Origin of the sequence: uncultured Porphyromonas sp. (assembly GCF_938046015.1) — a bacterium.
Classification (GTDB): domain Bacteria; phylum Bacteroidota; class Bacteroidia; order Bacteroidales; family Porphyromonadaceae; genus Porphyromonas.
This window is the reverse complement of sequence record NZ_CALIXW010000020.1, coordinates 1-57,671: the sequence shown is the minus strand read 5'-3', so window position 1 is coordinate 57,671 and position 57,671 is coordinate 1. Positions and strand designations below refer to the sequence as shown.

The window sequence follows — 57,671 nt, the reverse complement described above, 5'->3', positions numbered from 1 at the left end:
AGTAATATAAGATTTAGGGAAAAGTTATATAAGAATGCGTAGAAAGTTATATAATAATCCGCCCAAAGTAATATAACTTTCCCCGCCCCGCCTTAGCTCGGACGCTCGGCTCAGCCTAGGCGGCCTCCGCTCGGGGATATCCTTCAGCCCAGCGCGCGCCCTAGAAGCGCGCGCTAAACGGCGAGGGGCAGGCGCCCCAGCCGCTAGTACTCGCTACGCGCAGACCAAAGAACAAAGCATATCCCCAAGGCAGATATGCAGGGCTACCCGTAGCTCCCACCCGTCCTCAATAGGCTGCGAATAGACAGGCAAGCCCCTCGGGGGCGACCCATCCAAAGCCCAGGGTGAGGGAAGGCTGTAAGCCTGACGGAACCCTGGGTAGAGGTCAGATATTATCAAGAAGCCCTACAGGGGCGACCCACAATACGATCGAGGACTACGGCTAGCTTAGTACTACGATGCTCCGAGCCTATTGAGGGTCGCCCCTGTAGGGCTCTGCCCTTTTGGCTGCAGCTTACCCAGGGTTTGGTCGCCCTTGCAGGGCTGCGCACCCTGGGCTTTGAGCGGGTCGCCCCTATTGGGGCTTAGCGCCGTCGGAGAGCCGTAGGCAAGCAGCCGAACAAGCACCTCCCTACACTCTTGCCTCCCAAGGCTAGCATAGAGGAGCCCCCACAGACACCGAGCCTAGGCTGTTCCCCCTAAGCTCCTGCCTCTAAGGCTAGCACAGAGGAGCCCCCCACAGACACCGAGCCAAGGCTGTTCCCCCTAAGCTCCCGCCTCTAAGGCTAGCACAGAGGAGCCCCCCACAGACACCGGGTCAAGGGAATATTCCAGCCTGAGTACCACTAGGTGCACAGCAGAGGCGGGGCGGGACACTCGGCGGCGCTTTGCGAGATCCTCACTACCTTTGCGTTATGGCGAAGAAAAAGACCATTTACCACTGCGCAGAGTGCGGAGCCCAGTACCCCAAGTGGCAGGGCTACTGCTCGCAGTGCGGCACGTGGAACAGCATAGAGGAGGAAGAGATCGTCGTCAGCAAGAAGGACGCCGCCCCTGGCTACAGCCCCAAGGCAGTTCCCAGCGCGCGCCCCGTACGTCTAGCGGACATCCAGCACCGCGAGGAGCTGCGTATCGACATGGGCGACCCCGAGCTGAACCGCGTCCTCGGCGGCGGGCTCGTCGAGGGCGCCTTCGTCCTCATCGGGGGCGAGCCCGGCATCGGGAAGTCCACGCTGGTGCTGCAGACCGTCCTCAGGCTACCGCTACGCACCCTCTACGTCTCGGGCGAAGAGAGCCTCAACCAGCTCAAGATGCGCGCCGACCGCATCGGCGGCGGTAGCGGTGACGACATGATGATCTATGCCGAGACGAGCCTAGAGAAGATCCTCCACACTGCCGAGGAGCTGCAGCCCGACCTCCTCGTCATAGACTCCATACAGACCATACAGACCGAGCTCAGCGAGAGCTCCCCAGGCAGCGTCTCGCAGATCCGCGAGTGCGCCACCGCCCTGCTCAAGTACTGCAAGACCGAGGGCGTACCCGTCATCGTCATCGGCCATATCACCAAGGAGGGCAGCATCGCAGGGCCCAAGGTACTCGAGCACACGGTGGACGTGGTGCTGCAGTTCGACGGCGACAAGCACTACATGTACCGCATCCTGCGCGGGCAGAAGAACCGCTTCGGCAGCACCGCCGAGCTGGGTATCTACGAGATGCGCCAGACGGGTCTGCGCCCCGTGGAGAATCCCTCCGAGCACCTGATGACCAGCTCCGACATGCGCCTCAGTGGCGTGGCCGTCGCGGCCGCTATGGAGGGCGTGCGCCCCTTCCTCATCGAGACGCAGGCACTGGTCAGCTCGGCCGTCTACGCTACCCCTCAGCGCTCCTCGACCGGCTTCGACACCAAGCGCATGAACATGCTGCTGGCCGTGCTGGAGAAGCGTGCGGGCTTCAAGCTCATACAGAAGGACGTCTTCCTCAACATCGCTGGCGGCATACGCCTCAGCGACCCCGCCAGCGACCTAGCCGTCATCACGGCCGTCCTCTCCTCTAGCCTCGACCTAGCGCTCCCCGAGGGTGTCTGCCTCACGGGCGAAGTCGGGCTGTCGGGCGAGGTGCGTCCCGTGGCGCGCATCGAGCAGCGTATCCTCGAGGCCGAGCGCATCGGCTTCCGCGCCATCCTACTGCCCGAGGGCAACCTCAGCCACATCGCCGACGCCCCAGGGCGCAAGATCCGCCTCATCGGGGTCAAGACCGTAGAGGAGGCCTTCCGCCTGCTCTTCCGCCGTCAGCCCGCCGAGACCGACGCCCCCTAGACCCTATAGACACATCACTCATTATATATACGAAGATGAAGATACAGACCTCTAGCCTCAGACGGGTAGCAGGCATCGCCCTCGCTTCCCTTGGCCTCCTCCTCGGCGCAGCGCCCCTCGCGGCGGCGCCTGCCGACAGCCTCCGTCTGATCCCACGTCCCGCCTCCATCACCTGGGGTGCAGGGCACGCTCAGCTCCCCGAGACGCTCACCGTCTCGCCCCTACTGCCTCAGGTCATCCAGACCCAACTCCGCCAGCAGGCGGGGCTCAAGGTCAAGGCCACGACCAAGGCACCCCTGCTCTCCGTGCGCCTCGATAGGCGTCTCTCGGGACGCGAGGCCTACCGCCTCAGCGTCGGCCCGCGCGGCATGCAGCTGCTGGCCAGAGACAGCAGCGGCCTCCTGCAGGGCGGACAGACGCTGCTGCAGCTGGTCGGGCAGTACGGACGCCGCCTGCCGCAGCTCTCCATCACGGACTCGGCACGCTTCGCCTGGCGCGGTATCATGCTCGACGTATCGCGCCACTTCATGTCCGTCAACTTCATCATCCAGCTGCTGGATGAGATGGCGCGCTACAAGATGAACCGCTTCCACTGGCACCTGGTCGATGGCGGCGGCTGGCGCTTCCCCTCGGACAAGTACCCCCTGCTGACGAAGAAGGCCGCCTGGCGCACCCTGGCTGACTGGGACAGCTGGTGGCAGCATGACCGCCGCTTCTTCGATGAAGGCACTCCTGGAGCCTACGGCGGCGCCTACACCAAGGACGACATCCGCCGCGTCGTAGCCCATGCCGCCCGCCTCGGCATCACCGTCGTCCCCGAGATCGAGCTGCCGGGACACAGCAACGAGCTGCCAGCCGCCTACCCCGAGCTGACCTGTAAGGGCAAGTGGGCCTTCGACGCTACCGACGTCTGCATCGGGCGGGAGAGTACCTTCCGCTTCTTCGAGGATATCCTCGACGAGGTGCTGGAGCTCTTCCCCTCCTACTACATCCACATCGGTGGCGACGAGGCCGCGATGAACCACTGGGGTAGCTGCCCCGACTGCCGCGCCCGTATGAAGCAGGAGGGCCTCAAGGACGAGCACGAGCTGCAGAGCTACATGATACGCCGCATCGAGCGCTACCTCAACGGCAAGGGACGTCAGCTCATCGGCTGGGACGAGATCCTGATGGGCGGCCTCGCCCCCAACGCTGCCGTCATGAGCTGGCGCGGTGAGGAGGGCGGTATCACCGCGGCCAAGGCGGGACACAAGGTCGTCATGACCCCAGGCAACTACGTCTACCTCGACTTCTACCAGCGGGAGAGCAAGGGTGAGCCCCGTGCCATCGGTGGCTTCACTCCGCTGGAGAAGACCTATTCCTACAACCCCATGCCCACCGTCCTCAGCCCCGCCCAGCAGCAGTACATCCTCGGCGTGCAGGGCAACCTCTGGACGGAGTACGTCCAGGACGAGCAGCACGCTGCCTACATGCTCTTCCCTCGTCTGCTGGCTATCGCCGAGATCGGCTGGACGCCGCAGGCTGAGCGCAGCTACCCCGACTTCCTACGCCGCGTGGCCGCCCAGCTGCCTGCACTGAAGGCCAGAGGCATCAACAGCTACCCGCTGAAGCGTATCGCCGTCTACAGCGAGATCGACACCGCACGCCGTGAGGTAGCGCTGCGCCTCTCCAGCGAGCAGCCCACGGCTGAGATCCGCTACTCCACCGACGGCAGTATGCCCACGGCCTCCTCGCGCCTCTATACTGGGGAGCGCATCACTTCGCGCGACTCCATCCTACTGGTGGCACGCCTCTTCAAGGACGGTAAGCCGCTGGACTTCCCCGAGGTCAGCTACCGCACGGACTATCACCTCGGCATCGGCAAGCCCATCTACTACAATGAGGGCTGCCAGTGGAACCCCAAGTACCCCGCAGGCGGCGCCCGCGCTCTCGTCGACGGCCTGCGCGGCACGCCGACCTACCTCGATGGCCTCTGGCAGGGCTTCACCATGCCGCTGGATGTGACCGTCGACCTTGGGGATACGAAGGCGCTACGGCATGTCTTCGCCAAGTTCATGCAGGAGAAGATGCAGTGGGTCTATATGCCGCACCACGTCGAGCTCCTGCTCAGTGACGACGGGACGAACTGGCGTAGCCTCGGCCAGCGCGTGACGACGACCGACGACGGGGACTTCCTCCCGAGCTTCGAGACCTTCTCCTTCCCCATCGCCGAGCGGGCTCGCTACGTACGCGTCAAGGCCGCTAACCAGCGCTCCGCAGGGCACTTCATCTTCCTCGACGAGCTGGTCATCCAGTAGCCCCAGGGCTATGTGGGCTTTTTAGCCTAATTTTGCCCTATACATAGGTATTAGTGTGGAGGCAGGTCGAGGTCAACGCCTCAGCCTGCCTCCTTCTTCATCCGAGACCAATGACACAAAGGACAGAGCTCTCCGAGGCCCTCTTCGAGCGCGCCTCACAGTATATCCCCGGCGGGGTCAATAGCCCCGTGCGCGCCTTCCGCTCGGTAGGCCTGACACCGCGCTACATAGATCACGGCAAGGGGGCACACATCTACGACGTCGATGGTAACGAGTACATCGACTACATCTCCTCCTGGGGGCCCCTGCTGCTAGGGCACGCCTATCCGCCCATCCTCGAGGCCATCGAGCGCGAGCTGCACCGCGGCACCAGCTACGGCGCCTGCAATGCCCGCGAGGTCGAGATGGCCGAGCTGATCTGCACGCAGTTCTTCCCCTCCGTGGAGCGCGTACGCATGGTGAACTCGGGTACAGAGGCTACGATGAGCGCAGTGCGTCTAGCGCGTGGCTTCACGGGCAGGGACAAGATCCTGAAGTTCGAAGGCTGCTATCACGGGCACGCCGACAGCTTCCTCATCTCTGCAGGCTCGGGGCTGGCGACCTTCGGCCAGACCTCTAGCGCGGGCGTCACCGCCCACACGGCAGAGGACACACTGGTCGCTCAGTACAATGATCTGGAGAGCGTCGTCGCGGTGCTCGAGGCGCACCGCGACGAGGTCGCTGCCGTCATCCTCGAGCCCATCATGGGTAATATGGGGCTCATCCCCCCCCAGCCGGGCTTCCTCCAGGGGCTACGTCAGCTCACCGAAGAGGAGGGCATCCTGCTGATCTTCGACGAGGTGATCAGCGGCTTCCGCGCAGCACGCGGCGGGGCGCAGGAGCTCTACGGCATACGCCCCGACCTGACGTGCCTCGGGAAGATCATCGGCGGTGGGCTCCCTGTGGGCGCCTTCGGTGGTCGCGCAGACATTATGGATAGGCTTGCCCCGCTGGGGGATGTCTATCAGGCAGGGACGCTCTCGGGCAACCCACTGGCTCTGGCGGCTGGCATCACGATGCTGCGTGAGCTCGCTGCCCCCAACTTCTACGAGCGTCTGGAGGCTCAGGGCGTCGCCTTCGAAGCCCGCATCCGCCCCATCCTCGAGCGCTACAGCGATCGGCTGAGCTACAATCGCGTGGGCTCGCTCTCGACCATCTTCTTCCGTCCTGGCGGCGTCCGAAGCAACGCCGAGGCTCGGGAGAGCAACACCGAGACCTATGCGCGCTACTTCCGCGGCATGATCGCCCGCGGCATCTACCTACCGCCCTCCCAGTACGAATGTATCTTCCTCTCGATGGCGCACAGTGCTGAGGACTTCGACCGCACGGCCTCGGCCATGGACGAGGTACTGCGTGAGGTGCTGGGCTAGCCAAGAGACATCACCCCGACACTTAGACCCTAAGGATGCAATATACCTGCTATACCCTCAGCGTCGTCCATCGTCCGGAGACGCTCGAGACGGAGGTCCTCTTCGATCTCCTAGCCTCGGAGCTCGCCTCCGTAGGCTTCGACAGCTTCGACAGCCAGGACGGCGAGCACCTGCTGGCCTATATCCCCACCGCACTCATCGAGGGCAACGAGGCCCTCACCGAGCTACTCTCGACGCCCATCCTCGAGGGTGTGGAGCTCAGCTACAGCAGCGAGCAGATGCCCGACATCAACTGGAATGAGGAGTGGGAGAAGCACTACTTCCAGCCCATCGTACTGGGCGAGGAGGCCTGCCTCATACGTGCCCCCTTCCACGCACCCCGTCCTGAGATCCCGCTGGAGGTCATCATCGAGCCCAAGATGGCCTTCGGCACAGGCAACCACGAGACCACTGCGCTGGTCGGCAGCTGGCTGCTGGAGCACGATCTCACGGGGCTGCGGGTGCTGGACATGGGCTGCGGCACCGGCATCCTCGGCATCATCGCCCTGAAGCGCGGCGCCCGTCACCTCACCGCCATCGACATCGATCCCTGGGCCTACGACAACGTCCAGGAGAACGCCCAGCTCAGTGGCGTCACCATCCAGGAGATGATCTGTGGCGACGCCTCCAGCCTCGAGGGCAAGGCGCCCTACGACCTGATCCTGGCGAACATCACCCGCAACATCCTCCTGGAGGATATGCCCCGCTACCGTGCCGTCATGGCCCCAGGGGCACGCCTCGTCCTCAGCGGCTTCTACGAGGAGGACGCTCCGCAGCTCATCGCCCGCGGCGCGGAGCTCGGCCTCAGCCTCGTCTCCCAGCACAGCCGCCAGCGCTGGACCTCTCTGGAGCTACAACTCGCCTAAGCCCTAGCCCTAGGGTGACTCCTCTCGGAGCTTGCTCTAGGGTCTCTCTCACCCCTATAGCCACACGACAGCTATGACACATCAGTACTACCGACTCTGCACCCTCGCCCTCGGGCTCCTAGCCCTAGGCAGCACCGCCCAGGCACAGCGCAAGGCCAGCACGAAGCAGGCCACACATCAGGTCACCCCACAGCACGGCCGCCCGCGCCTGGTGGTGACGATGATGGTCGACCAGATGACCTGGGACTATCTCTACCGCTATCAAGCGCGCTTCGTCGAGGGCGGCTTCAAGCGCCTACTTACCCAGGGCTTCAACTGCGAGAATACCCGCATCAACTACCTGCCCAGCGTCACCGCCATCGGGCATAGCTCCGTGCACACGGGCAGCGTACCCGCCATCCACGGCATCGCGGGCAATGACTTCGTCAAGGACAACGCCCCCATCTACTGCACACAGGACCGCAGCGTCACCACCGTCGGCGCGCCCAACGGCAAGAGCGGGCAGATGTCGCCCCGCAACCTCCTCTCCACCACCATCGCCGACGAGCTGCGCATCGCCTCCAACTTCCGCAGCAAGACCATAGGCGTAGCCATCAAGGACCGTGCCTCCATCTTGCCCGCAGGCCACACGGCCAACGGGGTCTACTGGCTGGACGATGCTACGGGCAACTTCATCACCAGCAGCTACTACATGCAGGAGCTGCCCGAGTGGGTCAAGCGCTTCAACGAGCGTGACCGCATCACCGCCCTCTTGAAGGACGACTGGCACCCGCTCTTCCCCATCGACAGCTATAAGCAGAGCTCGCCCGACCTGAACAACTACGAGAATCCCTGGGGTAAGCAGGGCGAGGTGCCCCCTACCCTACCGCTGCCCACGGCAAGGCTGCTGCAGGAGCAGGGCAAGGGCGTCATCCGCACCACGCCCTTTGGCAATACGCTGACCTTCGAGATGGCCAAGGCTGCCATCGAGGGCGAGCAGCTGGGCAGCCGTCCTGAGGAGACGGACTTCCTGGCCATGAGCCACTCCGCCACCGACTACGTAGGGCACCACTACGGCACCTTCGCCATCGAGACGGAGGACACCTACCTGCGTCTGGACCGCGACCTGGCGGACTTCCTCAGCTATCTGGACCAGCGCGTGGGTAAGGACGGCTACGTCTTCGTCCTGACGGCAGACCACGCCGCGGGGCACAACCTCACCTTCGAGCAGGAGCATAAGCTCCCCGGCAGCGGCCTGCGCACCGACCGCGCCCTCAAGATCGCCGACTCTACGGCGCGTGCCTTCACAGGGCAGAATCTAGCACTGGTCACCCGCGTGGCCAACTATCAGGTCTTCTTCAACAATCCTCGCATCGACTCCCTCGGCATCGATCGCATGGCCCTGATCCGTGCCGTCAGCTCCGCGCTGCGCGAGCGTCTGCCGGGGGCAGCCTTCGTCATCCCCGCCGAGGAGGCGCAGCTGGCGACCGCCCCACAGGCTATCCGCGAGCGTGTCATCAACGGCTACCGCAAGGGCCGCAGCGGGGAGATCTTCATCGTCGCTGATCCAGGCTGGTACGCCCGCAGCAGTGGCAAGCGCGCCCTCGGCACCAGCCACGGCGTCTGGTCACCCTACGACACGCACATCCCGCTGATCTTCATGGGCCGCGGCATCCGCCCTGGGCACCTCTACCGCGAGACCTACATCACCGACATCGCCGCTACGCTGGCGGCGCTGCTCAAGACGCAGTACCCCTCGGGCTGCATCGGTCATCCCATCACGGAGGCCTTCGCGGGACACTAGCCCGAGGCTAGCCCCACCCAAGTACAAATAAAGCGCTGCGGCTGACTGCCCCCTCTCGAGAGGGGAGCGGTCAGCCGCAGCGCTTTTGGTCTATCTAGGGGAAGAGCTCCGCCGCTAGACCCTCACCGCGGGGCTAAGGTCTAGCGGCAGTAGCCCGACTAGAGCTGGTAGCGAAGCGTCACGAGCGCGTTGGTAGGCTCGGCAGGCATCAGCTGCGTGCCCAGCGTGGAGGCCCAGGACTTCGTCCCGAGGACGTTGCGTACCTGCAGCTCGAGGCTGATGCCGTAGGGCAGACGGTAGCTAGCCCCGAGGTCGAGCTGCGTCGTGGGGTCGAGCGTGCGGCCCGCGCCTACGTTGTAGTACATCTCACTGCGGTAGGTCAGGCTGTAGTTGAGCCCGAGGCCACGCAGGGCACCGCGCTGCAGCTCATAGCCCCCGTAGGTGTAGAGGGTATGCTTAGGCACCCAGGCCAGCGGCGTGCCCTTCTTGATGTTGAAGAGCTTGCTGACGGGCGTCTCATTGACGTCGGCGATGGCAGCATCCGTGTAGCCGTAGCCTGCGCTGAGGCTCAGGCCAGCGGCGGGACGCAACGTAGCCTCGGCCTCGAAGCCCTTGCTCTCGGTCGCACCGATCTGTGCCGAGACGTTGTAGCGCCTAGCCGCGCCAGCCACCTGCTCGGTCTGCGTCGTGCGCACGACTTCGTTCTCCTGACGGATGAAGTAGCCCGCGAGGTTTAGGTCAAGGACTTCGCCGAGGGTGTACTTGGCGCCCAGCTCGGCCTGATAGCCGCGGCGAGGCTCGAAGTAGTAGCCATTGCGGCGCTCGGTGACGGCCTGTCCCGCCTTGTCATAGAAGCGCTGCGTCGCGGGGTTGAAGGTCAGCGTCTGGTCGGGAGCGAAGAAGCTACCGATCGAGCCGTAGAAGCTCAGCGACTCCGTGGGCAACCATACCAGCCCACCACGATAGCTCAGCTCCTGAGGGCTCACCGAGAGCCACTGGTCGTCCTTGACGGCCTCGTGACGGCGCTCGCCATTGATGGTCGCCATGCGGCCCTTGGTGCTCTTGTAGCTATAGAGGTCGTAGCGCAGGGCGAGCATGGCCTTGAGCTGAGGCGTCAGCTCGACGACGTCGCTCAGCGAGAAGCCGTGCACCCAGGTGCGGTTGGGGCTGGCCTGGCTGAACTTGCTCATTAGCCCACCGTTGAAGTCAGGGTTGAGGACGCGCCCCTGGGGGTAGACGACTTTGCCCGCAGCGTCGATGCTACGCGAGGGACCCCAGATGTCATCATCGTTGTAGCCCGAGTAGCTCGTGCGGTGCATGTAGGTCGTGCTGTAGCCCAGACGCAGGTTGTTGACGATGGAGCCGAGGGTGAAGCTGCCCGTCAGGTCTAGCGTGTTCTGCATGATCTGCGTGATGTGGGAGAAGCGCAGGTTGCTGTCGTAGATCAGGTGATCTAGGTCGTAGTAGGTCTTCGTCCCGTCGGCGGCCTTGCTGTAGTAGCCGTACTTAGCGCCTGCCGTGCGGCTCGTAGGCCAGCTCATCGTCTCGGTGCTGAAGTAGTCAATGTCGTCGTAGCTGCCGGAGAGGTAGTCGGAGAGACGCCAGCCCGAGCCGAAGTTGTAGGTCCACTTGAGCGAGGCATTAGCGCCGCTGTGGTACATGAAGTCCGACTGGTCATTGTAGCGCCAGCTGCGGTCGAGCCCAGGGCGCAGCTCGTCCTTACGGGCGAAGAGCTGGTCATCACTCACGCGGTACATATCGGCTGGCATCAGTGCGGGCAGCCCCGTCTCCGTACCGAAGTAGTCGTAGAAGCCCTCCAGGCGGAGGACGAAGCTATGTGCGCCCGTCGTGTAGCTCAGCGCCGTGAAGAGGCTATTCTGCGTATCCTGGGTGTGGCGCCACTGGTCGCCGCCCGCGTGGAAGCCCCCAGCATAGATATTGAGCCCACGCGCCAGCTGGCCGCCTGCATGCACGCCGAGGTCGTAGTAGCCGAGGCTGCCGTAGCGGAGGTGTGCCCCCAGGGTGAGGCTATCGCTCGGGGCGCGACGCACGACGTTGATAATCCCCCCAGCATTGGCATAGCCATAGAGGACAGAGGCGGGACCCTTGAGGACCTCGATGCGCTCTACATTGTAGAGGTTGACGAAGGGATTGGAGTTGACCATGGAGCGCTCGTCACGCACGCCGTCGACCATATAGACAGCGCGGTTGAAGCCACGGACGGCGATCTCGTTGAAGGCCCCATAGCTCTTGCGGTTCTGCACCGCGGGGGTGAAGCGCAGGGCGTCCCCGAGCTGCGTGATGGCACGCTGCTGGAGCATCAGGCCTGAGACCTTATTGATCGTCATCGGCACCTTGCGCTCGGGCACGCCCAGCGGGTTGATGCTGACCTCCTGACGCGCACGCGCCGTGATCAGCACGCTATCAATGTGGCGGATGGAGTCAGCGAAGGTGGGATGCCCTGCAGCAGAGGCCACACCCGTTGCCCCCACAAAGAGCAGGAGCGAAGTCGTAAGACTTTTCATAGAGGAAATTAAATGAGTTAATGCCTATTTAAGGCTTTGGTTATCACCAAGGCAGTGTCTGTCCTGCCCTAGCGGCCACAAAGATACGAAACAAAGCCGAGCCCACGAGCTTAGGGCTCAGAGCACCTTTGCCTAAGGGTACTGCAGCAGCCCTTGCCTGAGCCTCGAGCTGCCCCGCCCGAGGCCCCAGCGAGCTGGGAGCTAGCCCCCAGCTCCGTGAGGGATATCCGTCAGCACGCTGAGAGCCGTCAGTCAGGAAGCTGAGGGGCGTCAGTCAGCGCTCTGAGGGATAGCAGTCAGGGGCGGGGAGGGGCTGCGGCGAAGGGCTTTGCCAGCGGGCGGATGCTTCCTTAAGTTTCTAAGGAAAAGAGCCTTGTAGAGCTGCGGCAAAGACTCTACATTTGCTCCATCTAAGTCCTACACTAACTACTAACGGCTAGAACAAACGATGAAGAACCAATTACTCCCCTTCGCTAGAGCGAGCCTGCGCAAGAGCCTCGTCCTAGCCCTACTCCTCCCGGGACTCCTTCCTCTGGGGCTACACGCCTCCCCGAGCAGCGGCAGCTCCGCGCAGCCCGAGCAGCAGAGCACCAACAGTGCCAAGCTACGCGGCCAGGTCGTAGACGCCCAGAGTGGTGAAGCCATCATCGGCGCCAGCATCTCCGTCAAGGGCAATAGGAACCTCGGCACCGTGACCGACGTGCAGGGGCGCTACAGCCTCGCCGCAGCACCGGGCAGCGTGCTCGTCATCTCCTGCATCGGCTATCAGACGATCGAGGTGAGCGCCACCAGCAGCCCGCAGACGATCAAGCTCAAGGAGAATGCCCGCACCCTCGGCGAGCTGGTCGTGGTCGGCTACACCACCCAGCGCAAGGAGAGCCTCACCGGGGCGATGATCAGCCTCAAGGACTCCAAGCTCAAGGACCTCACCACCCCCTCTGTGGCCAACCTCCTCAACGGTAAGGCTCCAGGCGTCTACGTCGCCCCAGGATCGGCGCAGCCAGGCTCCAGCGCCGCCGTCGTCATCCGTGGGCAGGCCACGCTCAACGGGAATACGCGCCCCCTCTGGGTCATCGATGGCGTCATCGTCGGGGACGACCCCGGCCAGCTCAGCCCACAGGACATCGAGGCCGTGACCGTCCTCAAGGATGCCGCCTCCACCGCCATCTACGGATCGGCTGGGGCCAATGGGGTCGTCGTCGTCACGACCAAGAGCAGCCGCTCGGGCAAGGTCAAGGTATCGGCCGCCCTACGCGCGGGCGTCAGCATGCTGCACAATGGCAATCAGCGCATGATGACGGGCGCGGAGCTCTACGACTACTTCGCCTCGGTGCAGAACCCCGAGGCACTGAAGTTCGACCGCTGGAAGCCCGAGCTGCGCAACGATAACTTCGACTGGTGGAAGCTCGCCACACGCACTGGCGTGACCCAGGACTACAGCCTCTCCATGCAGGGCGGTAGCGAGAGTCTCAACTCCTTCTTCTCCATCGGCTACTACAAGGAGCAGGGCGCTGTCAAGGGCTTCGACTACCAGCGCTTCAACTTCCGCTCCAAGACCAACTACCGACCCTTCGAGGCCCTGACGATACGCCCCTCCATCAGCGGGGCACTGCAGACGACCGACGACCGCCAGTACTCCGTCACCGCCATGTACTCCATGCTCCCCTGGGATAGCCCCTATGACAAGGACGGCAAGCCCGTACCGCACCGCTACAGCGGCTGGGTGAACCGCACGGGCACCAACTACATCCGTGACCTGCAGTGGAACCATGGCGACGCGCGCAACTACGAGTTCATGGGTAGCCTGGACTTCGACCTGCGCCTCACCCCCTGGCTCACCTTCTCCTCGGTCAACAACCTCAAGTACGTGCACCACGCTAGTCGCAGCTACTCCGACCCCCGCTCCAGCTCGGGCGAGAGCGTCAACGGACGCATCACCGAGTACCGCGCTGAGGTGATGCGCAAGTACACCAACCAGAAGCTGCTGACGAGCAACAGCTGGGGCAAGCACAGCCTCAACGGGCTGCTGGCCTATGAGTACAACGACTACTGGGGTAAGACGCTCGACGCCTACGGCATAGGCTTCATCCCTGGCTTCGAGGTGCTGGACATCACGGCCAAGCCCGAGCGTGCCCGCGGCGGCATCGCGGAGTGGGCCGTGCAGTCCGTCTTCGCCAACGCCCGCTACAGCTACGACGGGCGCTACCTCCTCGAGGGCTCGATCCGTCGTGATGGCGCCTCCAACCTCGGCTCCAATGCCAAGTACGGGACGCTCTTCTCCATCAGTGGCGGGTGGAACGTCCACCGCGAGTCGTGGTTCCACCTCCAGGGTGTCGACCAGCTCAAGCTCCGTCTCTCCTACGGCTCGGCAGGGAATCGCCCCGAGGCCCTCTATCCCCAGTACGACCTCTACTCCGTCTCGGCCAACTACGACGGCCGCCCCGGGATGCTCATCTCCCAGCTCGGCAACCCCGACCTCACCTGGGAGCGCACCTATACGACGGGCTTCGGGATCGATGCTTCGCTCTGGGATAACCGCCTGCACTTCAACCTCGACCTCTACTCCAAGAAGACCGACAACATTCTCTACAACGTCCCCGTCACAGGGCTCATCGGCGTCACCAACATCTACCGCAACATCGGGAAGATGGACAATCGTGGGGTCGAATTCGCCATCGGCGGCGACATCATCCGCAGCAAGGACTTTACCTGGAGCCTCGACGCCAACCTCGGGCACAACGCCAACAAGCTGACCGACATCTTCCGCCAGTACGACGCCACGACGGGTCAGTTCGTAGCCAAGCCCGTGATCATCGGCGACGGTACGGGCATCTCAGGTACGGCCTCTCGCATCCTGGAGATCGGCTCGCCCATTGACACCTACTATATGAAGGAGTGGGCCGGCGTCAACAAGGAGGACGGACGCCCCCAGTGGTACAAGGACGATGGCAAGGGCGGCAAGGTCGTGACCAAGAACTACGCCGAGGCCGACTACTACAAGCTCGGCAACGCTGCCCCCAAGCTCTTCGGGGGCTTCTCGACCAACCTGCGCTGGCGTCAGCTCGACTTCGCGCTGGCCTTCGGCTACTCCCTCGGCGGACAGATCTATAACTACTCGCGCCAGGAGTACGACTCCGATCTTGCCTACGCGGACCGCAATCAGATGGTCCTGCGCCCAGGCTGGTCGCGCTGGCAGAAGGCAGGCGATGAGGCCACCCACCCCCGCGCCCTCTACAACAATAAGGATGGCGGCAACAAGGCCTCCTCACGCTACCTCGAGGACGCTTCCTTCCTCAAGCTCCGCAGCCTATCCCTCGGCTACAACTTCTCCCTGCCGCAGCTCAAGATCCAGACGCTCCGCCTGTACGTCAACGCCGAGAACCTCCTGACCTTCACCAAGTACTCCGGCGTCGACCCCGAGCTACCCTCCTCCTCGGGTACCGTCATGGGCACGACTTCGCCTGGGGTCTACCCTCCTGTACGCAAGGTCATCTTCGGGCTCAACCTTTCCCTCTAACCTAGTCTGCATCCTACGATATGAATAAGATACTCACGCTCCTGCTAGCCTCAGGGCTGCTCGTAGCCTGCTCCATAGACCGCGAGCCCAAGGGACACATGTCCTCCTCGCGCATCACCGAGTCCCCCGAAGAGGCCATCGACGGTATGGTACGCGGGGTCTACGCCCAGCTCAAGGCCTGGAGCGACCCCATGCACCGCTGCGGCGAGTACGCGGGCGACAACATCATGATACGTGGGGCCTCGACCGACGCCTTCTTCGAGTTCATCACCTTCAACCGTACGCCCAATAACTACCGCCTGCAGTCCTTCTGGGACAATAGCTACAAGGCCATAGCCCAGGCCTCCAATACGATCAAGCTCTACGAGGCCTCCACCGATGCCGCCGTCAAGGCACGTGTCGGCGAGTGCTACTTCGTACGCGGCCTGCTCTACTACTACCTGGTGCGCGCCTACGGACGTCCCTACTATCAGGATCCCGAGAAGAACCTCGGCGTACCGCTGGTCAATGGCACGCCCGATAATGTCTTCGGCAAGTTCACCCTCCCCGACCGCGCTACCGTGGCCGAGAGCTACAAGCAGATCATCGCCGACCTCACCAAGGCCGAGGAGCTGCTCCCCGTCAGCGAGGGCGACCCCAGCTATGCCTCCAAGGGCGCTGCCCAGGCGATCCTCTCCCGCGTCTACCTCTATATGAGCGGCACCTGGGAGCAGCCGAACGCGCAGTACGCCCAGCTGGCCGTCGACTACGCCACCAAGGTCATCTCCAGCGGCCAGTACCAGCTGCTCTCACGGGAGGACTTCATGCGCTATCCGAGGATCCTCCCACAGTCCAATAAGGAGTCCATCTTCGTCATCCGTCGCCTCGCATCCGAGTACTCGGGCTACGATCACTACTACGGCGTCGGGGGGATGTATGCCAATATCGGCGGCATGGGCTGGGGTGAGATGTACGCCAGTGCCAAGTACCTCCAGATGCTCGATGAGACGGGCCGCAACGACTACCGCACCGACCAGCACCGTCGCATCGTAGACGCCCGCGCTGCCTTCATCGAGCCCGTCTATGAGGAGGGCAATGTCGAGGTACTACGCTTCATCAAGACCGAGCAGAACGGCGACCAGAACTACCTTCAGCTCCCGATCCAGCGCACAGGTAGCAAGATCACCGCGACCGAGGAGGTCACCATCGGCGGCGCCAAGCAGACCAAGAGCTACGAGCTCACGCCCGTCAATGCCTCCGAAGGGCGCTACCGCATCACCTACAGCGATGGCAAGGTGTACACAGGCCTGCTGGACTACAAGATCGCGCTCAATAGAGCCTACCCGATGTTCTACATCACCAAGTGCTCCCGCGAGGGTGAGGAGAGCCACCTGCACTCTCCCCTCATCTCGCGCCTTGGCGAAGTCTACCTCAACCGTGCGGAGGCCCTGGCAAAGCTCGGGCGCTACGGCGAGGCTCAGACCGACCTCAACCTCATCCGCACCCGCTCCATCCCTGGGGCTAAGTACAGCGACCTGAGCGCAGCCAACGCCCCCGACCGCATCGACAAGGAGCGCCAGCTGGAGCTCGCCTTCCAGGCCGAGCGTAGCTACGACGTCTTCCGCAACGGCCGTGCCCTGACCCGCCACTATCCTGGAGCCCACCACCAGCTCGAGGATATCCCCGCCACGGACTACCGCGTCGTCTACTTCATCCCGCAGGGTGCTATCAACTCTTACCCCGGCAAGCTGACACAGAACGCTACGCACAACTAGCCGCACCCCCGCCCTCGCTAGGGCAGCCACCCCGCTGCCCCCGAGGCTGACCCAATAAATAGGCCCCCAGCGACAGAGCTCTGTCGCTGGGGGCCTCTCTTTTACTCCCCCCCCCCTCGCCCTAGAGCGAGCCTTATAAGAAGGCCCCAAGCAGAAGCTAGACTTCTACTCGGGGCCTTCTCTTGAATATGCCCTAGGCTATGCAGGCTATCGAGGTACTGCGCTGTAGAGGAGCCTCTTCGTCTGCTCTGGACCCTTGAGGTAGGCAGAGGAGGAGGCGCTGTGCCTACAGCGCTCCAGCAAGGTCCTGTAGCCGCTGCTCAGGCACTTCGCCTAGAGCTCCTTCATGTCGAGGACAAAGCGGTAGTGGATGTCGCCGCGCTCTAGGCGCGCCAGCGCCTCATTCACCTGGCTCACGGGCAGCACCTCGCCCTCGCCGACGATACCGTGCTGGTAGCAGAAGTCCAGCATCTCCTGCGTCTCGGCGATACCGCCGATATTGGAGCCCGAGAGGCTGCGGCGGCCGTGTACGAGGAGGCCTGCCGAGACCTTGAGGGGCTCGGCGGGTAGGCCTACGACCACCACGCTACCATCGACGCTGAGCGCCGTGAGGTAGGCGTTGACCTCGTGTCCCGCCGATACGGTGTCGATGATGAGATCGAGCTGCCCCCGTAGGGCCTTCATTGCATCTTCGTCCGAGGAGAGTACGGCACGGTCGGCACCGAGGCGCTCGGCATCGGCAACCTTGGCAGGCGAGGTGGTGAAGACGGTGACCTCAGCGCCCATAGCCTTGGCGATGCGCACGGCGAGATGCCCCAGCCCCCCGATCCCGAGGATGCCGACATGCTTACTGGGGCCCGCCTGCCAGTGCCTCAGCGGCGAGTAGACGGTGATCCCTGCGCAGAGCAGCGGCGCGGCCATAGCGAGCTGCTCGAAGGGCGGCATGTGCAGCACATACTTATCCTCACAGACGTAGCTCTTGGAGAAGCCACCGTAGGTGTAGCCCCCCGAGACGCGGTCGATCCCATTGAAGGAGAAGGAGACACCCTCGGTGCAGAACTGCTCCAGCCCCTCCTGGCAGCAGCTACAGTGCCCGCAGCTGTCGACGATGCAGCCGACACCGACCAGTTCGCCTAGCTGGAAGTCCTTGACCGCCGAGCCCAGCGCCGTCACTCGCCCCAGGATCTCATGCCCTGGGACAAGGGGGTAATGGGATTGGCCGAACTCTCCCTTGAGGCGATGCAGGTCGGAGTGACAGATCCCGCAGTAGAGGATCTCGAACTCCACATCCTGCGGACGGAGCTCGCGGCGCTGTATCGTCATGAGCTCCAGGGGTGCGTCTATAGCCCGCGCACCGTAGGCCTTAACATCTTTCATAGCGAGTCGAAGCAATGTAGGGTGACTTATGGAGGCAAAGGTAGTCCTTTCGCCACAGACCCAGCCTACCCGCCTACAGAGTAGCTCAGCACTGGAGCTAAGGACAGTATAAAAGGCTGAAAAACAAGCTACCAAGCACGAGGAAAGACGCTGTCCCTCAGGGAGCTAAGCCGCCCAAGCTAAGCCGCAGAGGCGACCCCAGCCAGCTCAGCCGCTGCGCCCAGCCCAGTCCCCCCGCACTGACTGATATCCCTCACGCCTCTGACTGCTATCCATCAGCGCCGTGACTGACGACCCTCAGGGAGCTGACTGATATCCTTCACGGAGCGGAGGGGCTAGGGGGCACGCAGCCAAGGGGCGCCCCGCAGGAGGGCTGCGGCAGCGGGGCGCGGGAGGCGAAGGACGGACGGGGGCTCTCGGCCTTTTTGACTACATTTGCTCTATAGACTACCTAAGGATAAATACATGCGATTCAAGACCATCACCATATCAGGGCTGGGCGGTGTCGGCGGCTACTACGGCGCCATGCTGCTGCTCGCTGCCGCCCAGGAGGGACAGGGCCGACAGATCCACTTCGTCGCCCGCGGAGCACACCGCGCCGCCATCGCCGAGCGCGGCCTACACGTACATACGCCCGAGCGCGACTTCACCGTACACCCCGACGCCCTCGCGGAGGATCCCCGCGAGCTCCCCGTCACGGACCTACTGATCCTAGCGACCAAGAGCTATGACCTTGTGGCCAACGTCGAGCAGCTCCGCCCCATCATCGGCCCCGAGACCATCGTGCTGCCGCTGCTCAACGGCGCCAACATCAGCGATCAGCTCCGCGAGCTGCTCCCCGGCATCGAGGTCTGGGACGGCTGCGTCTACATCTCGGCGCGCAAGCCCGCCGCGGGGGAGATCCTCCTCGAGGCCGAGCGGGAGCGCTTCGTCTTCGGCAACGCACAGCCCGAGCGCAGCGCCGAGGAGGCCGAGCTGCTGGAGCTGCTGGAGTCGGCAGGCGTGCAGGCGACCAACCCCGAGGACATCAGCGAGCTCATACGCAAGAAGTTCCTCATGATCTCCGCCACCGCCACGGGCACCAGCTACTATGATATGACCGTCGGCGAGGCCCTCAGCCAGCACCCCGAGGAGATGCGCGGGCTCATCGAGGAGCTCTGCCAGCTCTTCACCGCTCTAGGGCACGAGCTAGGCGAAGACGCCGTAGAGCGCACCCTCGAGCGGCAGACCTTCATGATCCCCTCCAGCACGAGCTCGATGCACGTGGACTTCATGCACGGGCGCCCCACCGAGCTGGAGAACCTCACGGGCTACGTCGTGCATACGGCACGCGCCCTCGGGCTGGAGCTGCCCCTCTACGAGCGTATGTACGCCGCCCTACGGGAGCGCTAGCCGAGTCCCAGCCATTCCCCATACTTATCCACCATATCCACACTATGCACTACTACACTAGACTCCTGGTCCTCATCGCGGCGCTGCTCACGGCTGGCAGTGCCTCGGCACAGGACTTCAAGCAGTACTTCGCCGACAGCACGCTGCGCCTGGACTACATCCTAGCGGGCACGCAGAGCGAGACGAAGGTCACCCCCGAGGAGGCGCACCTGCTGCCCGTATGGGCGGGGCGCCGTCATCACCTCGACAGCCTGGCTCTGCAGGGCAACGCCCGCCTCTGGGTGCGGGATGAGGCCACAGGGCGCCTGATCTACTGCACCTCCTTCAACACGCTCTACCAAGAGTGGCGCCTGACGGATGAGGCCAAGGGCAAGTACAGCTCCTATCAGGAGGTCGTCCTCGTGCCCTGGCCCCAGCGCCCCGTCCTGGTGACCCTCGAGCTGAGCGGCGCACACAATGAGCTGATCGCCCAGCAGACGCAGCGCATCGACCCCAAGGATATACTTATCCACAGGCACGGCGCCCAGCCCAAGTACCGCCAGCAGTACCTCATCCACTCGGGCTCGGCGGCGGACTGCATCGACCTGGCGATCCTCGCCGAGGGCTACACGGAGGCTGAGCTGCCTACCTTCCTCGAGGATGCCAAGGCCGCCACGGAGGCGATCTTCTCCTACGAGCCCTTCAAGAGCCACCGCCAGCGCTTCAACGTCGTGGCCGTCCTCACGCCCTCGGAGCAGACGGGCGTGGCGGTGCCCCGCCTCGGACAGTGGCCCCGCACGGCCTTCGGCTCGCACTTCGACACCTTCTACAGCGAGCGCTACCTGACGACGCGCCGCCTCAAGACGGTGCACGATGCCCTGGCGGGTATCCCCTACGAGCATATCATCATCCTGGCCAATACCGACGTCTACGGCGGGGGCGGCTTCTACAACTCCTACCTGCTGAGCTCGACGCACCACAAGGAGTACCTGCCGGTGATCGTCCACGAGTTCGGTCACAGCTTCGGGGGTCTAGCGGATGAGTACTTCTACGAGCAGGACACAATGAGCGACACCTATTCCTCCGCCATCGAGCCCTGGGAGCAGAACGTGACGAACCTCAAGGCCTTCGAGGGAGCGAAGTGGTCGGCGCTGATCCCCAAGAAGACGCCTCGCCCCACGCCCCCAGCTCAGGCGAAGAAGTACCCCGTCGGGCTCTACGAGGGCGCGGCCTACAGCAGTAAGGGCATGTACCGCGCGAGCTACGACTGCCGCATGCGTACCAACCGCACCAAGGACTTCTGCCCCGCCTGTCACCTAGCCCTAGACAAGCTGCTCCGCTACTACCTCGACAAGTAGCAGCCTGAGCCTAGGCAAAGCAAAGGCGCTCCCCCCAGCTCACGCGGTGACACGTGAGTCGGGGGGAGCGCCTTATTTACTAGGAGAGAGCCTCTAGGCTCGTCCTAGCGCGGGGAGCTGGGGACTAGTAGAAGTTACCACCCGTGAGCTCGTTGGCGCGGGGAGCCAGCTGATTGTAGGTGAAGTCAGGGCCGATCTTATCCCAGCTCTTGCCGAGGATCTTCTCCAGACGATGGGCAGCGGCCTTCACGAGCCCGACTTCCTCGCCATCGCGGTCGTCATCCTCCGCCAGGCCTGCCTTGATATCCTCGATGGCACGCAGGGGCTTCTCAGCGTCGCTCGTAGCCGCATACTGTCTCATCGAATAGGGGGCGAAGACATAGAGGGGCACCGTCAGATGTGCCAGCAGCTTACCGGCCTTGACCGTCGCATTAGGTGCGTAGGAGGGCGAAGCCTTACCGCCCTCGAGCTTGCCCTTAGTCGTAGCATAGAGGTCGATATTAAGGTCGAAGGTCGATCCCAGCGTGGGGAAGATGACATAGCCCTTGTAGTTGATGGGGTCGGTGGCGGGACGGAACTTCGTCTGATTGCGGTGCGCGGACTTGTTGTAGACCTCTGAGTCAAGGCATACGTAGCTCATCAGGTTGCTGTAGTCGGCCTTAGGCGTGATGGCCTTACCCGTGTCGTAGTCCTTGGCATTGGAGGGGTAGAGGAAGAACTGGTAGGCGTCCTTGCGTGCCAGCTCACCGAGGTTGAGCAGCTCACCCTTAGCATTGTAGGCCTCGAGGAGGATACCATACTGGGGGTAGGCACCGCCCTCTGGCTCACCCGTGAAGGGATTGGGGCGGCTGGTGTCACGCCAGCGGTAGGCCAGCAGCTTGTCCAGGCCGTGGAGCGTCGTATCGCCAGCAGACCCCTTGACGGTGATGCTGGGCACCAGCGCCCACTTCTTATCCCGGAGCTCGAAGGTCAGCATCTGGTCGTCCTGCAGGTTCTTGTTGTCGAGGTCGGCCGTGCTGGGGAGGTGGTGGAAGCTCTTGGCCCCGTGGAGGTGACCGATCTGGAAGCGGACGACGATCTTAGAGACGAGCGCCTCCTCCTGTGCGGGGGGCTGAGGGGCGGGAGGCGTCGGGGTATTGGGCTCATCCTTACGGCAGCTCGCCAGAGCGAGGATGAGGGCTGCGGCAGCGAAGAGCTGCGAGGCGGCACGAAGATACTTGTTCATAGTCTTTATTGCTTGGGTTAATTACTTACGATACTTGGCTAGGCGCTCGTCCTTGCTACCTTTGTCCACGGTGATAGGCACGTCGATGGAGATGTCTGCCTCCTGGCTGATGGCGAAGGCGTCGTTGTTGTAGAAGGGCATGAAGAGCGAGCGCTGCGTCTTGGGGTCGATGCGGTACTTGGGCTCATGGGCGTGCATAAGCAGGATCGTCAGGTGGAAGCGCAGGTCTGCCTCCGTGAAGCGGATCAGACCCTTGAAGCCCATAGGATTGCTCACGCCCGTGAAGCGGCTCTCGGGCGAGGTGTAGGGCTTGTCCCAGGGCGTGATGTCGGCATAGCGATAGTCGTAGCCCAGCTCCTCGAGCTTATTGATAGGGTAGATACGTGCCTTACCCCCGAGCTCGCGCTCAGTATAGCGGCGGAAGAAGTGCTGGTGGATGCGGTCCTGCCCATTGTCAATGAACTGGTGATTCATCGGACGGCCCTGAGCGTCGGTGTAGAAGACCTCCAGAAGGTAGACGGTGCTGGGCGAGCTGGTCGTGCTCTCGACCTTGAACTCCTCGACGCCCTTGTCCTTATGCGCCAGGAAGCCCTCGCGCGTCAGCGAGAGGCTCATCTCCTGCTGCTCTGTCGTAGGCTCGATGTCGGCCAGCGTAGGCTGCTCGGCCCACTTGCTGAGGTCCTTGAGCGTCGCCTTAGTGAAACGGAAGCGCACGATCGCGGGGTCGTCGTGGAGCTTGTGCTCAGTCTCGTCCTTAGCCTTCTTAGGCTCGGAGGGCGAGCAGCTGGCGAGGAGGAAACCCGCCCCTAGCAGCACGAGGGCGCTGCGTAGCATTGCTTTTCTTGTCATGATGTATAGGGATTAGTATTTGTAGATACGACTAGAACTGCCAGATTAGGCTGGCACGGAGGTCACGCCCCGCGTCGTGCGAATAGTAGCGCGCACGGTTGGTGTACTCCTTGTAGGATCGATTGAGGATGTTGTCCCCAGAGAAGAGAAAGCGCAGGCTCCCCGAAGCGAGCTGCTTCGTCAGGCTGAACTCCAGCCCCCAGAGATCGTAGGCGGGCGGAGCGTCGGCGATGTCGATCTCGCTGTCGAAGCGCGTCTGTCGTGCCACGTACAGGTGGTGTAGGCCGAGCGAGAGCTCGAGGCTGGAGGAGAGCTTGCGCTCCCAGGAGAGGCCCTGAGTGACGCGGGGAGCGGGGATGTAGGGGAAGAGGGCACCCGTCTTCAGAGCATTAGCCCAGACCAGCGAGACCTTGGCATCGTAGCGCAGCCCCAAGGGCAGGCCGTAGCTGGCCTCTAGGTCGAGCCCGCGGAAGAAGGCGTCCTGCTGGCGCCAGCTGAAGGAGGGGTAGCTCCCCGAGATCGTCTGGAAGTACTTGTGGTCAGGTGCCTCGTAGATGTAGCCATCGATCAGCTGGAGGTAGCCGTCGAGGGTGAGGCGAAGGCGCTCACCCTTATAGGCAACGGAGCTCACCCACTTGTAGCCCTGCTCCGTACGCAGCGTGCGGTCGCCCTTGATGAAGATGGCGGCGCCGTGCTGATTGCCCGCGCTGTAGAGCTCGTGGACGTGGGGCGCGCGGAAGGCAAGACCCAACTGGCTCGTCAGCTCCCAGCCGTGGCCGAGGTGATAGTGCCCGCCGAGGCTGTAGGTGAGGTTGGTGAAGGAGCGCCGCTCCGAGAGGTGCTCCCTGAAGATATTGTAGCCGTCGACGGCGATCGCTAGGCGGTCGACGCGCAGCCCGAGCTCCGCGCCCCAGCGATCGGTCTGGTACTTCTGGATCACGTGGGCGGCGTAGTTGAGCTCCGTGTAGTTGGGGATGATGGGTACGATGCCTGTGCCGGGGCGGTTGTAGTTATCCGTGCCCCTGAGGTGCAGGCCGAGCTCGGTGTCCCAGCGGCTATAGTGCTTGCGCCAGAGCCCATCCACCTGATAGCTCGTAAGGGTAAGGGCGAGCGAAGGGAAGGAGGAGCGGTCGTTGCGGCGGATGTTATACTCCTCTCTGTTGTCCGTCTGCACGGAGGCGTTGAGGGAGAAGTTCCCCAGCTGGTCATCGGTATAGCGTCCCTTCACCAGGTAGAGGCGGTGGACGACGTCGTGGTGCGGGTAGTCGATGTGGTAGGAGAAGGGGCGGAAGGTCTGCGGCTGCCCGAGGTCGATGAGCGTCTGGATGTCATTGCTGTTCTTGAGGTGCCCCGAGGGCAGTAGGCCCGTCTTGTTCTGATACTGGCTGAAGTAGCCCTCCAGCTGCCAGGCCTCGCGGCGCCAGCCGAGGGAGAGGGAGTAGTTGAACTCCCTGGTCCCCGTGTTCTCCAGCAGGTAGCGAGCCGTGCTGCGGTCGCCCCCTTGGTTATAGGAGACCTGTGCGCGCCAGGCCAGCTGAGGATAGCTCGGGAGAGCGCCCTGCAGCTTCAGGAGGCTGGCATAGCGGCGTCCATTGCTAGCGAAGCTCCCCGCCAGCGATCCCTGCAGCGTCCCCCCACCATAGGGCAAGGGCTTCTGCCCGAGTACGACGACCCCAGCGATGGCTTCGGAGCCGTAGGATACGGCCTCGGCGCCCTTGAGGACGTGCACCTCATCGTTGGCATCCACGCTCACCTCGGGGGCGTGGTCCTCCCCCCACTGTTGGCCTGACTGACGTACCCCGTTGTTGACGATGAGCACGCGTGTGCCGTACATCCCGTGGATGATAGGCTTGGCCGTCGTCGTACCCGTCTGTAGGGTGGAGACGCCGCTGACCTCGGTGAGGAGCTGGGCGAGGTTGCGCCCTAGGTTGCGCTCGATGGCCTCGTCCGAGACCTTGGCCGAGACGCTGTTATTAGAGACGACACGGCGCGTCCCCGAGACGACGACCCCCGAGAGGAGGCGCTCCTCGCGACGCAGATACACGAGGCAGCTGTCACCCGCAGCCTCAAGGCGGCTCATCGACAGATGCTCATCGTGGTAGCCTACGGCATGGATGTGTAGGGCGCCCTTAGCCTCGGAGGGTAGGGGTAAGGACGCCGTACCAGCGGCGTCGGTCTGGGCGAACTGCTTGCCCAGCTGCAGAACGGCCGCTACTACCGGCTGGCGGTTGCGCTCATCCAGCACACGGATCAGCAGTCTACGTCCTTGAGCTGATAGGGGGAGGTGCATGGCGAGCGTGAGCACAAGTGCCGCAAGCATCGCCCTACCACACCTCACTCTAGAAGCATGATACATAGTGAAGATAATGAATTGGTTAAGATCTTGCACCCCCTACGAGCAACGCGGCGACGCGGCACAGCCTAAGGCAGGGCTGGTGCGTACCACACCTGGGAGGGGTACTATGGCGACTCCCCGGGGGGAGTCAGATTTCGGCTAACTAGTAGACAGGTGGCGCCCGAAGCTGCTGGCACAGCCTCGTGAAGCGCAGCCTATGACCCAGCTCACGCTCCAGCAGCAGCGTCACCACGAGGAGGACGGCTACCAGTGTGGGGAGCGTCGTAAGGGATAGGAAGGGGGTATGAATGAGCTGGCAAAGGCTACACTCGGGTTGATCCACATGGGGGAGGCCATCATGCAGGACATGAGACAGGGCAGTCTGCTGCACGCGGTCACTCGTGTGGCTGACCTCATGCAGGGTTACCATGGCCAGGAGACTCACAAAGAGCGTCAAGAGCATGGTAGCGATACGTTGCCTTCTCCTTTGTTGGATCATAGGGCAAAGGTATATAAATTCTTCATACCCCGATCATCCGCTCTGAGAAAGCCCCTACAGTAGGGGGACTAAGGTCTACGCCAGCCCCTTAGCCCAGCCCCCCGAGGCTGCTGCAGCGCCCATCCCAGCCCCTCGCCGAGCGGCGACAAGGCTGGGGCCGAGGTCCGGGCCTAGGGGGAGCGAAAAAAGTAATATCATATCCCGAGCAAAATACTATAAGAATGCGCCGAAAGTTATATTACCTCTCAGGGAAAGTTATATTACTTTCGGTGCATTCTTATATAATAAATCTCCCTCCCCCTAAGCTGTGCCCGCGCTGAAGGACGCCTGTCAGTTCGCCCCGAGCCTTATGGGGCTACGCCGAGAGGCTGCTTCGCCGAGGCTAAGGACTAAGGGCAGACAGCACCGAGGGGCTGCTTCGCCGAGCCTCCTACCTTATTATTACCCCCGTGCCAGAGGCAGGGCGCCCTTGCACGACTTAGCACCCTAGCCGCAGGAGGAGTGCCCCGCGTGGGCTTCTCCTAGACACGTCCAAGAGCGCGGCCCTAGCCTCGAGCGCAGCGGGAGCGACTGAGGAGCAAAGCAGAAGCGAGTGGGGAGCGAGCTAAGGAGTAGCTTAGGCAGTCTCCCCCACCCCAGCCCAAGCAGAGGCGAAGGTAGTGGGCGAACTTTCCCGCAAGGAAAGGCGAAGGGCGCTGCTGGCTAAGGGGCAGCGAGGACGACAAGAGGGATTGCCTAGATTTAGCTAATTTTGAGACTACATTGATTGCCTCTCAATAGCAAAGAAACAGACCCAATGAAAACGGATATCGAGATCGCGCGTAGCATCGAGCTACAGCCTATAGACAGCATCGCGCAGCAGGTCGGGCTGCCGCTAGAGCAGCTGGAGCACTACGGGCGCTACCTAGCCAAGGTAGACCTCAAGGCCCTAGAGGAGGCCAAGGGCGAGGGTAAGCTCATCCTCGTCACCGCCATCACCCCCACCAAGGCCGGCATCGGCAAGACCACCGTATCTATAGGGCTCTCCCTGGGGATGAACCGCCTCGGGCGCCGCGCCGTCGTTGCCCTACGCGAGCCCTCGCTGGGCCCCTGCTTCGGCCAGAAGGGCGGCGCCGCGGGCGGAGGCTACGCCCAGGTGCTGCCCATGGAGAAGATCAACCTCCACTTCACGGGGGACTTCCACGCCATTACCTCGGCGCACAACATGATCACCGCCCTGCTGGACAACTATATCTACCAGCACCGCAACGATCCCGAAGGCCTCAGCGAAGTCCTGTGGAAGCGCGTCCTCGACGTCAATGACCGTGCCCTGCGCCAGGTCGTCACCGGCCTCGGAGGCTCGGCCAACGGCATCCCCGCAGAGTCGGGCTTCGACATCACCCCCGCCTCCGAGATCATGGCCATCCTCTGCCTCTCCACGAGCCTAGAGGATCTCAGACGCCGCATCGAGAACATCCTCCTGGGCTACACCAAGAGCGGCGAGCCCTTCACCGTGCGGGATCTCGGCGTCGCTGGCGCCATCACCGTGCTGCTGCTGGACGCCATCAAGCCTAACCTCGCGCAGACCACCGAGCATACCCCAGCCTTCATCCACGGCGGCCCCTTCGCCAATATCGCCCACGGCTGCAACTCCATCCTCGCCACACGCCTAGCACTCGCACACTCCGAGTACACGATCACGGAGGCGGGCTTCGGCGCCGATCTCGGCGCGGAGAAGTTCTACAACATCAAGTGCCGCGCCGCGGGGCTAAGCCCTGCGCTGACGGTGCTGGTGGCGACCCTCGGCGGGCTGAAGATGCACGGCGGGGTCGCTGAGGACGCGCTCAAGGAGCCCAACCTCGAGGGCGTGCGTCGCGGGCTGGCGAACCTAGACCGCCACATCGAGAACCTCCGCAGCTTCGGCCAGACGGTCGTCGTCGCCTTCAACCGCTTCGCCACCGACACCGACGAGGAGATCGCGCTGGTAGCAGAGCACTGCGCAGAGCTAGGTGTAGGCTTCGCTGTCAACACGGCCTTCGGCGAAGGAGGCAAGGGCGCCGAGGAGCTCGCACGCCTGGTCATCGACACCATCGAGCGCCAGCCCTCCGAGCCCCTACGCTTCACCTACCCGCTGGAGCTCAGCATCCAGGAGAAGGCCGAGCGCCTGGCCAAGCAGATCTATGGCGCGCGTAGCATCAACTTCTCCGCCAAGGCCCGCCGCCAGCTGGAGCGCATCAGCCGCCACGGCTGGGACCGCTTCCCCATCTGTGTGGCCAAGACGCAGTACTCCTTCAGCGAAGACCCCAAGGCCTACGGCAGCGTACGCGACTTCGACCTCGAGGTACGCGACATCGTCATCAACACGGGCGCCGAGATGATCGTGCTCGTGCTGGGGACACTGCTGCGCATGCCTGGCCTCCCCAAGAGCCCGCAGGCCCTGCGTATCGACCTGGTCGACGGCCATATCGAGGGACTGAGCTAGCCTGAGGCTCGTACGCGGCGCCCCCGAGGCTGCCTGCCCCACACCACACCCCTGGCGTAGAACCAGCGTCTACGTCGGGGGTTATATCTATACAAGGGTGGGCGAGCCTGAGGGACGAGCCCCCAGCGCATTGTATATAGACAGACATGATCATCAACGAGATATTCTACAGCCTGCAGGGCGAGGGCGTGCACATGGGCAAGCCCTCGATCTTCATCCGCCTCAGTAAGTGCAACCTGCGGTGCAGCTTCTGCGACACCGAGTTCGACAGCGGGCATGAAATGAGCCTCGAGGCGATCCACGAAGCCATCAAGCAGTGGCCCTGCCGCCGCATCATCTGGACGGGGGGCGAGCCTACCCTCCAGCTCACGGACGAGGTCGTGGCCTACTTCAAGGCCCTCGGCTACCATCAGTCGATCGAGACCAACGGCACACGCCGCCCGCCCCGCGGACTGGACTACATCACCTGCAGCCCGAAGAAGGAGGCCATGGGACTCCTGCAGCGCAACTTCCCCGAGGGGGTCGGCGAATTCCGCTTCCCCGTCGGAGCCGACATCGACCTCCCGCCCGCCGTGGAGGACCTGCCACCTGCGGGCGCCTATCTCCTTAGCCCCATCTTCGTCGGTGAGACGCAGCAGGAGGTGGATAAAGAGGCGGTGGAGCTCTGCGTCGACTACATCCTAGCGCATCCCGAGTGGCAGCTGAGCCTGCAGATGCACAAGCTTATCCACATCCCTTAGCCTTATGTCCGCAGCGCCCCGCAGCGCCCTCGTCCTGCTCACCCTCCTGGTGGGGCTCTGCCTCAGCAGCTGCAGAGCGCTGCGCCTCAGGGAGGCCGAGCGCGCCGAGCAGCGGGGGGACTATGCCGAGGCCCTCGAGTGCTACAAGCGGCTCTACCAGAGGCTATCCCATCGGGAGCGATCCCTCAGAGCCCGCTATGCTAAGGCGCAGGGTCGCCTCTCGCTCGTGCTGGGACAGTACGAGCGTGCCTACAGCCTCCTCTCCACGGCGCTGCGCCTCGAGCGCGACAGCCTCGGCCTCGCCGCCGAGCTAGGGCAGGCTGCCTTATCCACAGCCCGCTACGAGGAGGCCGCCCGCTGGGGACAGCTGCTTCTAGCGGTGGATAAGTCGGATGCTAAGGCGCAGCGCCTCCTCGCCTCCAGCCAGCTAGCCGCGCGCACCGCCCCCGACAGCAGCTATCTGATCCAGCCCCTGGCGCAGCTCAGCAGTCCGCATAGCGAGCTCACCCCGAGCTTCTCCCCCGACGGCCGCAGCCTGCTCTTCGCCAGCAGCAGGCGTACGAGCGCGGCGGGAGCAAAGGGGCAGCCTAAGCTCGACCCACGTACGGGGGACTTCCCCAACCGCATCTACCAGCTCCAGTACAGCCCGCAGCTGGGCTGGGGGCAGCGTCCCCAGCTCCTGCGCGGCCTCGTGGAGCAGCCCGAGGAGCGCCTGCTGAGTCCCCAGCTCCTTGGCTCGGGAGAGCTCCTGCTGAGCAGTGAGCAGCGCACGAAGCGCGGCCTCATCCTCACCCGCCTAGAGCTCGCCGAGCGCCTCAGGGACGGCAGCTGGGAGCGCCGCGGCCTGCTGCTGAGTTCGGCCGACAGCCTGCCGAGCATACAGCAGCCCTCGCTGAGCCCCTCGAGACGCTGCCTACTCTTCGCCTCCCCACGAGCGGGAGCGGGGCTCGACCTCTACCGCGCAGAGCTCGAGGGGACGCGGGTCGTCGCGCTCACACGCCTCGGCGAGGCGATCAACACCCCAGGTAAGGAATGCTTCCCCCGAGCCCTCAGCGATAGCCTCTTTACCTTCGCCTCCGACGGACACCCAGGCTACGGAGGCCTCGACCTCTACCGTGCCCGCCTCCAGAGCGACGGCAGCTACCGCGTCGAGCACCTTCCCCGCCCCCTCAACAGCGAGGCCGACGACTACGACCTCCTCCCTGCCCCACAGCCCGAGCTCTGGCGCGAAGACCAGCCCCTCGAGGAGGTGGGGCTCCTCGTATCCAGCCGAGGAGACAGCCGCGGCTATCCCCACATCTACCGCTACAGCCGCCCGCGGGTGGAGCTCATCCTCGAGGGGCATATCTACGACCTCGAGGAGGAAGCCCTCCCAGGGGCGGAGATCCGTCTCGTGGCACGCAGCCCCCAGCTGCAGGAGCAGCGCTGCACCAGCGACAGCCTCGGCTACTACCGCCTCAGCGCGCGCTCCGACCTCGACTACGTCATGCACGTCAGTCACCCTGGCTACCTCAGCCAGCACCTCGCGCTCCATACCGATCCCAGCCTGGCGAGCGAGCGCTACAGCATCCGCTACTGGCTGAGCCAGCTGGGGGAGCCCGCACGCCTCGAGGCGCTGCACTACGCACTGGACAGCGTGACGATCCTCCCCGAGAGCTACCCCGTACTGGATGGCCTCGTGCGCCAGCTGGAGGAGCAGCCCCGCCTCAGGCTCCTCGTGGAGGCACATACCGATAGGCAGGGCACGGCGGCGCATAATGAAGCGCTTGCCCGAGAGCGGGCAGCAGCTGTGCGCAGCTACCTTGTCTCGCGCGGCATCGCCCCCGAGCGGCTCCAGGTCGCAGGCTATGGGAGCCGCCGCCCCTGCCGTGTGAGCCCCCGCCAGCAGCGCCGCTACCCCTTCCTTCCCCTAGGGCAGGAGCTCAGCCCGAGCTTCGTCGCCACGCTCCCTGCCGAGCAGCAGGCCGTCTGCGATGCCCTCAATAGGCGCACCGAATGCACGCTGAGCCTCGAGGCGCCGACGGACTAAGGAGCCTTCCCCACCCCATTGCCCACGAGCCAAGATAAAAGGAGCGCCCCACCACACGATCTGCTGTGTGGGGGGGCGCTCCCTTATATGCTGTACCCAGAGCCGGGCTCGAACCGGCACGAACTTGCGTCCATTGGTGTTTGAGACCAACGCGTCTACCGATTCCGCCATCTGGGCATAGGTCTGTCGGCAGCGCAAAGATAAGACAATTTCGCCTCCTCTACAATATGCCCCGAGGCCTTGAGGGCAGAGCTGCGAAGCACCTTCGAGCACTCCGCCCACTCTAGGGAGGACAAAGGGAGGGCTTGCCCTTGAAGAACTTAGCCACCCTTCGCAGACTAGCAGGCACTCGGCTACGAAGGGCTCCCAGGCGGCTCCGCTGGGGCTGAGCCCAAGGTGGTGATCAAATCTAAAAATAAGGGGAGGGCTGCTGAGGGATATCAGTCAGCGTGCTGAGGGACGCCAGTCAAGGGCGTGAGGGACGGCAGTGAGGGCGCTGAGAGGTATCGATGACGGAGCTGGGATAAGGCAGTGGGTAGGCCACGGCTTTGCTTGGGCGGCAAGGCCTCGAGGCCGCTCGGGCGGGCTTAGACAAAGCTCCTTGCTCTTGACAGAACGAAGGCCTTAGACCTCACGTCTGAGGTGCGCGCCGTCGAGGACCAGGCCGTCCAGCTCAGAGGCCCAGTAGCGGAGGGCCTCGTAGACCTCCAGCTCGGGGTAAGGCAGACTCGCCACGAGCTCCGCCACAGGGAGGCTGGGGCGCTCCGTGGTGAGGAAGAGCCGCTCCAGCGTCTCACGGCAGGCGTCGATGACATACTGATGCAGCCCCGAGGGATGGCGGGTGAGGCAGACATCACAGCAGCCGCAGGGCACAGCCTCCTCCTCACCGAAGTAAGCCAGCAGCATACGCGAGCGGCAGGTCTCCTCGGCCTCGATGTAGCTGCGCACGCAGGCGATACGATCGGCCATACGACGGCGGCGCTCCTCATAGGCCTCGGGCGAGATCTGCAGGAGGCGTGACTCCTCACGCCGCACGAGGAAGGTGATGCGCGGCACCTGCCGCTGGGGGATGTAGTGCAGCACGCCGATGCGCCCCAGGCGCGCTAGATGCTCGTAGATCTCCTCCACCGTATAGCCCGTGGCCTCCGCTAGGTCGGGCTCGTAGATACTGACGTAGCTGGAGAAGAGCCCCGTATAGCTGCGCAGGATGGCACGGATCAGCTTGTCGGGGCCGATATGCGGCTGGTAGAGCTGGCTGCTGGGGATGAGGAACATCAGGCGCGAGCGTCCCCCGTCCTCCTCGTAGCGTAGCCAGCGCGCCAGCTGCATGATCTCCAGCGCGTGATAGGTCTGCACGGGGCGCATGTGGAAGAGGCGGATGAAGTGCTCCACATCCACGCTGTAGCTACGCCCGAGCCCTTCGCCCTCGCCGATCTCCAGATAGTTGCACAGCTGGTCATAGCAGTGGCGGATATATTCCTTGGGGGGGAAGCTGTCCTCGAGGCGGCGCTGCAGCAGCTGGCTATCGCGTCTCGTGACGATAGCCACGGCATAGGCGCGCTCGCCATCACGCCCCGCACGGCCTGCCTCCTGGAAGTATTCCTCCAGCGAGGAGGGCATGGTGAGATGCAGCACCAGACGCACGTCGGGCTTGTCAATCCCCATACCGAAGGCATTGGTCGCGACCATGACGCGCACCTCGCCTCGCATCCAGCGCGCCTGGCGTAGCTCCCTATCCTTGTAGCTGAGCCCTGCATGGTAGTAGGTGGCGCTGATACCCGCGGCATCGAGCTCCTCGGCCAGCTGGCGCGTCAGCTCCCTATTGCGGCAGTAGAGGATGGCGGGGCCAGGGACACGCCCGAGGATATGCAGCATCATGGCGGACTTATCCTCGCAGCGGCGTATGGAGTAGGAGAGCTGGGGACGGAGGAAGCTCTTGCGAAGGAACGCATAGCCAGGGCGGAAGTCCAGCACGCTGAGGATCTCCCCTATCGTCTCCTCGGTGGCGGTGGCGGTGAGGGCTAGGATGGGCAGCTCGGGATAGAGGCGTCTGAGCTCGAGGATATTGAGGTAGGAGGGGCGGAAGTCATAGCCCCACTGGCTGATGCAGTGGCACTCGTCGACGGCCAGCAGCGAGATGCGCGCCTCCTGCAGCCAGGAGAGGAAGCTGGCCGAGGCGAGACGCTCGGGGGAGATGTAGAGGAACTTGTACCCGCCCCACAGACAGTTGTCCAGCGTATGCTGCATCTGCTCGGGGCCCATGCCCGAGTGGATGGCGGCGGCGCGTATGCCCTGAGCGCGCAGGCGGTCTACCTGGTCCTTCATGAGCGAGATGAGCGGCGTGACGACGAGCGTCAGCCCCGGTAGCATCAGCCCCGGCACCTGGAAGGTAATGCTCTTGCCGCCGCCCGTAGGCATCAGCCCGAGGGTATCACGCCCCGCCAGCACGGCCTCCACGATCTCCTGCTGCAGCGGGCGGAAGGCCTCGTAGCCCCAATAGTGCTGCAGTACCTCGACGCTCGTGAGCTCGCTGTCGGGTACGCCTGGGCGGGGGTCATGTCTTAGGATGGGGGTGGGAGGAAGCTCTACGAGCTGATCGAAGAGCTCGGCGGGCCACAGCAGCCGCTCGGCTGTCTCCGAGCGCCCAGCTAGGCCCTCGGTATCGAGCAGCTCGTCCAGCAGCGTGGGATCCTCGGCCATGGCGATCGCTAGCGGCTAGGGAGGAGGCGCTGCTCCAGCTCGCCCTCGAGGCAGATATCCTTGACGCGCAGCTGCAGGAAGCTCTGGGCGTAGAAGTTGTTCTCCTCGAGCTCGTAGCACAGCGCGAAGGCCTCGTGGCGCGCCAAGGCCCCTGCGTAGCGGGCGCCACCGAGGGCGAAGCCGTGCAGCGGACGTATGCGCTGGTAGTAGTCCGTCAGGCGGAGGTTGAGGTGCTGCAGGCTGCGGCCGACGGCGCGCGAGCCGCCAGCATCCCTCAGGCGATGCGTCATGAAGAGCGGGCGCTCATTGTTCGTACCGAAGGGATAGAGCATATCCAGCTGCCTCAGCAGCGTCTTGGTGATCTCCTGCGGCTGGAGCTTGGCGTCGATCTGCAGGGTGGGGAGGAAGCGCGCCTGCTCGCCAGCGGTATGGGCATAGGCCTCGATGCGCTCGGCGAAGAGCTCGAGGCGATCGGGGTGAACGGTCATCCCCGCGGCGAAGGTATGCCCGCCGAAGTTCTCCAGACAGTCCTCACAGGCCTGTATCGCGGCATAGAGGTCGAAGCCTCCCGAGCTACGCGCCGAGCCCGCGAGCCACTCGCCCGAGCGCGCTAGGATGATGACGGGGCGGTGCAGTCGGTCCGCTAGGCGTGCCGCCACAATGCCCATGACGCCCTTGTTCCACTCGGGGTGGTAGAGGACGAGGATCTTGCGCTCCAGGAGGGCGGGCTGGCTCTCGACCAGCGCCAGTGCCTGACGCGTGACCTCCTGATCGAGGTCCTGACGCTGTCGGTTGTAGTCGTCGAGGATCTGGCTCTGTGCCTCGGCCGTGCGGGCGTCCTCGGCGATGAGGAGCTTGACGGACTCAGCCCCGTGCGCCATACGCCCTGCGGCATTGATGCGCGGGCCTAGCTCGTAGTAGATGCTGGCCATATCCACATGCCCCAGGCGCACCTTGCCGCGACGCATGAGGTAGGAGATGCCGACCGAGGGGGAGGTATTTAGCTGGCGTAGGCCATGGTAGCAGAGGATACGGTTCTCCCCAAGGATAGACACGCGGTCCTGGGCGATACTCAGCACGAGGAGCTCTAGGTGGGCGAAAAGCTGACTCAGCGGATGCCCGAGCTGCTGAGCCAGTCCCTGCAGGAGCTTGAAGGCCAGTCCGCAGCCCGAGAGCTCGGTGAAGGGGTAGGTATTGTCGGCTCGCTTGGGATTGAGCAGTGCCACAGCCTGCGGCAGCGTCTCGTCGGGCTTGTGGTGATCGCAGATGATGAAGTCGATGCCGAGCGTGCGGGCGTAGGCTACCTCCTCGACGGCCTTGGTGCCCGTATCTACGGCGATGATCAGCTGGACGCCTGCCTCGGCAGCCTCAGCCACGCGCGCCGAGGTGACGCCGTAGCCCTCGTCATAGCGGTCGGGGATATGGTAGCGCAGCTGCCCAGGGGCACAGTAGGCGCGTAGGTAGCGGTAGAGCAGCGCCACGGCGGTAGTGCCGTCGACGTCGTAATCGCCGTAGATGAGGATCCTATCCCCACGCTCGAGGGCGAGGCTGAGGCGCGCCACGGCGGCCTGCATGTCCTGCATGAGGAAGGGATCGTGCAGCTCCTCGAGCCGCGGATGGAAGAAGCGCTCGGCCTCCTCGACCGAGCGCACGCCGCGCTCGACCAGGAGGCGCCCCATCGCGGGATAGAGCCCGAGGCTATGGGCGAGGCTACGGCCTAGCTCCTCGTCCTGCTCACTGAGGGCGCACAGCTGCCAGCGATGCTCGGGAGGCCTCACTTGTCGCTGGAGTTGTTCGTAGGACGGAGGAGGTAGTAGCGCTCACGCTCCTTAGCGCCGACGGAGTCCTTGATCCGCAGCACCTGATAGGTCTTACCCGCGTGCTGCTGCTCGCGGGAGGAGAGGATGGCCTCGCGTGCCGTCTCATGCCAGTGCTGCTCCACCAGCAGGGCATCCGAGGCCGAGCGCACCTGGATGGCCTTGTCCCAGCTCTCACCCGTACCCGTGTGGCTGATCATACTCATCAGCTCGACCAGCTGGTACATGTAGGTGTTGAACTTCGCATCCTTGAGGTGCAGCGAGAGGTCGCAGGCACGCTTGATCAGCGGGAGGTAAGTCGGCGTACGCCACAGACCCTGCTGGACGACCTTGAGCGCCTCAGCAAAGCGGCTGCGATCGATCAGCGAGTCCGCCTCGCGCTCTATGTGCTCGAGGAAGGAGCCCGTGTCCTTGCGGTCAGAGACGGCAAAGTAGAGCTCGTGGAGCTCACTCGTGGTGAGCGTCGTATCGGCACGGCGGAAGCGCGTCGTCAGCAGCTCGGAGGCCTGCACGCCGAGGTCACTGACCTGCTGCATGGGGCGGTCGCCACCCGTACGCAGACGGAGGCTGTCCTGGCGCATCTGCTCGAGCTGCTCCTCGCTGGGGGCATAGCTGCGTACGTAGCTGCGGCTGCGGGAGGAGTGCTTGCCTCTACCCTTGGATTTGCTCTTAGACTTGCTGGAGCTCTTACTTGAGCTTTTGCTCTTGGACTTCTTAGGCGTCTGGCTGCGGCTGCTCTTCTTGGCACTCGCGCTGGTCTTAGGCTTGCTGCGCCGAGCGGCCGAGGCATCGGGCAGGGACAGCGTGAACGTGAGGAGCGCTAGGAGTGCGGTGAGGAAGCGGCGTATGAGGTGCATATGCGATGTAGTCTATATAATGATGCGAGGGGATACCAGCTAGATAACGGCACAGTACCCGCTACTCGTATCCCTCGTGAGAGCGAAGGCTCAAGGGGCCTCAGACCCCTACTTCGCTATACAAAGATACGAATATCGCACCGAGCACCCCTACAGTGCCGCAGCACGCGTGCTGCATCCCCGCCCGCTCTCAGCTCGTACTGAGCGCCTTAGGCTGTCGCCCTCAAGTCCTCTCCGATAGGAGCAGCGGCAGACTAGCCCGCCTGAGAGACAAGGCGGCAAGGCCGCACGTGAGGGCGGGCGCACTCAGGCGGGGCCGAGGGCAAGACAAGGCCGAGTCGGGGGCGGCCTAAGGGGGAGGAGCGCTGAGGGATATCAGTGGGCGCGCTGAGGGACGTCCATCACGAGCGCGAGGGATAGCAGTCAGCCTCGTGAGGGATAGCCCTCAGCGCGCGAGGAGCCCAAGCGCCTCAGGGCGCAGCAAGGGGGGACAGCCTTGCTCCGACGGGTACTTAGTCCGCCGTCCTTTGGCTATCTTTGCTCTACGAAGGACTACGCTAGCAAGACATCAATCAGATCACAACCCCTATGACACAGCGCACGACCAGCCTCTTCACCCTATCGGCGGTGATGCTGAGCTTCTTCGCCATGGGCTTCGTGGACCTAGTGGGCATTGCCTCCAACTACGTCCAGAAGGACCTAGGCCTCAGCGACAGCGAGGCCAACCTCTTCCCCTCGCTCGTCTTCTTCTGGTTCCTCCTCTGCTCCGTCCCTACGAGCATGCTGATGAATAGGATCGGGCGCAAGAGCACCGTCCTCGTGAGCCTCATCCTGACGGTGCTCTCGCTCTTCGTCCCCCTCCTCGGGGAGAGCTACTGGGTGATGCTCCTCTCCTTCTCCCTCCTCGGGATAGGCAATGCCATCATGCAGACCTCGCTCAATCCGCTGCTGAGTGACCTCATCAGCCCTGACAAGCTGGCCAGCAGCCTGACCTTCGGGCAGTTCGTCAAGGCCATAGCCTCCTTCCTCGCTCCGCTCATCGCCTCCTGGGGCGCGACGCAGGCCATCCCCGAGCTGGGACTCGGCTGGCGCATCCTCTTCCCCATCTATGCCACTATCGGTATCCTCAGCGTGCTAGCGCTGAACGCGACCCGCCTCGAGCACGAGACCGCGAGCGAGTCGGTGAGCTTTGCCAAGTGCCTCGGCCTGCTGGGCCGCCCGACGATCCTCCTCTGCTTCCTCGGGATCATGTGTCACGTGGGGATAGACGTGGGGACGAATACCGTAGCGCCCAAGATCCTCATGGAGCGCCTCGGGCTGAGCCTCAACGAGGCAGCCTTCGCTACGATGCTCTACTTCATCTTCCGCACAGCGGGCTGCCTGACGGGCTCCATCCTGCTGCGCCGCTTCTCGAGCCGTAGCCTCCTCGGGCTCAGCGCCCTGATGATGCTCGTGGCGATGGGGATCCTCACCCTCTCGCACCAAGCGATGCTACTCTACATCGCCATAGCGCTGGTAGGCCTAGGCAATAGCAATGTCTTCCCCATCATCTTCGCGGAGGCCCTCGGCAGGGAGCCCGAGCACAAGAATGAGGTCAGTGGGCTGATGATCATGGGGGTCTTCGGGGGGACGGTCTTCCCCCTCCTCATGGGCTATGCCAGCGACTGGATGGGGCAGACGGGTGCCGTCCTGGTCAAGCTCCTCGGCGTGCTCTACCTCCTCTTCCTGACGACGAGGCTGAAGAAGTAGCCCGCAGGCAGCAGCGCTCCCAGCCGAGGCCGCGCCGCATCGGCCTTCCGTGCTAAGCGCTAAAGGACAGGGCCCCGCGCTCCATCCCCACGAGGGTGAGGATAGAGCACGGGGCTCTGTCTTGGCTTCGGACGCTCGGGCTCGAGGCGCGGCAGGAGCTCGGAGCGCAGTGGAGCGGGCGCGGGGGGCGACCTACAAGTACCCTAGGCTCCTGGGGATTATCCCTATCTTTGTCCGAGGCCTCGCCGAAGGAGGAGTACCGCGAGGGCTAGGGGCAGTACACGCCCCGAGCCCCTCTGTGCGTTCGTTCCTTGAGCATCCCCATATATATAATGTATAGCCGTCTCTCCCTATGACCCGATACCGCCGCTGGCTCTACAGCCTCGTCCTCCTCATCCTCGCCCCCCTCGGGCTCCTCGGCCAGAGCCACGAGCGCGACAGCCTCGCCGAGCAGCAGCGCCAAGCCCAGTACCTCGCCCTCATCGACTCCAGCTTCGTCGCGGGTGGCCGCGGGGACTATGCGCTCGCCAGCCGACAGCTACGCGAGGCCCTGCGCCTCTACCCCCGCACAGCGATGAGCCCCATGCTGCTCAACAACCTCGGAGGCCTGCAGCAGCTCCAGGGCGACACCGCTGCCGCCCTCCTCTCCTATACGGCCGCCCTCGAGCAGGACCCCCAGGAGGCCACCACGCGCTTCAACCGCGCCAAGCTCTTCGTCCGCATGAAGCGCCCCAAGGCCGCCCTCACCGACTTCGCCCTCCTCATCGCGCAGGAGCCCAAGAACGAGCTCTACCGCTACCAGCGCGCCATGCTCTACCTCCTGCAGCAGGACTACGCCGCCGCCGAGCTCGACCTCAAGGGCATCATCGAGCAGAACGCCTCCAGCCTCAAGGCCCGCATCGGCTACGCCCTCTTGGAGACCATGCGCGGCAACTACAGCGAGGCCGAGCGCCTCTATGCCTACCTCGTGGACAAGCTACCGCGCAATGCCGAGGTCTACGAGGGTCGAGCCCGTATGTATCTGGCGCGCGGGATGCGCGGCTTCGCCCAGCGCGACATCAACCTCGCCCTAGAGCACTCGGGGGCCAAGCCCTCCAGCACGCTCTATCGACTACGCGCCGAGCTGGCTCAGATCGAGGGTAATATGCGCCTGGCTGCCGAGTCGCTCCGCCGCGCCGAGGAGCTCGAGCGCAGCGGCCTCTAAGTATCCTCCGACTGCCCTCCGCCCTTAGCCCCGCCCAAGCCCTCCCGCCTCCATGACCTCCCCCCAAGCCCCCTTCCTAGAGCAGGTCGCCGCGCACTTCCTCGCCGAGGACCTCGACCGTTACCTCTTCGTCTTCCCATCCAAGCGTGCCCAGAGCTTCTTCCGTCACTACCTCGGACAGCTAGCTAGCGAGCGGCCGATCTTCGCCCCCGAGCTCTGCACGATGAGCGAGTTCGTCGGGCGCCTCGTACCCGAGCGGCGCGTGCTGGATAGGGCGGCGCAGCTTTTCGAGCTCTACGAGGCCTACCGCGAGGTACGCCCTGCCGAGGAGGTCGAGTCCTTCGATGACTTCGTCTACTGGGGCAACATCATCCTACAGGACTTCGACCTCATCGACCGCTACCTGGTGGATCCGACGAGTCTGTACCGCAATATCAGTGAGCTGAAGGCTTTGGAGGGGAACTTCTTTGACTACTGGGAAGCGGCCGAGGAGGAAGAGACGCTAGAGGAGCTCCAGGCGCTGTGCGAGGCCTTCTGGCAGATCTTCGGCAGCCATCCGAAGGGGAAGGCCTCCTCGGACGAGGATGCCGCGGAGCGCTTCCTAGCCTTCTGGCGCTGCCTGGCGCCCCTCTACAACCGCTTCGCCGAGCGGCTCGAGGCGGCGGGCTACACGACGGACGGCTACCGCTATCGCCTGGTCAATCACGAGCTGGGGGAGCGTCTGGAGCTATTGGATGGGGAGAAGCAATGCGTCTTCGTCGGGCTCTTCACCGTGCCGCGTGCCGAGCGTCGCATCCTGCGCCACTTGGCCGATCGCGGGCAGGCAGCCTTCTGCTGGGACCGCCGCGTACAGATCGTCGCAGATAAGGAGCACCCCGCACACCGCTATCTCGCCCGCCTCAGTGAGCGCCTCGGCGCCGAGGTCAAAGGCCGGTGGAACGACCCCGACGTACCGCTCCTACCCGAGCAGATCACCCGCCTCATCACCTCGGGACGCATCGCCGAGACCAAGGCCCTACCCAGTCTCCTCACCGAGCACCTAGGGCTCACGCCCGAGGACGGCGCCCTCGACACCGCCATCATCCTCCCGGACGAAGGGCAGCTGCTGGCGGTGGCGAACGCTCTGCCCGAGAGCTTCCAACAGATCAACATCACCCTCGGCTTCCCGCTGGAGCGCACCCCGATCGCACTGCTCCTGCAGCGCTGGATGCAGCTGCACGACTATGCCCAGCTGCAGCAGACGCGAGGTTCCTACCCTGCTGACCGCGTCCTCAGCCTCATCGGGCTGCGCCTCGTCTCGCAGTCTGCGCCCCTCATGGCAGCCCTCATCGGCAGGCTACGCCGTGGGCGCTTCCACATCACGACGCAGCGGCTCTTCGCCCTCAGCGGGGAGCTCGCCGCCCAGCTGCCTAGCGAGGAGGCCGCCGACACCGAGCGCCAGATCCAGCTGCTGCACCTGCTCTTCGACCCCATCGACAGCCCACTGGAGCTGCTGGAGCGCCTAGCGCGCATCCTACAGCTCCTGCAGGAGGAGCTGCTGAGCCGTGAGCTAGCACGTCAGGAGGAGGAAGCTGAAGGGGGGGAAGGGCTGGAGGCCGAGGCCTCGGAGGAGGCCAGCGAAGCCTTCGACCTAGAGTTCGTCTACCACTACCAGCGGCTCCTGACGCGCCTGAGTGACCTCATCAAGAGCAAGGCCGAGCGCGTCCCGCTGAGCGTACAGACGACGATCGGGCTGCTGGACGAACTGGTGCGGCTGGTGACGATCCCCTTCGAAGGCAACCCACTGCAGGGCATCCAGGTGATGGGACTTATGGAGACGCGCGGCATCCAGCTGGAGCACATGATCTACCTCTCGGCTCAGGACGACGTGCTGCCGAGGGATCAGTACACTCACAGCCTGATCCCGGTGAGCCTTCGCCGAGCCTTCGGCCTACCGACAGGCAGCGCAGATGATCCCGGGAGCGACTATACCTTCTTCCAGACCATAGCGCGGGCGCGCCGACTGGTCTTCGTCGCCTCACCCAGCGACCCTATGGGCAGCCAGAGCGAAGAGAGCCGCTACATCAAGCTCCTCCGCTATGTCTACGACTGCCCCATAGAGACGCTGCAGCTGCAGCTACGGAGTCGTCGTCAGCCCCCGCAGCTCATCGTCCAGCCCAAGACGCCTCAGGTGCTGGCGCAGCTCGAGAAGTACCTCGGCGACGAGGGCACGCCCCCGCGCCGCCACCTATCCCCCTCGCGCCTCAAGGACTACCTAGTCTGCCCTCTCTCCTTCTATTATAAGAGCGTGCTCGACCTCTCGGAGGAGGACGAGCCCGAGCTGATGATGCGGGCCAATGACTTCGGCACCGTCTACCACGAGGTCATGGAGCACATCTACAAGGAGCGCCGCGGGCACCTCCTAGACGCTGAGGTCTTCGCCAGCGCACGGCGGGAGGTCGACCGCCGCGTGGAGGAGAGCTACGCCGAGCTCTATGAGCTGAAGGACACGCAGCAGCTCAGCCCCCTCGACCAGCTCTATGTCCACATGATCAAGCGCTACGTACAGCGTAGCCTCGAGGTCGACAGCAGCACGCCCCAGCTACAGATCGAGGCGGGCGAGGCAGAGCTCTCCATCAGCTACCCCCTAGTGCAGGGAGCGGCAGGGCGCTGTGTGGGGCTCAAGGGACGCATCGACCGCATCGACAGCTGTGCCGCGGGGGAGGACAGCCCCGACGAGCCGCGCCACTACCGCGTCGTGGACTACAAGACGGGCCAGGATAGGATCAGCCTCAAGGGCGAAGGGATAGCGAGCCTCAAGCTAGCAGACAATAAGGCCATCCTGCAGACGCTCTTCTACTGCCTCCTCGTCCTCTATGATAAGCCCGACAGCTACGATGCTGCACGGCTCTACCCCGTCATCTACCTCCTGCGCGGGGACAGTGGCCTCGTCAAGAGGGGCGCCCAGTACGACGGCCGCATCAAGGGGCTGGAGCGCCTCCTCACGGCTCCCAGCGCAGCTGCAGAAGACAGGGAGGAGGTGGACAAGCCCGCCAAAGGCAAGGGCAAGGGTACACGCTCCCGCGCCCCGCTATCCTATGGCGCGGTGCAGGCGGACTTCGAGGCCTTCCTGCGGCAGCAACTTAGCGAACTCTTCGACCCTGCCGTCCCCTTTGTCCAGACTGAGGACGCTAAGTCCTGCGAGCACTGTAGCTTCCGCAGCCTATGCGGTCGCTAGAATAGCGCTACCTTTGCACCGAGCCCCTAGGAGCTGGGGGTTAAGGCTACGAGCCACGCTCTGAGTGCCGCTCCCCCACCCTCGAGACTAGCGCCGTGCCCTGCCCCTGAGCTTCGTCCCCCACCCGCACGCGCTCTTCCTTCACTTATTCCTCGCCTTCACCACAAGCCCTATATAGATGTCACGCCTCTTCCTCCTCGATGCCTACGCGCTGATCTACCGCGCCTACTACGCCTTCATCAAGAACCCGCGCATCGACAGCTCGGGACGCAATACCTCCGCTGTCTTCGGCTTCGTCCTCATGCTGGAGGACCTCTTGGCTAAGGCACAGCCCGACGAGCTGGCCGTAGTCTTCGACCCTAAGGGCGGCACCTTCCGCCACCGCGAGTACCCCGAGTACAAGGCGCAGCGCGAGGAGACGCCCGAGGGCATACGTATCGCTGTGCCGCTGATTCGCCAGCTGCTGGAGGCCTACCGCATCCCTGCCATCGAGGTAGAGGACTTCGAGGCGGACGACGTCATCGGCACGCTCAGCCAGCAGGCCGCCGCCGCAGGGCAGGAGGTCTATATGGTCACCCCCGACAAGGACTATGGGCAGCTCGTCGGCCCCCAGGTATGGATGTACCGCCCTGCCACGGGCGGCGGCTACGAGCTCTGGGGCGAGGAGGAGATCAAGGAGAAGTACGGCCTACAGCATCCCAGCCAAGTCATCGACTACCTCGCCCTCCTCGGGGACAAGGTGGACAACATCCCCGGCTGTAAGGGCATAGGGGAGAAGGGCGCGCAGAAGCTCCTGGCGGAGTACGGCAGCATCGAGGAGCTGCTGGCCCATGCCCAGGACATCAAGGGCGCCACGGGGCGCAAGATCCTAGAGGGCGCCGACGACATACGCCTCTCCTACTATCTGGCGACGATACGCCGCGACGTGCCCATCCACTACGAGCCGGGGGCCTACAGACTGCAGCCCAAGGATGAGGAGGCGGTACGGGAGCTCTTCGAGGCGCTGGAGTTCCGCACGCTCCTCAGCCGTGTCCTCGGCTCGAAGCCCGCACCCGCACCCAAGGCAGCTGACCTCCCCGCTGATGATCTCTTCGCCAGCCTCGAGGAGACGGAGGAGGCCGCCACCCCTGCCCCTACGGAGCTAGCGCCCCTACGTATCGAGCTGCTGACGGACGAGACGCTGGAGGCCTTCGTCCAGCGCGCCGCTGCTGCCAGTGTCCTCACCTTCGACAGCGAGACCACGAGCGTAGACCCACTGAGGGCCGAGCTCGTCGCCCTGACCTTCGCCCTCGACGACAGCTGCACCTACTACCTCGACATCCCCGCCGAGCGTAGTGCCGCCCTCGCCCTTCTGGAGCGCCTACGTCCGCTCTTTACCTCCACGCGCTCGCTCAAGGTCGGGCAGAACCTCAAGTACGACCTCCAGGTACTGCTCAGCTACGGCATCGAGGTCGCGGGCGAGCTCTTCGACACCATGATCGCCCACTATCTGCTCTATCCCGACATGCGTCACGGGCTAGATGAGCTAGCGGATAAGTTCCTCGGATACCAGATGATGAGCTTCGAGGAGCTGATCGCACCGCAGAGCGCCAAGCACTTCGACCTACGCCAGGTGGCCCCCGAGCGCCTGCAGTACTACGCCTCGGAGGATACGCACATCATCTACCAGCTCTACCGCTACCTACGTGAGCGCCTCGAGGCCGCCCAGCTCACGCAGCTCTTCCGCGAGGTGGAGATGCCGCTGCTACGGGTACTGCTACGCATGGAGCGCACGGGGGTGCGCCTCGACAAGGACTGCCTCGCCCGTCAGGGCGCTGCCCTCGAGATGCGCCTGAGCGAACTGGAGGAGGAGATCAACGCCCTCATCGGTCACCCGATCAACATCAACAGCAGCAAGCAGGTAGGCGAGGCGCTCTTCGACGAGCTGCAGATCGTGGAGAAGCCCAAGAAGACGAAGACCGGCGGCTACACCACGAGCGAGGAGGTACTGGAGAAGATCCGTGACAAGCACCCCGTAGTGGAAAAGATCCTCGACTACCGCGGGGTGAAGAAGCTGCTCAGCACCTACATCGACACCTTGCCCGAGCAGACCTACCCCGACGGCAAGATCCACACGACCTTCAACCAAACGATAGCCGCCACGGGGCGCCTCTCCAGCAGCAACCCCAACATACAGAACATCCCCATCCGCACCCCCGAGGGACGCGCCATACGCGAGGCCTTCGTCCCCGAGCCGGGCTGTACCTTCCTCTCGGCCGACTATTCGCAGATCGAGCTCCGACTGATGGCGCACTTCAGCCAGGACGAGGCTCTGATCGAGGCCTTCCGCTCGGGGCAGGACGTCCATCAGGCCACTGCGGCCAAGATCTACGGCCTCAGCCTCGAGGAGGTCACCAGCGACATGCGCCGCAGAGCCAAGACGGCGAACTTCGGCATCATCTACGGCATCTCGGCCTTCGGTCTCAGTGAGCGCCTCTCCATCTCGCGCAAGGAGGCCAAGGAGCTCATCGATGGCTACTTCGCCTCCTACCCCGGCGTAGCCCGCTACATACACGAGGTGGTCGAGCAGGCCAAGCAGCAGGGCTATGTCTCCACCCTCCTAGGCCGCCGACGCTCCCTACCCGACATCAACAGCGCCAACACCGTCGTGCGTGGCTATGCCGAGCGCAACGCCATCAACGCCCCGCTGCAGGGATCGGCCGCCGACCTCATCAAGATCGCTATGATACGCCTCGAGGAGGAGCTGCGCAGCCGCGGCCTACGCTCCGAGATCCTGCTGCAGGTGCATGACGAACTCAATCTCAACGTCCCTCTGGACGAGCTCGACGAAGTCACCCACCTCGTGCGCACGACGATGGAGTCCGTCTATCCCGAGCTACGCGTCCCGCTGGAGGTCAGCATCGGCACGGGTGCCAACTGGCTGGAGGCGCACTAAGCCACCCGCCCGCTCCCATCCACCAGCACCTCTACCCTAATACGCTCGAGGGGGCACACCGCAGCTGCGGCGTGCCCCCTCGGGCTTTTTGTGTCTGTCCCGCGTCCTTAGCGGGTGATGGCCTTGAGCCAGGCGAAGAGCTCGTTCAGGGCATAGTCGCCGCTGTGGGGACGGTTCCACGGGAGCTTGAAGTCCACGGCTCGCCCATGCTTACGGAGCTGAGCCGCGAGGTTGATCACGATGGGGAAGGCCGTGTCTCGGTCCCGAGCCCCATGGCGGAGATACCAGTAGGGGGCATTCGTCGCCTGGGCATCCCCGATGAAGCCCATAGGGTTCATCAGGCGCACACGCTCTAGGAGCTCGGCGCTGAGCTTTGCCCCCGTCTTGCCTGCTGCCCATGGGGTGAAGTTAGCATCCGATCCGCGGGCGTCGCCGAAGAGGCCATTCTCGCCGCTTGCCTCAGCACCATCCACCTGATAGCTATCGAAGGCGGGGACGCCCTTGAGCGGCTGCGTGGTCACGACATAGTTCAGGTACTTCTCTAGGTCAAGCCCCGTGATGTACTCCCCTTGCTGAGGGGCACCGCGACGCATCCCTCGAGGGGCGAATGGTAGCCCCGCTGGAGCTGGGGGCTGCCCTACACCGCCATTGATCGGCGCCTGGAAGGCCACCTCCGCCGAGAAGCTGAAGCCCAGCGTATCGGCGATGTTCGCCCCAGCATCCTTCGCCGCCTGAGCGCTCTCGATGAGGAGCTCCTTGATGTAGTCTCGATAGTTATCTGCGGTCAGCGCCCTGCCGTCGGGTCTGGCTAGGCCCAGCGAGTTGAGGTAGGCGGGGTACTGTGCCGCCAGCTCCTCAGTTAGCTGCCGCTGCACCTCGGGCAGCGCCTGGCGGCTGGCCGTCCCCCCGTAGAGCCATTCGTAGGCCATATCGGCGTGCTCTAGGTCGGTAATGGGACAGAAGCAGACACTGGCGAAGACGTCGTCCCGCTCGTCGGCGGCGCCCATAGCCTTGAGGAGCGGAGCGTAGGCGGGATGATTGCCCGTAGCACCTACGAGGGCGGACATCGCCCCGCCCGCGCTCGTGCCGTCGATGATGATCTTCTCCGTGTCTCCTGGGAGCTCTCGGTCGAAGTGGCGAAGGTAGCGGATGGCGGCCTTGAGGTCAAGCAGTCCCTTGGGGGCACGCCCCGTATAGAGGGTCTGCTTCCCCTGCTTGACGGTAGAGCGACGTCCGCGGCTCCCGGGGATAACGAGGACATAGCCCTCTGCCAAGGCTCGGCCACTGGCATCGGCCGCCTGAGGATAGCCCGCCGTGCTCTCCATATACCCACCGATATAGGTGCGGACGAAGATGGGCGTCTGCTCTGTCGCCCCCTCGGGGACGAAGACATTGAGATACTGATAGGTGGAGTCCTCCACCTGGGAGACGAAGTACTGCTTCGTGTAGGCCGTATAGTGCACGATGCGCCCGTCGGGCATCGTCAAGGAGGACTTAGCGCTCTTGCTCGCGTCGAATTTCAGTGGGGCCTGAGGCTTGGCCTGTGCCGAGACCATGCAGGCAGCGCCCAGCAGCGCTAGGATGCTTTTTCTCTTCATTATTTGATACCTTGTCTGATGATGCATTCCCCTCTGCCCGCACACGCGCTCGCCAACCTAGTCTCTACGGCTAGAGCACCGTCGGAGCATCGAGGGCTCGCGATGCCCTAAAGGTACAAAAGTCCGCCAAAAAACATCGAGCCGCCTCTTAAGGCCGTCTACCCCGAGCTCAGCATCCCGCTGGAGGTAAGCATCGGCACGGGGGCCAACTGGCTGGAGGTGCACTAAGTCCCCCGCCACCACCCATCCTCCAGCACCTCCACCCTAAAAAAGCCCGAGGGGGCACACCGCAGCTGCGGTGTGCCCCCTCGGGCTTTTTGTGTCTGTTCTGTCCTTAGCTGGCGGGAGCGCAAGCCTCGTCTGCTTCTTGTCCGAAGCAGCCGTGCGCCACGCTCTGAGCGGGATGGCTTGCCTCGTCGCCTTACCCGCAGCTCCGCCCACCTACTGCGGGGGCGAGGCTGAGGGATATCCCTCACGACCGTCCGACCTATCAGTAACGGCGCTGACCGATACCCCTCAGCACGCTGACTGATATCCCTAAACGCCGCCGATACTTATCCCTCACGGAGCTGAGGGCTAGCCGTGACGCTGCCGAGAGCTATTCCACGTCGCTAACGAGGTGGCAAGCTACCGTAGCAAAAGGCTACGGACAAGGAGTAGCAAAGCTAAAGAGAGGCTTCGCGAGACACAACTATAGGTGCTCCTTTATAAGGCCCTCTATGATCTTCTTGAGAGAAGCAGCCAGTACTGGATTAACTAAATTAGCAAATTGAGGTGCAATGTACGCTCCCACCTCAATTAGTTTAATTGAGGGTTTGCTAGCATAGTCGCGGATTTTCTTCCGTGTTGCTCCCCTTGTTCTCGCTGCAGTAACAAGAATATCGCAACCCGTTTCTTCTGCGAATTTTAGATTGCCCTCGATCTCTTCCAAGCCATCTCCTTTCGTCGTCACAGCGACTCGGGCATCTTCATAATCGACAAGCACCTCCCTATCCTTCCCCTGAGGCCAATCTTTTCGATTCGGATCCAAAAGTCCGATCAGATGGTTAAGCGATGTCGTCTTACCAGAATCATGGGGGCCGTAAAGCATGATGATTATCCTCTTTGACGGACTAGTTGAATTTCCACTCATCTTACATATAGAATTAGGTTACACAGGTATCCTAGCTCTTCGCCGCACTCCTCTGAGTACGGCAAGCGCTAGGGGCTAACTATGATTCAAAGGTACAAAACTTTCCGTAGCATACTAGCACTAATTAGCGCATACTCTATTAGGAGGACAAGGCCGAGGAGTCTTGCGCCACGCTCCGAGCGGGATGGCTTGCCTCGTCACCTTACCCGCAGCTCCGCCCACCTACTGCGGGGACGAGGCTGAAGGATATCCCTCACGGCCTTCCGACCTATCAGTGACGACGCTGACCGGTACCCCTCTGCGCGCTGACTGATATCCCTAAACGCCACCGATACTTATCCCTCACGGAGCTGAGTTCTAGCCGTGACGCTACCGAGGGCTATTCCGCTCCGCAGCTTAGCGCGTAGCAGCGTAGAGATCATACGCTGAGCTCGCTACCGAGACAGACCATTTTCGGGAGCTCCCGAAAATGGTCTCCGCACTTCGCCCCCCAGGAGCGATCCGAATCCTCTGTCCAGCGCATAGCTGCGAGGGAGCGTTCCCCGCTCTACCAGCCAGAGGGGGACCAAGTCATCGCAGGGCTGGATAGGCAGGGCTAAGGGGCACGATCCAGCGGCGGGGAGAGCAAAGGAGGAGGAGGACGGCGAGCAGGATAAGGAAGCACGCAAAGCAGCGAGGCGAGGCGCCGCGATCGATGCCCCCAAAAAGCCGTACTTTTGTACTCATAAGGACGTTAGTTAGTATAAAGGAGCCTAGCAGCAGGCATCAAGCATAGGAGCATTATGAGCCACACGATCAGCGAAGAGGTCGACGACGAGCAGCATCACGAGCACGCGGGCGGGGCTTGTCCCAACCATCAGCATAGCCACGCGCATGAGGCGGAGCACTGTCACGGGCACCAGCATAGCCACGAGCACGAGGGAGGAGCTTGTCCCAGCCCGCAGCACAGCCACGGGCACGAAGTAGGGCACAGCCATAGCCACCGTCATCACGGACACGGCCATCACCACCATCACCATCATAACGAGGCGGAGGGGAATATCTTCTTGGGCTTCGTGCTGAACCTCTTCTTTGCCCTCGTGGAGCTCGTCGGCGGGCTCTATACGGGGAGTGTAGCGATCTTGTCGGATGCGCTGCACGACTTCGGTGACTCCTGTTCGCTGGGCGTAGCTTGGTATCTGGAGCGCCTGTCCAAGAAGGGCCGCGACCAGAACTTCAGCTACGGCTACAAGCGCTTCTCCCTGCTGGGAGCCTTGCTCATCTCCATCATCCTGCTCGTGGGCTCGGCCTTCGTCATCAAGGAGTCCATCGAGCGCATCATCACCCCGAGCGAGCCGCATGCGGGGGGGATGTTCGTCCTCTCCCTCTTCGGCCTCGCGGTCAATGGCTACGCGGCCTGGCGTATGATGGGCGGTAGCTCGCTCAACGAGCGTGCCATGCGCGTGCATCTGATGGAGGACGTGCTGGGCTGGGTGGCTGTACTCATCGTCAGCGTCGTCATGTACTTCGTCGACCTCCCCATCCTTGACCCCATCCTCTCGCTCTGCATCACGGGCTGGGTACTGTACAATGTGTACTTCAATCTCAGGGACAACCTCCGCATCTTCCTCCAAGGTGTGCCCGAGGACGTCGATAGCGAGGAGCTCGTCGAGGAGGTGCTGCGCTTGGAGGGCGTGCTGTCCGTGCACGACGTGCACCTCTGGACGCTCAACGGCGAGCAGCACATCGGCACCCTGCACCTCGTCTACGACTGCGAGCGCCTGACCAAGCCGCGCCAGCTCGCCGAGCTCAAGGAGGCCGTGCGCCAACTAGCTACAGCGCGCCTAGTGAGCCACCTCACCATCGAGCTCGACCCCAAGGGCTGCAGCTGCGGCCTGGAGCAGTGCTAAGGCTCCGCCCCTAGACAACGACGCGATATATCCCCCGAATGAATCCCAAGCTATATCTACCCCTAGCGCTCCTGGTGCTAGGGCTCCCAGCGCCTGCACTGGCGCAGCAGCCCCAGTCCAAGACCCTAGATCCCTACGCCGTACGGGAGGTCGAGACGATCCCCGACGAGATCAAGATGGTGCGCGGTGACAAGCTCCGTGCCTACCGCCTCATCCCCGAGGTGGGGCGCACCGTACGCGTCCAGATGCCCGACACCCTGACGCACTACACCTACGAGTATATCAGCCCCGAGTACCGCAGCCTAGGGGTCAGCTATCAGGGGAATATGAGTTCGCTCTGGCAGAGCAAGTACTTCTTCGACCGCCCGCAGGGCGTCAGCGACTTCTTCTACGTCGATGGCTACTACGGCATGCTCTACACACCGAGCGAGGTGCGCTTCTACGACACCAAGACGCCCTTTACCCTAGTGCGCTATCAGAAGAACTTCGCCACCAACGAGGCAGAGGACGTGCTGGCGGCGGACTTTGGGGTCAACCTCGGTCGCAGGCTCAACCTCGGCGTGAACTTCGACTACCGCAACGCCCTCGGCTACTATACCTATAATAGGAGCAAGGACGCCCGCTACCGCGTCTTCACCAGCTACCGCGGCGACCGCTACGAGCTCTACGCCTACGTGGCCAACGACTACTACAAGCAGGAGGAGAACGGTGGGATCACCAATGCCGACTATATCAACAACCCCGAGCGCTATACCAACGGACGCACGCGCATCAGCGCCAAGGACGTCCCCGTGCTGCTGGATCGCAACCTGCACAACCTGCAGCGCCTCGGGCACGCCTTCCTCGCGCAGACCTACCGCTTCGGGAGCTACCAGCGCCGCGCGGTACGCGTCCCCGCCCCCAACACGCCTGGGATGGTGGTCGGGAGCGACAGTCTCCAGGTGGATAGCCTCGTCTTCGTCCCCGTCGCAGGCCTCTCGCTGACTAACTACTACACCAAGCACAGCCGTCAGTTCAAGGCCGAGAGCCCCTCCGAAGCCTTCACTAAGGCCTTCGGCCCGCCCGTCGTGTCGCACAAGGTAAAGGCTGCCGACGGCACCGAGACGGACCTCACGATGCCGAACGATAGTGCCCAGCTCGCCACGCTGCGCACCACGGTGGCGCTCTCGCTGCTGGAGGGCTTCCGTCCCTGGGTCAAGTTCGGCCTCTCGGCCTACCTAAGACAGGAGAACAACTGGGCTGACCTACCCGACAGCACGACGCACCGCTACCAGCGGCAGCGCTTCTCCTCGACCTTCGTCGGCGGCCTCATCGAGCGCCGTGAGGGTGAGGGACTCAACTTCTCAGCACGTGCCGAGCTGGGCGTCCTCGGCTCTGACCTCGGCGCGCTACGCCTAGAGGGGGATGTGCGTACCGCCTTCCGCATCGCAGGGCGCCGTTTTGCCCTTGAGGCGGACGCACTGGTAGACAACTCCTCCCCCTCCTTCTTCGCGGCGCACCACCACGGCACCTATGGTTGGTGGGACAAGCAGCTGGAGTTCACCCGCCGCGCAGAGCTCGGCGCCCGCCTCCACCTAGACTCCTGGGGCACCAGCGCAGAGCTACGCACGAGCTCGCTGCAGAACTATCTCTACTTCGACAGCAAGGGCGAGACGCAGCAGTACGGACCCCTGATCCAGGTACTGGCCCTGCGTCTACGACATGCCAACCGCTGGGGCATGCTGAACTGGGAGCTGGACGCCGCCTATCAGAAGAGCTCCGTAGAGAGCATCCTGCCCCTGCCCGAGCTCTCGGCAGCGGCGGATGTCTACCTCCGCTTCCTCGTAGCGAGCGTCATGCGCATTGACCTCGGGGTCAAGGGCTACTGGCACAGCAGCTACCGCGCACCCTACTATCAGCCCACGACGCAGCAGTTCGCACTGCAGACCGAGGGCTATGTCGGGGGGAAGACCGCACTGGTGAACGCCTATGCCAACTTCCGTCTCAAGCGCGCCCGCTTCTTCCTCGAGATGTACAACGTCGGCGAGGCGCTCTTCTCCAACCCACGCCTCTCGATGCACAAGTACCCCTACGCCCCCATGCACCTGCAGGCTGGCGTCGTCGTGGACCTTAATAACTAGCCCCGCCTATGACGCTCCCCAAGCTCACCCCACGCCTCCTCGGCTACCTCCTTGCGCTGCTGCTAGCCCTCGGACTGATGTACTACCTGCGTCCCAGCGCGGGCACTAGCCGAGACAGCGAGGAGGCTATCGTCCAGCGCGACTGGCCCGAGATCCAGCGCGAGGGTGTACTGCGCATCCTCTCGGCCTATACCGACGGCGCCGTCGAGATCAAGGGCGGCCTGCGTACGGGGGCTATCTACGAGCTGGCAAAGCAGCTCACGGCCCGCAGCGGCCTCCGCGTGGAGGTCGTGCTGGAGAACGACTGGCCGCGCGCCCTCGCAGCGCTGCGCCGCGGTGAGGTCGACCTCATAGCGCGCCCACTGGCTCATACCTCCGAGGTCGACACCCTCTCCTTCCGTCCCTGGCGTGCCCACAGCGCTGCACCCCTCTACCTCGTGCAGCGCCGCGACAGCGCCCAGCTGATCCGCCAGCAGCTCGCCCTCGGCGGCAAGACCATTGTCCTGCCCGAGGGCTCGCCCTACACGCTCTTCGTCCAGCACCTGAGCGAGGAGATCGGCGAACCCATACACCTCAGCTATGACTCCCTCTACCCGAGCGAGCAGCTGGCGATGCGTGTGGCCGCGGGCAGCATAGACTATACGCTGGCTACGGGACGCGAGGCGGAGCGCTACCGCAAGATCCTCCCCGAGCTCGACTGCAGCCTCCCGCTGAGCTACACCATACGCGAGGCCTGGCTGCTGAGGCGTGACGCGCCGCAGCTGGCCGATAGCCTCAGCCGCTGGCTCCCCTAGCTCCTCCCATCCCTGACCCTATTTATTCCCAAAACCCTATGGATACGAAGACAAGCAAAGCAAGCCTACCCCAGGAGTTCACCAAGCGCATCTCCGACTACCTCTACAAGCTCCTCGAGGAGGCCGAGGGCAAGCATCGCCACGGCGAGGGCACCGATGCCAGCTACCGCAGCATGATCGCTAGCCTGGCTGGCGAGCTGCTCAAGGAGTCCGACGAGCTCGCTGCCGCCCTCCCGCTCCCCCCAACCAAGGAGGCCGTCCCCCACCTGCTGCCCGCCATCGAGACGCGCCGCTCGGCACGCCGCTATGTAGACACTCCGCTCACGGGCGACGAGGTACAGCTGCTGCTGGAGGCCGCTCTGCGTGCGCCTTCGTCCAAGAACAAGCACACCACACAGTTCGTTCTCGTCGAGGACAAGGCGACCCTCGAGGAGCTGAGCTATATGCGTGAGAGCGGTGCGGGCTTCCTCAGACAGGTGCCCCTGGGCATCGTCGTCCTCGGCTCGCCCATGGAGTGCGAGCGCTGGATCGCTGATGCCTCGCTGGCGGCAGGCTTCATCCAGCTGCAGGCCGAGGCTATGGGCCTAGGCAGCTGCTGGGCGGATGCCTACGGCTGCTACACGGGTGCGGGACAGGAGTCCACCGAGTATGTGCGCAATGTCCTCGGCATCCCCTACCAGCTCGAGGTGCTCTGCATCATCGCCGTCGGCCACCGCGAGCGCATCCCCGAGCCTCGTCCTACCGAGAGCCTCAAGTGGGAGAAGATCCACATCGGCCGCTACGTAGTCCCCGAGGAGCCTAGCGAAGTCGCCGAAGCCTAGATGGAGGCACGAAGCCCAGAGCAGCCCCCGCGGATTGTCCTCCTCGGTGCGGGGCGGCTGGCGAGCCACCTCGCGCATGCCCTCCTCAGGCATCCCGAGGCAGGGACGCTCGTACAGCTCTACAGCCGCAGCCGTGCCTCCGTGGAGCGCCTCTCCTCGGAGCTGGCCGAGCTGTATGACACGCGCGGGCTCGCCCTCACCACGGAGCTCACGGAGCTACTGCCCGAGGCGGATATCTACCTCTTTGTCCTCAGCGACGACGCCCTGCCCGAGCTGTGGCAGCGACTCGAGGGGCGGACGCGCGGGCTGTGGGTACACTGCTCGGGTGCTACCTCGCTGGGGCGCCTCCTCGAGTACCACCCTCAGGGCGCCGTGCTCTATCCGCTGCAGACCTTCAGCCGTGAGCGCGCCGCTGCGGGGAGCTACCTCCCCTTCTACATCGAGGGCAGTGACGCCACGAGCCTAGCGAAGGTACGACGACTGGCGGAGCTGCTGGGAGATGAGGTGCACGAGGCGACCAGCACGCAGCGCCTCTACCTCCACCTCGGCGCCGTGCTGGCGTGCAACTTCTCCAACTACCTCGTCCTCGAGGCCGAGCGCCTGCTGGAGCGTCAGGGACTGCCGCCCAAGGCGCTCCTCCCGCTACTGGATGAGCTCCTCATGAAGCTCCACTCGCTCCCCGCCCGCGAGGCCCTCACGGGGCCTGCCGCTCGGGGCGATGAGGCTACGATGCAGCGCCACGAGGAGCTCCTCACGGCTGAGCCCGAGCTGCAGCAGCTCTACCGTCTGCTCTCCGAGCGTATCCAGCAGCGCCTCCGCTCCTAGCCACCCCGCCGCTCGAGCATACGCGACAGCCCCCTGCCCCACACTCGGTGGGACAGGGGGCTGTCACGTATCATGGCAGGCAGCTCCCCCTCGGGGCGAGCGCCTACACGGGCGGGCTACTTAGCCGCCTTATAGATGAGGTCGATACTCTGCTGGATCTCCTCGGGGCTGAGGTCACCGAGCGTCTGCGTGGGGATACCCTCCATAGGGATGAAGAGCACCATGGGGATGCTCTGCACGCGGAAGATCTGGGAGAGCTCGGCATTCTTATCCACGTCGACCTTGTAGAAGTCGATCTTGCCCTCGTACTTCTTGGCTACGGCCTCGAGCTTGGGGCCGAGGCTACGGCAGGGGCCGCACCAGGTAGCATAGAAGTCCACGACGGCGGGGCGCTTGCCCTTGAAGACGAACTTCGTGGGATTAGCCTTATAGTCGTATATGTTGGCGCGCATGAAGGCGGCGTCAATATGCTTGACCAGTTCCTTCTTGGCTTCGGCAGGCTGACCAGCCTGCGCCTCGGGCTTCGCCTGCTGCTCCGTGCTAGAGGCCTTAGCCGTGCAGGCGGAGGCGCTCACCAGGCTGAGGGCAGCGAGCCCGAATGCTAGGATCGTTCTTTTCATCTCTGTAGTCAATTAGCGTTCTACTTGGCTATAGAAGCCCTCAAGAGGGCAGATTGTTCATTTCGAGGGCTTATTCGCGGCGAAGTGGCATCGTAGAGCAGCGAAGGAGCCCACCCATCTTGGAGATCTCCTGATAGGGGACCTCCTCGACCGTCATCCCCCAGACGGAGCGCAGATGTTCGTTGAGGCGGACGAAGTAGCGGTCACTGATCAGTGCCTCGGGGCTAAGCGAGACGACGTTGGTACTCATATGGTAGGCCTCGTCGGGCGTCACGCGGAAGAGCTGGTCCTTACCGAAGATCTCCTCCATCAGAGCCACGTCGCGCTGGTGCATGAAGCCCTCGGGATAGATCAGCGCACGCCCTCGGGAGACGGGCTGGAAGGCGCAGTCCAGGTGCAGCACCGACTGGCGGGGATCGTGGTCATGCTTGCATAGCTCGATGGGGATGATCTGCTTGTGCGGGAAGCGCTCGCGGAACCAATCCAGCGCATAGTGATTGGTGCGTGCCGTCTTGTAGCTCGAGTAGTCCTCCCCGAGGTAGGTGCCGACGAAGATGATATCATCGTAGAGCAGGATGTCCCCGCCCTCGGTGTGTACCCGCTCGGGCAGAGTCTCGAGGTGTCCCTCAGCGATGCGGGGGAAGACGGAGCGTCCGAAGGCCTCGGTCTCGAGCCCACGGTCGGGGATGAGATTGGAGATGAAGAGCGTGTCCTCGATGGTGAAGGCGACGTCGCGGGCGAAGACCTGATTGTAGTCCTCTAGCGGTGCGGGGCGAAGGACCTCGACGCCGTAGCGCTCGAGCACTGCCAGCACAGCATCCATCTCGTGGATGATGTCCGCCTGGCTGGGGAAGCAGCCTAGCTGTACCGCCTCGTAGCTCTTGGCATCGTAAGTCTCTTGGAGGGTGGGGATGGGCCCTATGCTATAGGGGAGACCGAGGACGACGGTCTTGAGTAGTCCCGTCTCGTTGGTCACGTGTGGAAGTATACGTTCCATAACAGCTGAGTGTATGAGTAGCCAGCCCCACAGCGGGGCGGCTAAGACAAAGATACTCATTCCCCTGCAGTCTACACAGCCTCCGTCCAGCTCACTCGGGGTAAAGAAAGAGCGGTCATCCATCCCGTGGGATAGATGACCGCCTATAAGGGACTCCGATGAGGACGCTTGTACTTCGCAGCCCTCGGGAGCTAAGGAATTGTCTTCCTACTTCTTGCGGTTGCCGTAGCGGCTCATGAACTTGTCTACGCGACCAGCCGTGTCGACCAGCTTTGCCTTACCCGTGAAGAAGGGGTGCGAGGTGCTGGAGATTTCGACCTTGATCAGGGGATACTCTACGCCGTCGACTACGATCGTCTCCTTGGCGGGCATCGTAGAGCGCGTGATGAAGATGTCTTCGTTAGACATGTCCTTAAATACTACAGGACGGTAGTTCTCAGGATGAATTCCTTTCTTCATTATCTTATAACGTTATAATAAGTTCTTTTTGCCTTTAGTCTCTGTTGGTTGGTAACCGTATAATGAGCGTTAATGGACTACAAAGGTAGCAATAATATCTCACACCCCCATACCTTGTCTGAGCGCGCTCCCCCTAGCCTCAGCCCCTCCGCCCCCACGCCTCAAGGCTAAGTCCCTCCACGCCTCGGAGCTCAAGCCGCTACAAGTCTGAGGCCCGCCCCTCCACAATTCGCACCGCAGCCGTACCCTACCGCGCCGCGCCTCCAGGCGAGCCTAAGTCACAAGCCCCAGCCTCTTCGAGCCAAGCCCCCGCTATCCAGCCTCAATCCTCAGCCCTAGCCAGCCCCAATACCCAGCCACTATAATAGGAACGCGCGCGAGGTCTTCCCCACGGGCGCCCCCATCGCCCTACACTCGCTGCTTTCAGCACGAGGGCAAGCTCCCCCCTTATCCCTCAAGGCGCTGACGGATATCCCTGACGGTGCTGACGGATACCCATCAAGGAGCTTACCGATATCCATCAAGGAGCTGACGGATATCCCTCAGCGTGCTGCTAGCTAGGTCGCAGCACACTGCTTCTCGGCTCATAAGATGACAAGATACGCTTCGCACACACCTAGCCTCTTAGACTAGCGGCCTTCAGCCCCAGCGGGTCGACGCATCGTAAGACACACTTCGCACACCTATCACCACCTAGATCCGAGGCCTTAAGCCCCAACGGGGCGACCTATCCAAAGCCCAGGGTGCGTAGCCCTGTAAGGGCGACCAAACCCTGGGTAACTTGGATCAAACAAAGATAGAGCCCTGCAGGGGCGATCCTTCAATCGGCCCTAGCACACCAGCGCAAGGGCACCCCCACCCTGATCCCCTCGATGGGTCGCCCCTGTAGGGCTCATTTGCATAGAGGGGCGACTGACCCAGGGTTTGGTCGCCCTTACAGGGCTACGCACCCTGGGCTCTGAGCGGGTCGCCCCGCTGGGGCTTGCACGACGGTTCTTCATCTACAAGGGAAGGAAGGAGCGGCGAGGGAGGCGGGAGGCGGACTCGGGGGCGGGGATGAGCGGCGTACTTGCAGGAGTAGAAAAGTCTTCGTACCTTTGCAAGCGCAAACGAAGGCCGTGACGGCCGCACACTGGGGCCTATAGCTCAGCTGGTTTAGAGCACCTGCCTTACAAGCAGGGGGTCATA

Annotated in this window: 35 protein-coding genes and 1 tRNA gene; 21 read left to right on the top strand and 15 right to left on the bottom strand. The window is 63.5% G+C overall.

The window, feature by feature from the left end:
- The first annotated feature begins 914 nt into the window (after positions 1 to 914).
- From radA to pafA, 5 genes are all read left to right on the top strand, one after another.
- The gene (radA, locus tag Q0248_RS02435; RefSeq protein WP_299319310.1) at positions 915 to 2,315 is read left to right on the top strand and encodes a DNA repair protein RadA; all 1,401 of its coding nucleotides are present in this window, start codon (positions 915 to 917) and stop codon (positions 2,313 to 2,315) included.
- 35 nt (positions 2,316 to 2,350) lie between these two features.
- Positions 2,351 to 4,612: a family 20 glycosylhydrolase gene (locus Q0248_RS02430; RefSeq protein WP_299319308.1), complete on the top strand. Its 2,262-nt coding sequence runs from the start codon at positions 2,351 to 2,353 to the stop codon at positions 4,610 to 4,612.
- 110 nt (positions 4,613 to 4,722) lie between these two features.
- Positions 4,723 to 6,021 carry a glutamate-1-semialdehyde 2,1-aminomutase gene (hemL, locus tag Q0248_RS02425; RefSeq protein ID WP_299319306.1) on the top strand — a complete coding sequence of 433 codons (1,299 nt, stop codon included), beginning with the start codon at positions 4,723 to 4,725 and terminating at the stop codon, positions 6,019 to 6,021.
- A gap of 35 nt (positions 6,022 to 6,056) precedes the next feature.
- Complete coding sequence (gene prmA / locus Q0248_RS02420) at positions 6,057 to 6,926, top strand: 50S ribosomal protein L11 methyltransferase (protein ID WP_299319304.1); 870 nt, start codon at positions 6,057 to 6,059, stop codon at positions 6,924 to 6,926.
- Positions 6,927 to 6,999: 73 nt separating this feature from the next.
- A complete protein-coding gene (gene pafA, locus Q0248_RS02415; protein ID WP_299319302.1) occupies positions 7,000 to 8,709 on the top strand; it encodes an alkaline phosphatase PafA in 1,710 nt (569 codons plus the stop codon).
- 158 nt (positions 8,710 to 8,867) lie between these two features.
- Here the strand turns inward: pafA and Q0248_RS02410 are convergent, their stop codons facing one another.
- Complete coding sequence (locus Q0248_RS02410; protein ID WP_299319301.1) at positions 8,868 to 11,234, bottom strand: TonB-dependent receptor; 2,367 nt, start codon at positions 11,232 to 11,234, stop codon at positions 8,868 to 8,870.
- Between the two features lie 448 nt (positions 11,235 to 11,682).
- Here Q0248_RS02410 and Q0248_RS02405 point away from each other — a divergent pair, with 448 nt between their 5' ends.
- Positions 11,683 to 14,751: a TonB-dependent receptor gene (locus tag Q0248_RS02405; RefSeq protein WP_299319299.1), complete on the top strand. Its 3,069-nt coding sequence runs from the start codon at positions 11,683 to 11,685 to the stop codon at positions 14,749 to 14,751.
- Positions 14,752 to 14,771: 20 nt separating this feature from the next.
- Positions 14,772 to 16,505 carry a RagB/SusD family nutrient uptake outer membrane protein gene (locus Q0248_RS02400; RefSeq protein ID WP_299319296.1) on the top strand — a complete coding sequence of 578 codons (1,734 nt, stop codon included), beginning with the start codon at positions 14,772 to 14,774 and terminating at the stop codon, positions 16,503 to 16,505.
- A gap of 333 nt (positions 16,506 to 16,838) precedes the next feature.
- Here Q0248_RS02400 and Q0248_RS02395 read toward each other — a convergent pair whose 3' ends face one another.
- Positions 16,839 to 17,882 (bottom strand): NAD(P)-dependent alcohol dehydrogenase, encoded by a 1,044-nt coding sequence (locus Q0248_RS02395; RefSeq protein WP_299319294.1) that lies wholly within the window; start codon positions 17,880 to 17,882, stop codon positions 16,839 to 16,841.
- Positions 17,883 to 18,347: 465 nt separating this feature from the next.
- On the opposite strand from Q0248_RS02395, the gene Q0248_RS02390 reads away from it, so the two are divergent.
- Positions 18,348 to 19,274 (top strand): 2-dehydropantoate 2-reductase, encoded by a 927-nt coding sequence (locus Q0248_RS02390; protein WP_299319292.1) that lies wholly within the window; start codon positions 18,348 to 18,350, stop codon positions 19,272 to 19,274.
- Positions 19,275 to 19,318: 44 nt separating this feature from the next.
- Positions 19,319 to 20,611 carry a M64 family metallopeptidase gene (locus tag Q0248_RS02385; protein ID WP_299319290.1) on the top strand — a complete coding sequence of 431 codons (1,293 nt, stop codon included), beginning with the start codon at positions 19,319 to 19,321 and terminating at the stop codon, positions 20,609 to 20,611.
- 124 nt (positions 20,612 to 20,735) lie between these two features.
- Here the strand turns inward: Q0248_RS02385 and Q0248_RS02380 are convergent, their stop codons facing one another.
- From Q0248_RS02380 to Q0248_RS02365, 4 genes are all read right to left on the bottom strand, one after another.
- The gene (locus tag Q0248_RS02380; RefSeq protein WP_299319288.1) at positions 20,736 to 21,836 is read right to left on the bottom strand and encodes a hypothetical protein; all 1,101 of its coding nucleotides are present in this window, start codon (positions 21,834 to 21,836) and stop codon (positions 20,736 to 20,738) included.
- A 21-nt stretch (positions 21,837 to 21,857) separates the two neighbouring features.
- Positions 21,858 to 22,685: a hypothetical protein gene (locus Q0248_RS02375; RefSeq protein ID WP_299319287.1), complete on the bottom strand. Its 828-nt coding sequence runs from the start codon at positions 22,683 to 22,685 to the stop codon at positions 21,858 to 21,860.
- 31 nt (positions 22,686 to 22,716) lie between these two features.
- On the bottom strand, positions 22,717 to 25,005 hold the full coding sequence (locus Q0248_RS02370) for a TonB-dependent receptor (protein ID WP_299319286.1): 2,289 nt from the start codon (positions 25,003 to 25,005) through the stop codon (positions 22,717 to 22,719).
- Between the two features lie 178 nt (positions 25,006 to 25,183).
- Positions 25,184 to 25,519 carry a DUF2946 family protein gene (locus Q0248_RS02365; RefSeq protein ID WP_299319284.1) on the bottom strand — a complete coding sequence of 112 codons (336 nt, stop codon included), beginning with the start codon at positions 25,517 to 25,519 and terminating at the stop codon, positions 25,184 to 25,186.
- Positions 25,520 to 26,315: 796 nt separating this feature from the next.
- Between Q0248_RS02365 and Q0248_RS02360 the strand changes: the two genes are divergently transcribed.
- The 3 genes from Q0248_RS02360 to Q0248_RS02350 all read left to right on the top strand — a co-directional run bounded on the left by Q0248_RS02360 (position 26,316) and on the right by Q0248_RS02350 (position 30,749).
- Positions 26,316 to 27,980 carry a formate--tetrahydrofolate ligase gene (locus tag Q0248_RS02360; RefSeq protein WP_299319282.1) on the top strand — a complete coding sequence of 555 codons (1,665 nt, stop codon included), beginning with the start codon at positions 26,316 to 26,318 and terminating at the stop codon, positions 27,978 to 27,980.
- Positions 27,981 to 28,126: 146 nt separating this feature from the next.
- A complete protein-coding gene (locus Q0248_RS02355) occupies positions 28,127 to 28,720 on the top strand; it encodes a 7-carboxy-7-deazaguanine synthase QueE (protein WP_299319280.1) in 594 nt (197 codons plus the stop codon).
- A gap of 4 nt (positions 28,721 to 28,724) precedes the next feature.
- Positions 28,725 to 30,749: an OmpA family protein gene (locus tag Q0248_RS02350; RefSeq protein WP_299319278.1), complete on the top strand. Its 2,025-nt coding sequence runs from the start codon at positions 28,725 to 28,727 to the stop codon at positions 30,747 to 30,749.
- 93 nt (positions 30,750 to 30,842) lie between these two features.
- Here Q0248_RS02350 and Q0248_RS02345 read toward each other — a convergent pair.
- From Q0248_RS02345 to Q0248_RS02330, 4 genes are all read right to left on the bottom strand, one after another.
- A tRNA-Leu gene (locus Q0248_RS02345) sits at positions 30,843 to 30,926 on the bottom strand.
- Between the two features lie 447 nt (positions 30,927 to 31,373).
- Entirely contained in the window at positions 31,374 to 33,449 is a 2,076-nt protein-coding gene (locus Q0248_RS02340; RefSeq protein WP_299319277.1) for an ATP-dependent DNA helicase RecQ, read from the bottom strand.
- An 8-nt stretch (positions 33,450 to 33,457) separates the two neighbouring features.
- Complete coding sequence (recJ, locus tag Q0248_RS02335; protein WP_299319275.1) at positions 33,458 to 35,227, bottom strand: single-stranded-DNA-specific exonuclease RecJ; 1,770 nt, start codon at positions 35,225 to 35,227, stop codon at positions 33,458 to 33,460.
- Complete coding sequence (locus Q0248_RS02330; RefSeq protein ID WP_299319273.1) at positions 35,224 to 36,123, bottom strand: DUF4919 domain-containing protein; 900 nt, start codon at positions 36,121 to 36,123, stop codon at positions 35,224 to 35,226. The genes recJ and Q0248_RS02330 overlap by 4 nt, the downstream gene beginning before the upstream one ends.
- A 588-nt stretch (positions 36,124 to 36,711) precedes the next feature.
- On the opposite strand from Q0248_RS02330, the gene Q0248_RS02325 reads away from it, so the two are divergent.
- The 4 genes from Q0248_RS02325 to polA all read left to right on the top strand — a co-directional run bounded on the left by Q0248_RS02325 (position 36,712) and on the right by polA (position 45,228).
- Positions 36,712 to 37,872: an MFS transporter gene (locus Q0248_RS02325; protein WP_299319271.1), complete on the top strand. Its 1,161-nt coding sequence runs from the start codon at positions 36,712 to 36,714 to the stop codon at positions 37,870 to 37,872.
- A gap of 352 nt (positions 37,873 to 38,224) precedes the next feature.
- On the top strand, positions 38,225 to 39,076 hold the full coding sequence (locus Q0248_RS02320; protein ID WP_299319268.1) for a tetratricopeptide repeat protein: 852 nt from the start codon (positions 38,225 to 38,227) through the stop codon (positions 39,074 to 39,076).
- A gap of 52 nt (positions 39,077 to 39,128) precedes the next feature.
- Positions 39,129 to 42,293, top strand: coding sequence for a PD-(D/E)XK nuclease family protein (locus Q0248_RS02315; protein ID WP_299319265.1), 3,165 nt, complete (start codon positions 39,129 to 39,131; stop codon positions 42,291 to 42,293).
- A 178-nt stretch (positions 42,294 to 42,471) separates the two neighbouring features.
- Complete coding sequence (polA, locus tag Q0248_RS02310) at positions 42,472 to 45,228, top strand: DNA polymerase I (RefSeq protein ID WP_299319263.1); 2,757 nt, start codon at positions 42,472 to 42,474, stop codon at positions 45,226 to 45,228.
- Between the two features lie 107 nt (positions 45,229 to 45,335).
- Here polA and Q0248_RS02305 read toward each other — a convergent pair whose 3' ends face one another.
- Complete coding sequence (locus Q0248_RS02305) at positions 45,336 to 46,826, bottom strand: carboxylesterase family protein (RefSeq protein WP_299319260.1); 1,491 nt, start codon at positions 46,824 to 46,826, stop codon at positions 45,336 to 45,338.
- Between the two features lie 691 nt (positions 46,827 to 47,517).
- Positions 47,518 to 47,958 (bottom strand): hypothetical protein, encoded by a 441-nt coding sequence (locus Q0248_RS02300; protein ID WP_299319259.1) that lies wholly within the window; start codon positions 47,956 to 47,958, stop codon positions 47,518 to 47,520.
- Between the two features lie 782 nt (positions 47,959 to 48,740).
- Between Q0248_RS02300 and Q0248_RS02295 the strand changes: the two genes are divergently transcribed.
- The 5 genes from Q0248_RS02295 to Q0248_RS02275 are packed head-to-tail and all read left to right on the top strand — an operon-like array spanning position 48,741 to position 54,407.
- Positions 48,741 to 49,847 (top strand): cation diffusion facilitator family transporter, encoded by a 1,107-nt coding sequence (locus Q0248_RS02295; protein ID WP_299319256.1) that lies wholly within the window; start codon positions 48,741 to 48,743, stop codon positions 49,845 to 49,847.
- A gap of 38 nt (positions 49,848 to 49,885) precedes the next feature.
- Positions 49,886 to 51,967, top strand: coding sequence for a putative porin (locus Q0248_RS02290; protein WP_299319253.1), 2,082 nt, complete (start codon positions 49,886 to 49,888; stop codon positions 51,965 to 51,967).
- Positions 51,968 to 51,975: 8 nt separating this feature from the next.
- Positions 51,976 to 52,761 (top strand): transporter substrate-binding domain-containing protein, encoded by a 786-nt coding sequence (locus tag Q0248_RS02285; RefSeq protein ID WP_299319251.1) that lies wholly within the window; start codon positions 51,976 to 51,978, stop codon positions 52,759 to 52,761.
- Positions 52,762 to 52,799: 38 nt separating this feature from the next.
- A complete protein-coding gene (locus tag Q0248_RS02280; RefSeq protein WP_299319249.1) occupies positions 52,800 to 53,582 on the top strand; it encodes a nitroreductase family protein in 783 nt (260 codons plus the stop codon).
- Positions 53,583 to 54,407, top strand: coding sequence for a Rossmann-like and DUF2520 domain-containing protein (locus Q0248_RS02275; protein ID WP_299319247.1), 825 nt, complete (start codon positions 53,583 to 53,585; stop codon positions 54,405 to 54,407).
- A 116-nt stretch (positions 54,408 to 54,523) separates the two neighbouring features.
- Here the strand turns inward: Q0248_RS02275 and Q0248_RS02270 are convergent, their stop codons facing one another.
- The 3 genes from Q0248_RS02270 to Q0248_RS02260 form a co-directional block, all read right to left on the bottom strand.
- Complete coding sequence (locus Q0248_RS02270) at positions 54,524 to 55,027, bottom strand: thioredoxin domain-containing protein (protein WP_299319245.1); 504 nt, start codon at positions 55,025 to 55,027, stop codon at positions 54,524 to 54,526.
- Positions 55,028 to 55,097: 70 nt separating this feature from the next.
- On the bottom strand, positions 55,098 to 56,024 hold the full coding sequence (locus Q0248_RS02265; protein WP_299319242.1) for an arginine deiminase-related protein: 927 nt from the start codon (positions 56,022 to 56,024) through the stop codon (positions 55,098 to 55,100).
- Between the two features lie 207 nt (positions 56,025 to 56,231).
- Positions 56,232 to 56,483 (bottom strand): type B 50S ribosomal protein L31, encoded by a 252-nt coding sequence (locus Q0248_RS02260; RefSeq protein WP_009433247.1) that lies wholly within the window; start codon positions 56,481 to 56,483, stop codon positions 56,232 to 56,234.
- Positions 56,484 to 57,671: the final 1,188 nt, after the last annotated feature.

Coding starts and splice junctions, on each gene's coding strand:
- Q0248_RS02325 (WP_299319271.1), top strand. CDS start 36,712: ATGACACAGCGCACGACCAGCCTCTTCACCCTATCGGCGGTGATGCTG.
- Q0248_RS02260 (WP_009433247.1), bottom strand. CDS start 56,483: ATGAAGAAAGGAATTCATCCTGAGAACTACCGTCCTGTAGTATTTAAG.
- Q0248_RS02275 (WP_299319247.1), top strand. CDS start 53,583: ATGGAGGCACGAAGCCCAGAGCAGCCCCCGCGGATTGTCCTCCTCGGT.
- Q0248_RS02395 (WP_299319294.1), bottom strand. CDS start 17,882: ATGAAAGATGTTAAGGCCTACGGTGCGCGGGCTATAGACGCACCCCTG.
- Q0248_RS02410 (WP_299319301.1), bottom strand. CDS start 11,234: ATGAAAAGTCTTACGACTTCGCTCCTGCTCTTTGTGGGGGCAACGGGT.
- Q0248_RS02430 (WP_299319308.1), top strand. CDS start 2,351: ATGAAGATACAGACCTCTAGCCTCAGACGGGTAGCAGGCATCGCCCTC.
- Q0248_RS02360 (WP_299319282.1), top strand. CDS start 26,316: ATGAAAACGGATATCGAGATCGCGCGTAGCATCGAGCTACAGCCTATA.
- Q0248_RS02370 (WP_299319286.1), bottom strand. CDS start 25,005: ATGCTTGCGGCACTTGTGCTCACGCTCGCCATGCACCTCCCCCTATCA.
- Q0248_RS02340 (WP_299319277.1), bottom strand. CDS start 33,449: ATGGCCGAGGATCCCACGCTGCTGGACGAGCTGCTCGATACCGAGGGC.
- Q0248_RS02355 (WP_299319280.1), top strand. CDS start 28,127: ATGATCATCAACGAGATATTCTACAGCCTGCAGGGCGAGGGCGTGCAC.
- Q0248_RS02320 (WP_299319268.1), top strand. CDS start 38,225: ATGACCCGATACCGCCGCTGGCTCTACAGCCTCGTCCTCCTCATCCTC.
- Q0248_RS02375 (WP_299319287.1), bottom strand. CDS start 22,685: ATGACAAGAAAAGCAATGCTACGCAGCGCCCTCGTGCTGCTAGGGGCG.
- radA (WP_299319310.1), top strand. CDS start 915: ATGGCGAAGAAAAAGACCATTTACCACTGCGCAGAGTGCGGAGCCCAG.
- Q0248_RS02305 (WP_299319260.1), bottom strand. CDS start 46,826: ATGAAGAGAAAAAGCATCCTAGCGCTGCTGGGCGCTGCCTGCATGGTC.
- Q0248_RS02295 (WP_299319256.1), top strand. CDS start 48,741: ATGAGCCACACGATCAGCGAAGAGGTCGACGACGAGCAGCATCACGAG.
- Q0248_RS02385 (WP_299319290.1), top strand. CDS start 19,319: ATGCACTACTACACTAGACTCCTGGTCCTCATCGCGGCGCTGCTCACG.
- pafA (WP_299319302.1), top strand. CDS start 7,000: ATGACACATCAGTACTACCGACTCTGCACCCTCGCCCTCGGGCTCCTA.
- Q0248_RS02405 (WP_299319299.1), top strand. CDS start 11,683: ATGAAGAACCAATTACTCCCCTTCGCTAGAGCGAGCCTGCGCAAGAGC.
- hemL (WP_299319306.1), top strand. CDS start 4,723: ATGACACAAAGGACAGAGCTCTCCGAGGCCCTCTTCGAGCGCGCCTCA.
- prmA (WP_299319304.1), top strand. CDS start 6,057: ATGCAATATACCTGCTATACCCTCAGCGTCGTCCATCGTCCGGAGACG.
- Q0248_RS02330 (WP_299319273.1), bottom strand. CDS start 36,123: ATGCACCTCATACGCCGCTTCCTCACCGCACTCCTAGCGCTCCTCACG.
- polA (WP_299319263.1), top strand. CDS start 42,472: ATGTCACGCCTCTTCCTCCTCGATGCCTACGCGCTGATCTACCGCGCC.
- Q0248_RS02365 (WP_299319284.1), bottom strand. CDS start 25,519: ATGATCCAACAAAGGAGAAGGCAACGTATCGCTACCATGCTCTTGACG.
- Q0248_RS02280 (WP_299319249.1), top strand. CDS start 52,800: ATGGATACGAAGACAAGCAAAGCAAGCCTACCCCAGGAGTTCACCAAG.
- Q0248_RS02380 (WP_299319288.1), bottom strand. CDS start 21,836: ATGAACAAGTATCTTCGTGCCGCCTCGCAGCTCTTCGCTGCCGCAGCC.
- Q0248_RS02265 (WP_299319242.1), bottom strand. CDS start 56,024: ATGGAACGTATACTTCCACACGTGACCAACGAGACGGGACTACTCAAG.
- Q0248_RS02270 (WP_299319245.1), bottom strand. CDS start 55,027: ATGAAAAGAACGATCCTAGCATTCGGGCTCGCTGCCCTCAGCCTGGTG.
- Q0248_RS02400 (WP_299319296.1), top strand. CDS start 14,772: ATGAATAAGATACTCACGCTCCTGCTAGCCTCAGGGCTGCTCGTAGCC.
- Q0248_RS02315 (WP_299319265.1), top strand. CDS start 39,129: ATGACCTCCCCCCAAGCCCCCTTCCTAGAGCAGGTCGCCGCGCACTTC.
- Q0248_RS02290 (WP_299319253.1), top strand. CDS start 49,886: ATGAATCCCAAGCTATATCTACCCCTAGCGCTCCTGGTGCTAGGGCTC.
- Q0248_RS02390 (WP_299319292.1), top strand. CDS start 18,348: ATGCGATTCAAGACCATCACCATATCAGGGCTGGGCGGTGTCGGCGGC.
- Q0248_RS02285 (WP_299319251.1), top strand. CDS start 51,976: ATGACGCTCCCCAAGCTCACCCCACGCCTCCTCGGCTACCTCCTTGCG.
- Q0248_RS02350 (WP_299319278.1), top strand. CDS start 28,725: ATGTCCGCAGCGCCCCGCAGCGCCCTCGTCCTGCTCACCCTCCTGGTG.
- Q0248_RS02300 (WP_299319259.1), bottom strand. CDS start 47,958: ATGAGTGGAAATTCAACTAGTCCGTCAAAGAGGATAATCATCATGCTT.